Source organism: Sphingobium sp. WR1, assembly GCF_059693745.1.
Genome location: NZ_JCATID010000012.1, coordinates 1 through 55979, shown reverse-complemented (window position 1 = coordinate 55979; position 55979 = coordinate 1). Strand labels below are relative to the sequence as shown.

Sequence of the window (55979 nt, the reverse complement as noted above, 5' to 3'; positions counted from 1 at the left end):
CGCCATCCGATCCGCAGGCGTTTTTCGTCTATGTCATCTCCGATCTCGATGCGCTGTTCGTCCTCGGCAACCCGCCAAACTATAATCCGCATCCGGCCGAAAGCATCGCCGCGCGCGCCAGGGCGATGGACGTCGATCCCAGGGAACTCATCTATGACGCGCTGCTTCAGCGCGAGGGGCATGAAGTGCTCTATCGCCCGCTCGGCAATTCGGAGGGCGAGCGGTTCGAAAGCTCCGGCCGCAATCTGGTGAAAAACGATCACACTTTCCCCGCGCTGGGCGATGGCGGGGCGCATTACAGCATGATCTGCGACGCCGCCTATACCACCTATTTCCTGACCTATTGGGTCCGCGACGCGAAAGGCGACCGCAAGATCGACCTGCCCTACGCCATCCGCAAGCTGACACTGGAACCGGCCGCCGCGATCGGGCTCAACGATCGCGGCCTGATCAGGCCGGGTTACAAGGCGGACCTCAACGTCATCGACATGGAAAGGCTGCATCTGTACGCCCCCCATGTGAGCTACGACCTGCCCGCCGGCGGCCGTCGCCTGTCGCAGCGTGCGGACGGTTATGAGGCGACGATCGTCAGCGGCACCGTCACCTATCGCAATGGCCGCCCGACCGGCGCCTTGCCGGGCCGGCTGGTGCGCGGGGGGCGCCAGGCTCCGCTCGCGCAATCCGAGAAAAGCCCTGAGCTGGCCTGATATCATGACGTTAGGACAGACCATGACCGTCACCAACCAAATGACTGCCGAGCTTGTCGCCTTTGTGAAGGAACAGAAGGACCGCGCCAACATTCACGCCTGCCTGCTGCGCTATACGCGGGGCGTCGACCGACATGACCGGGAACTGATGCTGTCCGCCTATTGGCCCGATGCGTTCGACGAACATGGCGTGGCCGAAGGCTTTGCCGCCGATTTCGTCGACTGGGCGATCGGCTGGCATGGCGAATATCAGACCAAGCATCATCATGCGATCACCAACCACTCGGTCGAGTTGGACGGCGATACGGCGCATGGGGAAACTTACTACATCTTCTGGGGCGAGAATAAGGAGGGGCCGCCACAGTTGAGCTTCGGCCGCTATGTCGACCGCTTCGAAAGGCGGAACGGGGAATGGCGCATCGCGCATCGGGTATGCGTGAATGAGTTGACCGCGACCCTGACAGCCGCCGATATCCCCGATCAATGGAAGGAACTGATGTTCAAGACGGGGCCAAATCGTCGGGATGAGGGCGATATTTCCTATGTCCGACCTTTGGTGCGCAGTGGAAGCCCGGCTTGATAGCGAGAAGAAACTGAAAGGGAAAATTGCATGACATCTCGGATCGTCGTCGTCACGGGTGGGTTCGGCATATTGGGCCGCGCCGTCGCCGAAGCCTTCGCCGCCACAGGCGACAAGGTCGTGCGCGTCGATTATGCGCCCGCTCCGGACAGCGCCCTGCCCAACGGCACGGATATTGGCGGAGTTGACCTCACCGATTTCGCCACCGCGCAAAAGACGGTGGCCGACATCGTCGCGGCCCAAGGCTCGATCAACGTGCTCGTCAATGTGGCGGGCGGCTTCACCTGGGAAACGCTGGCGGACGGCGGCAGCGCGACCTGGCAGCGCATGTTCGCGATAAACGCCGTGACCTGCGTAAACATGACCAAGGCGGCGCTCCCGGCGCTGGAGAAGGCGGCTGGCGCGCGGATCGTCAATATCGGCGCGGGCGGCGCCGTTATCGCGGCGGCAGGCATGGGCGGCTATGCCGCATCAAAAAGCGCGGTCCACAAGTTGACCGAGAGCCTCGCCGCCGAACTGTCGGGCAAGGACATCACCGTCAACGCCATCCTGCCCAGCATCATCGACACACCCACCAACCGCGCGGACATGCCCGGCGCGGATTTCAGCCAATGGGTGCAGCCCGCGGCAATCGCCGACGTGATCCTGTTCCTGTCCTCCCCGGCTGCGCGCGCCATCACAGGCGCCCTCATTCCCGTAACGAAGGGCGGCTGAAACACGGCGTTCAACTAATATCCGATAATCAGACTGGAGAGGCGCAGATGACCTATAGGGTTGAGGAATTGCAGGAAGGCCTGGGGTTCGGCAGGCAGGTCATCGGGCTTACTCCCACCGACATTGCAAGGGGGGAGGTCCGGGACGAACTGCGCGATTATTGGTTGCGGGACGGGCTGATCGTCTTTCGCGGGAGCGAGGTAACGCCTCGATTCCAAATCGACCTCAGCCGGATTTTCGGGGCGCTGGAAGTTCATCCGATCCCCGAACTCGTGACGGCGGGAACGCCCGAACTGATCACGTTGACGTCAGACCAGAACAGGGAAGGGCTGTTCGAAGTCGATGGGCAGCAGTCCATCGCCTTCCTGCCCTGGCATTCGGACCTGATCTTCACCGATCATATCAATCACGGCGGCATACTCACGGCCAGGCAGATATCGAGCTGGGGCGGGCAAACCGGCTTCATCGATCAAGTGCAGGCCTATGATTTTCTGCCCGACGATCTGAAGGCGCAGATCGAAGATCTGGAGATCGTCTATCAGCTGACGGTCAACCCCGGCTATTCGCGCTATGGCACCAAGAGTAAAGTCCGCACGATCAAGATGGGCAATTTTGAAAAGATGGTCGCGCCTCGCCTGGAGATGGATTATCCGCCGGTCGTTCATCCCATCGTGTTCACCCAACCCGATACCGGACGAAAGGTACTCAACATCTCGCCTTTCGGCGCGCTCTATATTTTGGGACAGAATGACGAAGTCGGCCATGCATTGCTTCAACGACTGGTCGACCATCTCGTCTCCTGCCCCGGCTACTATCATGGCTGGCAGCCTTCGGAAATGCTGCTGTGGGACAATTGGCGCATGGCCCATTGCGTGACCGGAGCGGCGCCCGATGAAATACGCATCATGCAGCGCACCACAATCATGGGCGATTATGGCCTCGGCCGGAAACTTGCGCGGCAAGCGGCCTGACCGGCTTCGGGCAACGGATCGCTTGTCTCCGCTGGCGTCGGCGGATTATTCTGCGGGTATTTCGAACAGCGCCGCCGCGCCCATGCCGCCGCCGATGCACATGGTGACGACCGCGTTCCTGGCGCCGAGCCGCCGGCCCGCCAGCAGCGCGTGGCCGGTCATGCGCGACCCCGTCATGCCGAAGGGATGGCCCACCGCGATCGCCCCGCCATCGACATTGACCCTGGCCGGATCGATGCCCAGCCGGTCCCGGCAGTAAAGCGCCTGGCTGGCATAGGCCTCGTTCAGTTCCCACAGGTCGATGTCCGCCACCGACATGCCCAGCCGATCAAGCAGCCGGGGCACCGCAAAGACGGGACCGATGCCCATTTCGTCGGGCTCGCACCCCGCGACCTGCATGCCCCTGTAAAGACCTAGGATCGGGATGCCGCGCCGGGCAGCCTCATCGGCGTCCATGATGACGCAGACGCTCGACCCGTCCGACAACTGGCTGCAATTGCCGGCCGTCACCGACCCGCCCTCAAACAGCGGCTTCAGCTTCGCCAGTGCTTCGAGGTCGGTGCCCGGCCGGTTGCACTCGTCCTTGGCGAGCGTCACCGCCTGCTGCTCCAGAACGGCCAGCGACTTGTCCACGACATTCCTGATCGCCGTGATCGGCACGATCTCTCCATCGAACCAGCCATTTTCCTGCGCGGTCGCCGTGCGGGCCTGGCTGATCGCCGAAAATTCGTCCTGCGCCTCGCGGCTGATGCCATAGCGGCGGGCGACGATATCCCCGGTCAGGTTCATCGCCATATAGAGTTCCGGCTTATGCTCCAGCAGCCATTCATCCTTGTTGCGGAATATGTTGCGGTGCGGATCGACCAGCGACACCGTTTCCACGCCGCCCGCGACATAGATGCCGCCCTCGCCCGCGCGGATGCGCTGCGCGGCAAAGGCGATGGTCTGGAGGCCCGAGGAGCATTTGCGATCCAGCGTCACGCCGCACACACCGACCGGTAGCCCAGCGCGCAGCGCCGCCTGACGCGCGATGTTGGAGCCGACCGCACCTTCGCAGCGCGCCGACCCCAGCAGGACATCCTCGATCTCGCGGGGGTCGATGCGGGCGCGCTCCACCGCCGCCGCGATCGAATGGGCCGCGAGGGTCGCGCCGTGGATATTGTTGAGCGCCCCCCGATGCGCCTTGCCGATTGGCGTGCGCGCCGTCGCGACGATGGCTGCTTCCTTCATGGCCGCAAAGTCTCCCATGTTCAGTGGAGCAGCAAATAGACAGTGCCCGCCCCGCTTGCCACGAGATGGCGCGCTCATCACGTCTTTGATGCTTTGCCCCTCCGCTTGACCATGCGGCCGACGCCCAACAAAGCATGGGGAAATCCGCCCAGGGAGCGCAACATGACCATCACCGTCGACAGGCAAGGCCCAGTCGCCATCGTGACCCTCGATCGCCCGGAGACGAAGAATGCGATCACGCAGGAGATGCGCGGGCAACTCTATGGCGCGTTCGAGGAGATCGCGCTCGATCATGACATCCGCTCGGTCATCCTGACGGGCGCAGGCGGCGATTTCTGTTCGGGCATGGACGTGACTGGCATGGGCCGTGGCGGCGTCACCGGATCGATGGACCGGATGCACACGCTCAATCGCATCGCCCGCGCCATTCATTCGCTCAAAAAGCCGGCCATCGCCGCCGTTCCCGGCATCTGCGTGGGCGTCGGCTTTTCCTATGCGCTCGCCTGCGACATTGTGCTGGCGGCGGAAAAAGCGAAATTCGCGGCGATCTTCCGTAATATCGCGCTGGCGCCAGATGGCGGGCTGGTCTGGCATCTGCGCCAGCTTCTGGGCGTGCAGAAGGCCAAGGAACTTGTCTATTCCGGCCGCATCGTCCGCGCCGACGAAGCTGTCGCCATGGGCCTGGCCTATGAAAAGGTCGCGGACGAGGCGCTGATGGAGCGCGCCATGGATCTGGCGGCCAGCTTCGCCGCCGGGCCGACTATCGCCATGGGCCTGGCCAAGCGCCAGTTCGATCTCGCCTGGAACAACAGCTTCGACCAATATCTCGACATGGAGGCGACGATGCAGCCCATCGCCAGCCGCACCGAGGATCATGAGGAGGGCCTCGCGGCCTTTCGCGAGAAGCGCAAGCCGCTGTTCCGGGGGGAATGATCGCCATGCTTCAGCCGGAAGCCGAATGGCGCGCCCATCTTGCCGACGGGCGCTTCATGATCCAGCGTAGCCGGTCGACCGGCGGCCATGTCTTCTATCCGCGCGTGGCGGAACCGGGCACGGGCGGGGAGGATCTGGAATGGGTCGAGGCATCCGGCAAGGGCATGGTCCACGCCGTCACCATCGTCCGCAAGAAAGACCCCGCCGACAGCTATAATGTGGTGCTGGTCGACCTAGCCGAAGGACCGCGCCTGATGAGCCGTGTGGACGGGATGCCGGTCGAGCAGGTGAAGATCGGCATGGTCGTCCGCGCCAGCATCGTCAAAGAGGGGGATCAGCCTTTGCTCGTCTTTGTGCCCGCATGAGCATGATCGGCGGTTTTCCGCGCGGCCGGACCGCAATCGTCGGCGCGGCGACCTTCGGCATCGGCAAATGCCCCGGCGTTTCCGCGGTGGACATGGCGGCGAAGGCGGCGCTGCTGGCGCTGGCGGACGCGGGCATCGCTCTGTCCGAAGTCGACGCACTCTATACTTCAGCTCCTTATGAGGCGCTGGGCGGCATGGAACTGGCCGAATATCTGGGCATCACGCCCAGGGTCACGGATTGCAACCGCACCGGCGGATCGGCTTTCGAGGTCTATGTGCAGCAGGCGGCCCTCGCGCTGGACGCGGGGCTGATCGACTGCGCGCTCATCGCCTATGGCTCCAACCCGGCGAGCAATCCGCCGCCGGGGGTGGGCATGACCCGGCAGAGCCCGTGGGAAGCGCCCTACAGGCCGCTCGCGCCCATTTCCTCCTACGCGCTAGCGGCGAGCCGGCACATGCATCTCTACGGCACCACTCGCGAGCAACTGGCGCAAGTGGCGGTCGCCGCGCGCCAATGGGCGCAACTCAATCCGGAGGCGGCGGTCCGCGATCCACTGACCGTCGACGATGTGCTGAAGGCGCGCATGGTGTCCGATCCGTTGACGGTGCGCGATTGCTGCTTGTTCAACGACGGAGCGGCCGCCATCGTCATGGTCCGCGCGGATCGGGCGAAAAACTGCGCAAAAACGCCGGTGCCGGTGCTGGGCGCTGCCCACGCCGTCACCCATCGCGAAATCAGTTCGATGCCCGACCTTACCGTCACCGGCGCGGCGATTTCAGGCGCACAGGCGTTCGCACAGGCCGGCGTCGGCCCGGCGGACATCGATGTCGTCATGCTCTATGACGCCTTCACCGTCACGCCGCTCCTGTTTCTGGAGGATCTGGGTTTCTGCCCCAAGGGCGAGGGCGGCCGCTTCATATCGGGCGGGCACATTGCGCCGGGCGGCGGGCTGGCGCTCAACACCAATGGCGGCGGCCTGTCATGCGTGCATCCGGGCATGTACGGCCTGTTCCTGCTGGTGGAAGCCACCCGCCAGTTGCGCGGCGAAGCAGGCGACCGGCAGGTGAAGGACGCCAAGGTTGCAATCGCCCATGGCAATGGCGGTGTGCTGTCCAGCGAGGCGACCGTCGTGCTGGGAACCGCTGACACATTATAATCTGATGAGGGACGCCCATGTTGATCAAGCCAATGCCCGGCCCTTTCGGCGCCATTGTCGAAGGCGTCGATCTCGCCACGGACCAGAACGAGGGAATGCTGCGTGCGTTGATCGCCGCCTTGCATGAGCATCAGATTCTGGCGATCCGGGGTCAGCATCTGACCGAAGCTCAATATGCCGCCTTCGGCCATCATTGGGGCAAGCCCCTCCTCTTCCACATCGAGGATCACCGGAATGATGCGCATCCCGAACTGATCCGCATCACCAATCACGCAGCGACGCCGGATCGCTATCGGGATGGCGCGATGCACTGGCATTCGGACAGCAGCTATGAGGATGTGCCGGCCAGCGTCACCATGCTCTATGGCGTCGAAACGCCGGCAAGCGGCGGAGAAACGCTGATCGCCAGCAGCGTCCTTGCCTATGATGCGCTGGATGCCGCGACCAGGGAACGGATCGATCCTCTGACCGGCCTGCATTGCCTGGGCGGATCGCCGGCCCTGCCAGGCGAGAAAATACCTTTCGTGCCTGAAAATACCGCGCTCCACGGCATCAAGAAGCACCCGCTGGTCATGCACCATCCCGTCACCGGCCGAAAGGCGCTGTTCACATCGGGCACGGCCTTTGGCGCCGAGGGGCTGGCGAGGGATGAAGGGCGCGCCCTGATCCACCGCCTGCGCACCCATGTCATCCAGCCGCGGTTCGTGACCCGATACAAGGTGGAGGTAGGCGATATCTTCCTGTGGGACAATTTCCAGGTGCTCCACAGCGCGACGCCGATCGAATATTCGGACGATCCGGGCAAGCGCCGCCTGCTCTACCGCATCAGCACCACGGGCGTGCCGAATCTCTGCGCCCCGGCCTGATCAGGGCGGATCAAGGCTCCAGACCACATGGTCGGTAAGGAAGCCGAGCGCGGCCTTGACATGCGGCAGGGCGATGCGATCGGGCGCACCCATCAGCACGATGGACAGCCTGGTCTGCGTCGTGTCCGGAAGGATTTGCACCAGTCGACCCGATTGGATATCCTCGCGGGCAAGCATTTCCAGCGTTTGCGCAATGCCAAGGCCCGCGCGCGCCGCCGCCAACATGGCCGCGCCGTCGTTGAAGGTGAAGGCCGGCGGGGGACGGACACGCACCTTCCGCCCCTGCGTCGTCATGGTCCATGGATTGCCGCCTGGCTCCTCCACGCTGGCGTAGAGGATGCAGCGATGCCTTTCCAGATCGTCGGGTTGGGCGGGCACGCCATGGCTCTCCACATAAGTGGGCGAGGCCACGCAGATCAGTCGCGTGCTGCCCAGCGAATGGGCGTGCCAGCCGGTGAGCGGCGCATCGCCCGCGCGCAGCACCAGGTCGAAACCATCGACGCGAAAGAAGGTCCCGCGATCCCCCAGGCTGAGGTCGAGCGTGATGTTCGGATGGGTGCGATGGAAATCCGACAGCACGGGCATGATGAAGGCGTGCCCCATGGATGCCGGCGCATCCAGCCGCACCCGGCCGGCGATGCCGGCGCCGGGCGTCAATGCCCGTTGGGCCGCTTCATAGGCATCCAGCGTAGCGCGGGCATAGGAAAGAAATTGCCGCCCCTCCTCCGTCAGGTCCACGCGACGGGTCGACCGGTTGAACAGCCGCACGGCCAGATGGTCCTCCAACCGCTGGACATGCAGCGTCACCATTGGCGTGGACAGTCGCATCTTCAGGCCTGCGCGTGTAAAGGAACCAGCCTCGGCCACCGCGACAAAGGCCTCCATCGCCGTCAGTCGATCCATGATCGCCCTCCCCTCCGACCGACTTTCCTATCATAGCCGAGGCGGCAGTGATCGCCGCACCCGTCCAGTCATCAAGAATGCGATGGATCGCCGCACATTCCCATGCCCCCCTATTCAGGCCGGATGAGGCTTTCCACTATGCGCCCGGAACAGGAGGCGAGGGATGAAGGATTGGCCCGACTATGTCGATCTGCTCAAGGGCGCGGAGCGACTTCTCGACCGCACCGCTTTTCCAGGCGACGAAAATCTGAAGGCGCAGCTCTGGAAGCAGTTCGCGATGAACCTGTCGCAGGGCTATTTCCTGCTGTTCCAGTCGACGCCCGATCATCCTGAATTCGCGCCTTTTGAAAATTCCGTCTTCCTGACGCAACCCAATCCAGACGCCGTCTATTATTATGCGCCCGTCGACGGCACGGGCATCTATCGGGTGACGGGGGAACGCGGCAACGCGCCGGTGGCCGGCTTCGCACTGGGCAACCGTATGATCGGCATGGACCCGACGCCCGGTAAGGGCCTTGGCAATTATGATTTCGATTCGCTGGAGATAGATGCTGAAGGCCGGTTCGAAGTGCTGTTCAGCACGCAGCAGCCCGCTGGCTATCAAGGCAATTGGCTGCCCATGCCGGCGGAAACCGACTTCATCATGGTTCGTCAATTTTCCTATGACTGGGGCAATGAACGTGACGTGAGGCTGGCCATCGAGCGGGTCGATGCGCCATCGCCAATCCGCCCGCCGGCTACCGCCGCGGAAATCGACACGAAGCTCAGCCATTTGTTCGCGGGCTATGCGCGCAATCTATCCGGCATTGCGATCGGCGCGGTGCAACGCTGCGCCGGGCGTGGCTTCATCAACCGTTTCAACCTCAACAGTTTCCAGGAGCTGGGTAACGGCGAGGATTGGCCGCAGGCCTATTTTGAAACGGTTTTCGACATCGCCGAGGATGAAGCGCTGATCGTCGAAACCGAGCTTCCGGAAACACGCCCCTATTGGAACATCCAGGTGATCAACGCGCTCTGGAGCCAAGTCGAATATGTCTATCGCCAGTCGAGTCTGAACGGGTTGCAGGCGGCCATTGACGGCGACGGCAAGTTTCGCGCGGTCCTTGCCCATCGCGATCCGGGCATCGCCAACTGGCTTGATACCGGCGGCAATCTTTATGGCATGATGATCGGGCGCTGGTATCGCTGCTCCGGGCATCCCACGCCCATCCTGACCAAGGTCAAATTCGCCGATCTCGACCGCCATCTGCCCGATCATGTCGTGCGGATCAGCATGGAAGACCGTGCTGAGGCGCTGCGTAAACGCCGGATCGGATCGCAGCTACGGCGCAAATGGTAGGAAAGCCCGTCAAGAGAAGAGAGGCGATCGCATGAGCGGTTTTTGGGAATGCCGGGCCAATCTGGCGGGCAAGGCGGCTGCGGTCATTGGCGGCGGCGGCGGGATCGGCGCGGGCGTGTCGCTGGCATTGGCGCAGGCCGGAGTCGATCTCGCGCTCTGCGACATCGATGCTGCTGCGCTGGACGCCACGGCAAATAGGATCAGCGCAATAGGACGAAATGTCACGGCCGCTACGCTCGACGCGACCGATGAAGCAGCGCTCGACGGCTTTTACGATGCGCTGGGGAGGAATTTCCCGCAGCTCGACATTGTCGTGAACGTCGCAGGCGGCACCAAACGCCAGTTGCTGGCCGATGCGAGCCGCATCGACATCGCGCGCGATATCCATCGCAACTATGGCTATGTCGTCCAGTCTGTCCAACGCGCCCTGCCTCTCATCAGGCGATCCGGCCTAGGCGGCAGCATCATCAACTTCACCACGATCGAGGCGCATCGGGGCGCTGCCAGCTTCTCCGTCTATGCCGGGGCCAAAGCGGCGACCACCAATTTCAGCCGGTCGATGGCGGTGGAACTGGGCAAGGAGAGGATTCGCGTCAACTGCATCGCGCCCGACACGACTCCCAGCCACGGCAATGCGACCGCAATGCCACCCGAATTTGCCGAGGGGTTCGCCAGGCTGCCGCCGGAAGTTCGTCCCAAGGGCATACAGATGTACATTCCGCGCGGCGAACAGCCGCCGGTCGAGGCGCTGGCCGACGCCGTGCTGTTTCTGGGCTCCGACCTGTCGACCTTCGTGTCGGGCACAACCCTGCATGTCGATGGCGGCACCATGGCCGCTGCAGGCTTTCTCGACTGGCCCTTCGGCGACGGTTTCGTCCCGACACCGCTCGCTGGAACCTTATCGCGCCTGTATCGGGAAGGAGGCGAGGCGTGAAACTCGGACTGGACGATCCGCTCGCGGCGTTTTCGGCGCTGCCGGGCCACCTTGCGAAGACCCTGCAGCATCCCGACATGGATGCGGGCGCGATCTGGAGCCGTGATGAGAGCGAACGGATAAGCCATGCCATCGGAACGGCATAGCGCTGTTCTTCGCGCTCAGTCGAAGAGGTCTGGCGCCGCCAGCCGGTCGGCCAGGAAACGGCAGAAGCGTGCAGCCTCCGCCCCGTTGATAACCCGATGGTCATAGCTTAGCGACAACGGCAGCATCTGCCGCCAGTCGATCCCGCCATCCGCACCCGGCATCGGCACCGGCCGCGCGCGGGTAACGCCCAATATGGCGACCTCCGGCGCGTTCACGATCGGGGTGAAGCCGGTGCCGCCGATATGACCGAGCGAGGTCAGCGTGATGCAGCCGCCCGACATCTCGGCCAGCGACAGGCCCTTAGTCCGCGCCTTTTCCGAAATGGCGGCGATCTCGCTGGCAATCTCGGCCGCCGACTTGCGATCACAGTCGCGGATGACCGGAACCAGCAGCCCGCCGGGCGTGTCGACCGCGACACCGATATGCACATATTTCTTCTGGACAAGTTCCCCGCCCGCCGGATCGAGCGACGCATTGAACTGCGGAAAGGCGGCCAATGCGTCGGCCAGCGCCCTCACCAGCAGGGGCACCGGGGTCAGCTTCGGCCCGCCCTGTGCCGCCAGCGCCTTGCGCCGCACCTCCAGTTCGGTGATGTCGGCATCGTCATTATGCGTGACATGCGGGATGGCCACCCAGTTGCGCCCCAGAAAGGATGCAACGAACTTCTGGATGCGGCTGACCGGCTTGCGCTCAACCTCCCCGAACTCGGCAAAGTCGACTTGCGGCCAGGGCGCGAGATTCCGCAACAATTCGGTCACGGCAAATTTTCCTGTCCCGCCAGCGGCGCCAGAAACGCAAAGCGCGGGCTGGCGGAGTCAAGGGCATCGGTCAATTGCATCGTCGCCGACGCCGCGAACAGCGATTGCAGCAGTGCCGCGGGATCGCCCGTCTCCACCGTATAGAGCGCGACGAATTCGCCCGTCTCCTGCCCGTCACTTGCCAGCCGGCGAAAACGCTGCGCACTCTCGAAGCCGGGAAGGGCAAGCACGTCCTTCACATGCACGTCGCCATACCAGCGATCATAATCCGCCTCACGGCCCGGCAAGGCGCGCGACGACACTTCGAGCAGGTAGCGCATGGATTATTCGATCCTCGCGAGCAGGGCACCGACTTCGTAGGTTTCCCCGGTCTGCGCCACAATCTTCAGCGTGCCGCTGGCGGGGCTTTCCACTTCCTGCGTCGACTTGTCGGATTCCAGCGCATAGAGTGGCTGCCCCTCGACAGCCTGGCCGCCATCCTCGACCAGCCATTCGGCCAGCACGCCCTCGGTCATCGAAAAGCCGATCTTGGGCAGCAACACTTCAAAAGCCATGAAATAACTCCCTGAAAATTATTGACCGACAACAGCTGTGGCGGCCGCTACGATGTCTGCCGCGCGCGGGGCGAAGGCCTCCTCCAGCGGCTTGGAGAAGGGCACGGGGCAGAAGGCGCCGCCCAGCCGCTTCACCGGCGCCTTGAGCTTGCCGAACAGGTCCTCGTTGATGACCGAGGCGATTTCCGCGCCGGGGCCGAAGGGCGTGACCGCTTCATGCACGATGACGGCGCGGCCGGTCTTGGCGACCGAACCCACCACCGTCTCGCGGTCCCAGGGCGCGATCGTGCGCAGGTCGATCATCTCGGCGGAAATGCCCGCTTCGGCCAGTTGCACTACCGCTGCGGTCGCCTCATGCACCATGCGCGAATAGGCGATGATGGTGACATCGCTTCCTTCCCGCAAAATCTCTGCCTTGCCGATCGGCACGCGATAGCCCTTTTCCGGTCCCTCGCCCGGATTCCAGTAGGTCGGGCCGTTTTCGATGAACAGCACCGGATCGGGATCATCGATGGCGCTGCGCATCAGGCCATAGGCATCCTTGGGGTTGGACGGCGCCACTACTTTGATGCCGGCGGTGTGGGCGAACCACGCCTCAAGATAGTCGCTATGCTGACCGCCGGAGGAAAAGCCGGTGCCCGTCATCGTCCGAATGACGATGGGCACATGGGTCTGGCCACCCGACATGAAACGCAGCTTCGCCGCATGATTGACGATCATATCCATCGCGACCGTCGTGAAGTTCATCAGCATGATCTCGGCGATCGGCTTGTAGCCAACGAGGCTCGCGCCGATGGCCGCGCCGATGATCGCCTGTTCCGAAATCGGGGTCGAGCGCACCCTATGCTCGCCAAAGCGGGACGACAGCCCCTTGGTGACGCCGCATACGCCGCCTTCCTCGGGATCGGCCAAGTCTTCGCCCAGCGCGATGACCTTCTCATCTTCCTCCATCGCGTCGGCGATGGCGGCGTTGATACCCTGAAGATTGTTCATCTTCTTCGGCTTCACGGCAACATCGGTGCTCATCAGACCAGCTCCTCCGCGAAGACATCGCGCTTCAATTCGTCAGCGCCCGGGAACGGGCTTTCGAGGGCGAATGCCACCGCCGCATCGATATCGGCCTCGATCGCCGCCTCCATGGCGGTCAACTGGTCCTCGGTGGCGACGCCGTCCGCGATCAGCCGGGCGCGGAAGCGCGGCACCGGATCGTTGGCCATCGCCTCCTCCTTGCGCGCCTTGTCCATATAGCCGTCCTGATCGCCAAAGACGTGCCCGTGGAAGCGATAGGTCATCGCCTCGATCAGGGTAGGCCCTTCCCCTGCGCGGGCGCGCTGCACCGCTTCATGCGCGGCGGCATACATGGCGAAGGGATCGTTGCCGTCGACCCGCTCGCCCGCCATACCATAGGCGGCGGCGCGGTCCGCGACGCGAACATTGCTGGTCTTCTCATAGGCGGTATGCTCGCCCCATTCATTATTCTGGCACAGGAAGATGACCGGCAGCTTCCAGACGGCGGCGAGGTTCAGCGCCTCATGGAAAGCACCGATATTGGCCGCGCCATCGCCGAAGGTCGCCACTGTGACGCGCCCGTCGCCGCTCAGTTGCGATGCCCAGCCAAGGCCATTGGCGATCGGCATGGACGATCCGACGATGCCGGTCGTCACCATCACGCCCTTTTCAGGATAGGTGAGGTGCATCGGGCCGCCCTTGCCCTTGCAGGTGCCGGTGGTGCGGCCGGCGATTTCCGCCCAAAGATCCTTCAGGGGAAAGCCCTTCGCCAGCATGTCGTGCGTGCCGCGATAGATGGTGCAGAGATAATCGTCGTCCCGCAGGTTCACCGACATGGCGCTGGGGATGACTTCCTGCCCGCGCGGGCTGTAATAGGGCATGACCAGACGGCCGGTCATGATGACCTTGCGCGATCGTTCGTCATTCGCCTTGATCAGCGCCATCCGGCGATAGATTTCCACCTGCGTCGCCGCATCGGGTGTCGCCCTGTTGCTCATGTCTTAAGACGTCCTTTCCGGTATGTCCCGCGATCATCTGCCATGTTTTGGCGGACGCGAAAGCCCCCTATCCGAAATCGGCAAACCATATCGCGGTTGTGAACGGTTGGCCGACCGCGATGGGCGCGGCGCGGTCACTCGATAGGACCGCGCCGCGCCCGCAACTCCACGCGCCCCTTGCCGAACGGCGCATCGCGATTGGCGAGCGCTTCCTTCAAACCCTTTTCGGCCATGTCCTTCCTGAACCGGGCGCGGCGCGGTCCCTGGCTCAGATGCGCGCGGGCGTCCATCTCGGCGGCGAAGCGCAGCGACTGGCGGGCGCCGGCCAGGTCCATCTGGATATTGACCACCCGCTTGTGCGCGGACAGGATTTCCGCGTCGACGCTGCCGATCCGCCGGGCCATCTCGTCCGCCTCCCCGTCGATCTCGTCGGCGGGATAAGATTCCAGCACCAGCCCGATCTTTGCCGCGTCGATGCCGCTGATCGTGTCGCCAGTGAACAGCATCCGTTTCGCCCATTGTGGCCCGCAATGATAGAACCACAGGTTGGTGGGCGGCGTGCCATTGGCGCGGGCGGCGGGAAAACCGATCTTCGCATCGTCCGCGGCCAGCACGATATCGCAGGAAAAGGCAAGGTCCGTGCCCCCCGCCAGGCAATTGCCCTGGACCTTCGCCACGATCGGCTTGTGCAGGTCGAGCATGATCGCCGTAAGATCCTGCTGCCGCTCCAGATTCCAGATATCGTCGTCGATCGTCCCGGCCCGGGTGCGATAGGCGGCCGGATCATAGTCGGTCGAACTGTCCCCCTTGCCCCCGTAACTGTCGGTCAGATCGTAGCCGGCGCAAAAATCCTTGCCCGCGCCGGACAGCAGGATGACATTCACATCCTGCCGGTCGTCCGCCTCCAGCAGCGCCTGATTGAGTTCCTGAAGCGTGAGCGCTGACAGCGCGTTTCGTTTGTCGGGACGATTGAGCGTGATGCGCGCAACATGGTCATGCACCTCGAAACTGATGCATTCCGTCGATTTCAGCCATTTCATGCCCATGGCGCGCTTCCCCTGATGCCGGACCGATCGCCCCCTGGCATAGCGTTAATGGGATCGGGCTGGCGAGCCGTCAGCCGCCTGTATCAGCCATGTGATCCCTGCACCGCCGCCATATTGCGGGGGCAGGTCGAAACGCGCAGTCAGACCGCTCAAGCGGCAGACAGGATTGAGGCGCCATGATCAACACCCCGCCCGGCTTCCGGCCGATCGGCGATATGGATGAGGTCATGCGTGCCTTTGCACCGGTCTATCTGCGCGCCGAAGCATCCGGCTGCGTGACGCTCGGCTTCCATGTCGGGCCGCAGCATTGCAATCCCGGCGGCAATTGCCATGGCGGCGCCTGGGCCACCATGGCCGATGTGGTGATGGGCCTCAATGTTGGGCTGGCGACGGGTTTTGGCGGCCCCACCGTCTCCATGAGTCTCGACTTCCTTGGCGCAGCCCACACCGGCCAGTGGGTGGAGGGCAACGCACGGCTGCTGCGATCGACGCCCAGGCTGGGCTTTGCCGAATGCTTCTTCACGGCCGATGGCGATCCTGCGCTGCGGGCCAATGCCATTTTCCGGCGAAGATTTCCCAGTCGGCAAATCGAGGAATATTTAGCGCCGGGCTGAACCGCCCGGCCGCAAGACAAGCAGGAGAAGAGGATGGCACGGCTTGCGGGCAAGGTCGCGGTGATCATGGGCGCGACGCGCGCTGGCAATATGGGCCAGGCGATCGCCCGCCGATTCATGGACGAAGGCGCCACGGTGGTCGTGTCGGGGCGCGGACGGGAGGGGCTGGACGACTTCGCCGCCGAAACCGGCGCGACCGCGATCGCGTGCGACATCAGCAGCCGCGAGCAGATCCAGGCGTTGGCCGACAGCGTGTTCACCGATCATGGCGCCATCGACATCGCCGTCAATGCCGCCGCCATCGGCTTCCTAGCGCCGTTCGAGGAGGAGACGGAAGAGCAGATGGATGCCATGCTCTCGATCATCTTCAAGGGCGGCCTGTTCTTCATGCAGGTGATGGTCGGCGCCATGAAACGGGGTCGTGGCGGCGCGATCATCAATATTTCCTCCGCCGTGGCCGACATCATGTCCGACGATCATTGCAGCTATATGGGGGCCAAGGCTGCGCTCAATCATATGACGCGCTTCGTCGCCTATGAATATGGCAAGCATGGCATTCGCGCCAACATTCTGGCGCCGGGTCTGACCATGACACCGATGCTGGGCGACTATGCGGTTCCGGGCATGGTGGAAGCCTATGCCAGGGAATATCCGCTGGGCCGCATCACCACGGTCGAAGATATCGCCAATGCCGCGCTGTTCATGGCGAGCGAGGAATGTTTCATGACCGGCCAAACCTTCCACGTCACCGGCGGCCTGACGCTGCGACGCAATCCGACGACGGAAGAGATCATGGCCTCCATCGCTGCGCATGGCGGCAAGGGATCAGACTGATGATGACCCACGGCCGATCGGATCGCGCGCATTGACTTGCCCGGTGGCCGGAACATGATCGGACGGAAATGCAGACGGGAGTGGATATGGCAGGCAGATTGACCGGCAAGGTGGCCGTCATCACCGGGGGCGGTCAGGGCGTCGGGCTTGGCATCGCACAGGTGTTCGCCCGCGAAGGAGCAAGCGTGCTGATCACCGGCCGCACCGCAAACAAGCTGGAGGTGGCCGTCCAGCAGATTCGGGAAGGTGGCGGCGAGGCGGACTGGATCACCGGCACGGCGGGCGTCCGCGCCGATGCGCAGGCCGTCGCCGCCAGGGCTGTCGAGCGGTTCGGCGGCATCGATATCCTGGTCAACAATGCCCAGACCTCCCGTCCCGGCACGCTGTTCGAGGACACCGACGACGCATTGTTCGCGATGACCATCGAGTCCGGCCTCTACGGCACCTTCCAACAGATGCAGGCGGTGCTGCCCCATATGCGGACGAAGGGCGGTTCGATAATCAATTTCGGTTCCTATGAAGGCATTCATGGGGGAGAGGGCTTCGCCGCCTATGCCGCCACCAAGGAAGCCATTCGTGGCCTGTCTCGCACGGCGGCGCGGGAACTCGGTAAATACAAGATTCGCGTTAACGTGATTTGTCCGGCCGCGCTCAGCCCGATCGCTCAGCAGTGGGTCAAGGACTTTCCCGAAGAAGCGGAAAAGGTGATGAAGCTGGTCGCGCTCGGCTATCTCGGCGACTGCGAGGGCGATATCGGCCCGGCCGCTCTGTTCCTCGCCAGCGACGATAGCCATTATGTGACCGGCCAGACCATCAATGTCGATGGCGGTCAGATGATGCTTTAAGACCGGAGCCTTTCTTTAATCCTCCGCGCCGTCATCCTCGTCCGGATGGACATTTTCCAGCGGGCGGATGTCGGTCGCCAACGCCATGATCCGCGCGCTTTCGTCCTTGGTGACAGGCCGCCCTTTGGGCATCGCGACTGCGGATAATGCGGGATCATTGTGGACATTCTCGTTCGGCCGCATATCCGTCGCCACGGACATGATGATGCGGCTTTCGTTTAAGCTGACTTCGTCGCTCATCACTGGCATCCTCGATCGCTTCGGGCGGCGATGATAATGGCAAGATCGCCCTCTGTCATCCCGCCCCAGCGACAGCGCTGGCCCGGCGGCGGCTGTGCAGGATGACATAAAGCGCCAAGGATATGTTCCGCGCCGATCCAGCTCTTGTCGATAGTCGCGGGGAATTCAGGGTTGGGAAACAAAGGCGTGACCGACGAGCGGGCCGATTCCCTCCACCCCGCCATCGACGGCTAGTTCCACGCCATTGACGAAGCGGGCTTCATCGCTGGCCAGAAACAGGACGGCCTGTGCCACGTCCCAGGCGTCGCCCTCTATGCCAAGCGGCCCGACCTTGCGCCGCGCCTCGCGCATATCGGCCGGAATCTTGCTCATCGCATGGGGCGTCATCACATGGCCGGGCGCGACGGTGTTGACGCGGATGCCCTGACGGCCGTGCAGCACGCCGATCTCCCGCGACAATTGCGCCATGGCTGCCTTCGAAGGACCATAGGCGATCGCGCCCATCGCCCGAATGCCCGCCAACGACGAGATGTTGACGATGACGCCCCCGCCCAGTTTCGCCATTTCCGGCACGGCCGCCTTGCTCATCAGCATCGCGCTGGTGAGGTTGGTGGCCAGCGTGCGATTCCACAGGTCCAGCGTCACCGTCTCCAGCGTCGCCGGAACCGAAATGCCGACATTGTTGACCAGAATGTCCAGCCTTCCGAAATGATCGACCGCAGCGGCCACCAGCCAGGCACAAACCTCTCCGTCGCTGACATCGCCCGCCAAAGCGATGGCTTCTCCACCCTCCGCGACGATGGCATTGGCAGTCGCCGTCGCCCGGTCATCGAACAGGTCGGCACAGATAAGCTTCGCGCCCTCTCGCGCCATGATATAGGCGATGGCGCGACCGATGCCGATATCATCGCCCTCGGCGCCAGCGCCCGTGACGATGGCCACCTTGCCGGCAAGGCGTCCCAGATAGCGCACGGGTTCAGGCATTTGCTCTCTCCAATTCTGGCCGATGGCGACGGACTTGGTGACGAACCGTTTCATCGCATACGGTTATCCCTTATCGATCGCCGACGTTGACAGGTTGATTTTATGCAGATAGCGGCTCTTTTCGATCGGATGTCATGGCTGCAGATTTTGCCCTCATCGCGCTTCCGGGCGCCTATCATAGCAGCGTCGGCGCGCTGACCGACAGTTTCATGCTGGCACGCGATCGTGTCGAGCAACTGTTCGCCGAGCCCGACCATATCCGCATGGAAACAAGACTGCGAATATTGTCGGGCGACGGCGCTCCCGTCCCGCTGAGCGACGGAACGCTCCTGCCCGCCCATGAGACATTCGATGCCGAAGGCCCGTTCGCCTTCATCTGGCTTCCCGCTTTCCAGGCGAACGGGCAGGAGGCTCTGGCGGAGCGCATTGCCGGCGCGCGGCCACTGCTGGAATGGCTTCGCCATCAGGCGGCACGGGGCGCGATATTGGGCGCGAGCGGTGCGGCGTCGACGCTGTTAATGGCGGCAGGCTTCACCACGGGCATATCGGTTCCAGCCGCTCGCGCGCTTCGCCCACTGATCCGCACCATGTTCCCCCGCCAGCCGCTGGAGGAACGGTTCGGCCTCGTCGATCATGGCGATCTGCTGATCGCCAACGGGTTCGCCAACGACCTCAGCCTGATCCTGCGGGTGATGGAGCGTACCTTATCTCCCGACATCGCCCGTTGGCTGACTTCGATCATGGGCCTCGACAATGACGAGGAGAGCCTGCTCGCGCCCGACGCCTTGGTCGCACGGGCGCAGCTCTGGATCGAGCAGCGTTTTACCGCGCCGATCAACATCGCCGAACTGGCGGATCATCTGTCCACCAGTTCCGCCACGCTCAACCGACGGTTCCACAAGACGTTGCGCATGTCGCCCAAGGCCTATGTCAACCAACTGCGCTTTCGCGCCGCCGTGCGGATGCTCGAAAAATCGGCCCGGTCGATCGAGATGATCGCTCAACTGGTCGGCTATTCCGACAGTCGGCTGTTTCGCGCCATGTTCCGCAAGCAGGCCGGGATGACAGCGTCGCAATGGCGCGAAGCCTATCAAGCGGCCAGGGCGAAACCACCGCGCTGAGGAAAGCGGCCGGTCAATGCCTCTCCTCCCGCCTTCAGTGATTGGCACCCACCGCATGGTGCGCCGCAATCCAGGCAAAGATGTAGGACGCGCCGATGCTCGCCCCGGCCGCCGGATAGCAGCGCCCCATGACCGAAGCGGTCGAGTTGCCTGTGGCGTAGAGGCCGGGCAGCACCGATCCATCCTCCTTCAGCACGCGCGCATGTTCATCGGTGACGATGCCGCCCGACGTGCCCACGTCGCCTGGCACCATTTCCATGACATAGAAGGGCGGCTTGTCGATCTTCCCCAGATTGGGATTGGGCTTGACCGTCGGGTCGCCGAACCAATTATCATAGCCGCGCCCACCGCGGTTGAAGTCCAGATCCTTGCCGGTTTCGCAATAGCCGTTGAACTTCTCGACCTCGGCTCTGAGGCCCGCCGGGTCGATACCGGCCTTCGCGGCCAGTTCCTCGATCGTGTCGGCGGTTTTCATCATGCCGCTGTCCAGCCATGACTGCGGCGTCTTGCCCGGCGGATAATAGCCCCAAGCGTAGCGTTTGCGATGGCGGCTGTCGAGGATGACATAGGCGGGCACGTCATTCTGATAGAGCCGCTGCCCATTCTCCATATAGGAGCCGCTCTCATTGAGGATGCGTTTGCCGTGGCGATTGACGATGATGCAGTGCGGCTTGGAAATGTCCGTATTGTGCATGTTCGCCGGGCCGCCTTCGGGCACCATCGTTCCGGGCACCCACCAGGCCTGATCCATCAGGTCGAGCGCGGCGCCATGCCGCTCAGCAATCTGGATCATCTCGCCGGTGTCGCCGGGATTGGCGTTGGTCCATTCAGTCGAGCTGGGCTGCGGGCCATATTGCTTGCGCATCTCTGCATTGTGCGAAAAACCGCCCGCATTGATCAGCACGCCGTCGCGCGCGCCGATGCGCAAGGTCTTGCCCTTGTGATCCGCCATCACGCCGGTGATCCGGCCATTCTCCTCGATCAGTTCGACGATCGCATGTTCGCTGCGCATGTCGATGCCGGCCTTGTCCGCCAGCATGAGCATTCGGCCCTGCAATGCGCCGCCGAAGCTCAGTATCGGCTTGCCCCGTCTCTTGACCAACCACATACGCAGCAGCAACTTCATGCCTTCCCACACGCCCCTGGGCGTGCGGGTGGCGAGGCCGATAATGCCCGCCTTGTCTGTCGGCAGGGGCATCACCATCGGACCCAACCGCAGCTTGTCGAACAGCGGTCCCATCTTGCGCGCGTCCAGCATCGGCGCGCCGATCGACCGACTGCGCGTCACGCCGCCCGGCCGGTCGTCATAATAGTCCGCCCAGCCGTCGGTATGAAGCCATTCCATGCCCTGTTCTTCCAGCCATTTCAGCATCGGCGGGCCGTTGCGCAGATAGGCTTCCTTCCGTTCCGGCGTCGCGCCGGGGCCGGCGTCTTTGCCGATCGTCGCATCCATATAGGTGCGCCCCGCCTCATGGCTGTCCTTGATGCCCTTGCGCGCCAACAGGTGATTGTTGGGCACCCACAGGACCCCGCCGGACATGGCGGTCGACCCGCCGAACTTGTCCGTCTTTTCAAGGATCAGCGGCCTTTTGCCGAGGGAATGGAGATAAAGGGCGGCGGCCATGGACCCGCCACCGGACCCGACGATGACGAAATCGGCGACTTCATCGAACCTACTTTCGTCCATTCAGTCCGCCCCCTCCAAATATTCATGATAGACGCGGTGGAAATTGCTCACTTCCACTTCCTGCACCGGATTGGGACGAACGACGCGGAGGGCCTGGGACTTCATCCCCTTCTGCACCTCCTCCATATTCTGGAAGTCCTGCGCGAGGATCAGGCCCCAGTCGACCAAGCGCCAGTCGTCGCCGCCATCCTCGACCTCCACCTTCGGCTCCTGGCCCGGCGCGAAGCGTTCGAGCACATAGATTTCGAACAGGCATTTGTCGGGATCGTCGCCAAAGGGTCGCGAACGATAGGCGAGCAGGTTGGTCGGCTGTTCGAGGAAGACCATGTTGGGGAAGATATTCCAGTCCGTCCCCGCCGCCATCAACTGTTCCCCGCTGATGTCGGGGAAAGGACGGCCGTTCTTCGCCGCTTCCTCGCGATGGAATTGGGCAAAGGCGCCATAGACCTCGAACGGTGTCGCGCTTTCGGGCAGCTCCATCAGGCGTCGCCCGGCGGCCAGCATCTCCTCGGTGGTCGTCGCCTTCAGCGTGTCCCAGATTTCCTTGTTGAACTCGTAAAGCCCTTTTCGGATGTCGCCGCTCTGATCACTGATCCGCGGGCTGGGCAGGCCGAACAATGCGGTCGGCGCATAGCCGAACATCGCATGGTTCCCGACCGCCTTGCTGTAGGTATAATCATCCTGATAGGCGAGCAACTGGCGGTGCGTCGTCTGCACATGATAGCCTTCCATGAAGGCTTCCTGCGCGGTCTTCCAGTTGCAGGGCATGACGATCTGCTTGCGCCAGGCGTAGCGCATCCTGTCGATCTCGAACGGATCGAGCAGAGTCTTGGCTTCGCCCAGAAACGCCTCCAGGCTTTCGCTGTCAGGGTCCATGTTGATGAAGACCCAGCCGCCCCACAGACCGACCTTCACCGGATGGAGCGTCACGTCCTCATCCTGAAGCAAGTCGCCCCAGTCGTGCCGGTCCACCACATCGGTCGGAGTGCCGTCGAGATTCCATTGCCAGCCATGATATTTACAGTGGAACTTGCCCATGCGGCCGCATCCCGCCGTCAGACGGCGGCCGCGATGGGGGCAGACGTTGAAATAGGCGGCGACCGATCCGTCCTGCTTGCGGACGACCGAGATGGATTCATCGGCGATGTCGTATGTATAGAAATCGCCGGGCTGCGGGATCTCTTCCTCCCGGCAGGCCATCTGCCACACGCGCGGCCACAGATGCTCCTTCTCCAGTCGGACGTAGTCCGGGGAGACATAGGCATCAACCGGCACACGATCCGGCGTCACCACGCCCTTCTCCCGTGCAACCTTGCTCATCTCGTTCATCGTCCTTCCTCTCCTGCGTGGGGGGACTTCAGCTCCTGGCCGGTCCTTGCGGGAAACGCATGTCGAATACCCCTTCGGCGATCCTGTTCAACAGAACTTCGATAGCGCCGCCGGCGATCATCCAGCCGCGCGTGCGCCGCAAACAATATTCGACCAGGCTGTCCTGGCTATAGCCCGCGCCGCCCATGATCTGCATCGCTTCATTGGCGCAGTCGAAACCGGCGCGGTTGCAGGCGACCTTGGCGATCGCGGTTTCCTCCGGCGAGGGCAGGCCGGCATCGGCATTGGCCGCCGCGCGATAGAGCAGCAACTGCGCGGCATCCAGCTTCAGCTTCATTTCCGCGAACTTCCACTGAAGCCCCTGGAACTCGCACAATGCCCTGCCGAACTGCCTGCGCGTCCTGGCATGTTCGACCGCGGCGTTGAAGGCGTAACGGCCCAGCGCCAGACTGCGCGCGGTATTGCCGATCCGTTCGACATTGAAGCCCGACATCTGCTGCTTGAAGCCGCCGGGGCCGAGCAGCACCTTGTCCCTGGGCACATAGACGTTGTCGAAGAATAGCGGATTCCATTCCTCCCCTGACAGGAAGCGGATGGGCTTGCCGAAGGAAAAGCCCTCCTGCCCGCGCTCGATCAGCACCGATCCGATATTGCCGGTGCCGGGGCCAAAGCGCACATAGACCAGAAAGACGGTGGCATGAGTGCCGTGGGTGGTGAAGATCTTCTGCCCGGTGATGCGATAGCCCTCGCCATCGGGCACGGCAGTCGTCGTCAGTTCCGTCACCGCCGATCCGGCATTGGGCTCGGTCATGGCGACCGAAATCAACCCTTCGCCGCGTAGCAAGGGCGCAAGATATTGTTCCTTCTGCCCGTCGCTGGCGAACTGCGCGAAAGTGCGGATGGCGCCAAAATTGCCAGCCTGCACCACGTCGGCCGAGCGAGGGCAGATCGATGCGACCGTCTCGATCGCAATGACCGCGTCCATCAGCGAACCGCCCAGGCCGCCCTTCTCTTCTGGTACGGTGATGCCGATCAGGCCCTGATCGGCCATCATCTTCGCGATTTCCCAGGGATAGTCATCGCTGTGCGCGCGCTCCAACGCACCAGCGGCCAGATACCGCTGGGCGAACGACGCCACGGCATCGCGGAACATGGCCTGTTCTTCCTTCAAATCGAACTGCATCTGCTCACTTTCCCTCATACGGCACAGGCCGCGCATGATTTCCGGCCTTCGGCCTAATCCGCGAGGAGAGCGATGCGAAGATTTGCGCCACATCCTTCACATTCTCGATACCTCTGGCGCCACACCGGCGCTCTCCTTGACAGCCGACGCCCCCCGGTAGCTTGTGAGACGCAATTCCAACCATCACCGCATATTCGCAAAACGGGGTTCGATCATCCTGCCATGACCCAGATAAACGAGAAGATTTCCACGCGCATCGAAGGCGACATCGGGCACATCATCAGCAATAATCCGCCCGTCAACGCTCTGGGTATCGCCGTGCGGCAGGGCCTGATCGAGGCGCTCAGACAACTCAACGAAGCGCCAGCCGTCAAGGCGATCGTGCTGCGCTGCGAGGGCCGCACATTCTTCGCCGGCGCCGACATCACCGAATTCGGCAAGCCGCGCCTTTCCCCGACGCTTCAGAATGTGATCGCCGCGCTGGAAAGCTCACCCAAGCCAGTCGTCGCCGCAATCCACGGCACGGCGCTGGGCGGCGGGCTCGAAACGGCGCTGGCCTGTCACTTCCGCGTGGCGGTGCCATCGGCGAAGGTCGGCCTGCCCGAAATCAATCTCGGCCTGTTTGCAGGCGGCGGCGGCACGCAGCGCCTGCCGCGCCTGATCGGACCGGAAAGAGCGCTGGAATTCGTCCTGTCGGGCAAGCCGGTCAGCGCGGGCCAGGCGCTGGATCTGGGCATTGTCGATGCGGTCGAGGATGGCGAAACCGCCACCGTCGGCACTGCCTTCGCCCGCCGCGTCATCGATGAGAAACTCCCTGCCGTCCCGGTCCGCGACCGTGACGAAAAGCTGGCCGCCACGCGCGCCGACCCGTCCGCCTTCGACGCGCTGGCAAAAAAGCTGACCGCGCGCAGTAAGGGCCAGATCGCGCCACAGGCCAATATCGATTCCGTCCGCCGCTCCTTCACCATGGGGATCGACGAGGCCATGGCCATCGACACGGTCGCCAATCGCGAACTGATGGCAGGCAGCCAGTCCCGCGCCCTGCGCCACCTTTTCTTCGCGGAGCGGGAGGCGGCCCGGATCCCCGGCCTGCCCGAAATCGCCAGGGCGCGCGACGTCAAGAAGGCCGCGATCATCGGCGCGGGCACCATGGGCGGAGGCATCGCCATGTGCTTCGCCGGCGCGGGCATTCCGGTCACGATCATCGACACCACGCAGGAAGCGCTCGATCGCGGCATCGACCGGGTGAAGGCGAACTACGCGACCTCGGTCAAGCGCGGATCGATCACGCAGGAGCAGATGGACCAGCGCCTCGGCCTCATCACTCCGGCTGTCGACCGCGCCGCTGCCGCGGGCGCCGATATCGTGATCGAAGCGGTGTTCGAGGATATGGACGTCAAGAAGGAAATCTTTGCCGATCTCGAAAAGCGAGTGAAGCCGGGCACGGTGCTGGCATCCAACACCTCCGCGCTCGACGTGGATGAGATCGCCTCCGTCCTGGAACGGCCGGAAGATTTCGTCGGTATGCACTTCTTCTCGCCGGCCAATGTCATGAAGCTGCTGGAAGTCGTGGTCGCCGGGAAGACCGGCGCGGACGCCATTCTGACGGCGATGGCCGTGGGCAAGGCGATTGGCAAGATGCCCGTCTATTCGGGCAATTGCGACGGCTTCATCGGCAACCGCATGGTCGCCAAGCGATCGGCGCAGGCCGAACGGCTGCTCCAGCAGGGCGCCCTGCCGCAACAGGTCGACGCCGCGCTCACCAATCTCGGCTTCCCGATGGGGCCGCTCACCACCAACGACATGTCGGGTCTAGACATCGGTTATTCGATCCGCAAGCGGCGCGGCACGCCCTTCCCGATCGCCGACGCCATTGTCGAGAGCGGCCGCCTGGGGCAGAAGACCGGCGCCGGCTATTATCGCTATGAGCCGGGCGACCGCACACCCTATCCGAACCCGGGAACCGAGGCGTTGATCCTCGCTACATCGGAAAGGCTGGGCATCGCACGCCGCGAGATCGCGGAACCGGAGATGGTGGAACGCTTGCTCTTCCCCCTGATCAACGAAGGCGCACGCATATTGGAAGAAGGCATCGCGCTGCGCGCCTCCGACGTCGATCTGGTCTGGATCAACGGCTATGGCTGGCCGCGCCATCTGGGCGGGCCGATGTTCCATGCCGATGAAGCGGGCCTTGCCAACATCGTCGCGCGCCTGCGCGAAATGGCGGCGGAAACCCCTGGCGATCCCTCGCTGCAACCCGCCGGCCTGCTGGTGGAACTAGCGCAAAAGGGGCAAAGCTTTTCCGAATGGCAGAAAAGCAAAACCACGACATAATCCTCAACGATTTTTTGAATGACAGGTTCAGGTTCGGAGACATTCATGAGCACCAACGAAAACGAGTTTCAGCGCGAGATCGACTATAGCGAGTTCGATTTCTTCAGGGTCGAGATTGGCGAGGACGGCGTTGGCGTCGTGACGATGAACGATCCCGAAAAGCTCAATGCCGTCGGTCCCCACAATCATTGGCAGCTGGAGGACATATGGTTGAAGCTGGCGCGCGATGAGCGGATCAAGGTCATCGTGCTGACGGGCGCTGGCCGTGCCTTCTGCGCGGGTGGCGACATCAAGTTGATGGCGAACCGGGCGCAGACCGAATATGGCCTCAAATATGCGCTGCGCGTGCCGATCAATACGCTGCGCATCTGGGACCAGATCCTGATGACCCCGCAGCCGATCATCGCAGCGGTCAATGGCGACGCGATCGGCCTGGGCACCTCGCTCTTCGCCTTCTGCGACATGAGCATCGTGGCCGAGGACGCGAAGCTGGGCGATACCCATGTCCGTGTCGGCCTCGTCACCGGCGACGGCGGCTCGGTGATGTGGCCGCTGCTCGTCGGTCCGCAAAAGGCCAAGGAATATCTGATGCGCGGCAAGCTGCTGGACGGCAAGAAGGCCGAGGAGATCGGCCTGGTCAACCATGCCTTCCCCAAGGAAACGGTGCTGGACGAAGCGCTCCAGATCGCCCGCGAGATCGCGGCCCAGCCCATGTGGGCGGTGCGCTGGTCGAAGGCGGCCGTCAACAAGTGCATCCGCGATCAGGTCAACCTGACCGGCGAACTGTCGATCGCCTATGAAGCGATGACCATGATGACCGCCGACTACAAGGCCGCGACCACGGCCTTCGCCAACAAGGAAAAGCCCGTCTTCAAGGGCTATTGACGCACATGGCGGCCTATCGGAATCATCGGGAGATCCGCACGGTCGCCGCCATCGGCGCCGGGGTCATCGGCGCCGGATGGGTCGCCGCCTTTCTGGGCAGCGGCCGGTCGGTGCGGCTCTTTGATCCCGCCGAGGGCGCCAGCGAGCGCGCCCGCGCGCATGTCGCGGGCGCGTGGGTGCAGTTGGCCGAACTGGACCTCGCCCGTGCCGACGACAACTGGACGAGCCGCCTGACTGTGCATGGCGTGCTGGCGGAAGCCGTGGACGGGGCAGACTTCGTCCAGGAAAGCACGCCCGAACGATCCGAACTCAAGCGGGCGCTCTGCGCGGACCTCGACCGACTGGCGCCGCCCGACATATTGGTCGCCAGCAGCTCATCCAGCCTGCCGATCACCGAATTGCAGGCGGGCCTCGCCAGCGCGTCGCGCTTCGTGCTGGGGCATCCATTCAATCCAGTCCATCTCATTCCACTGGTGGAGGTAGGCGGCGGCGATGCTACCGCGCCCGAAGCGGTGGACACCGCCCTTGCTTTCTACGCATCCATGGGCAAGCGGCCCATCCGCCTCCGCCGCGAGATTTTCGGCCATATCGGCAATCGCCTGACGAGCGCCATGTTCCGCGAGGCCGTACGCCTGGTCGCGGAAGGTTATGCCAGCGTCGAGGATGTCGACAGGGCGATCCGTTTCGGCCCTGCGCTCAAATGGGCGATCCAGGGACAGTTCACCACTTTTCACACCTCTGGCGGCGCGGGTGGCCTGGCAGAATTCCTGCCCAAGTTCGCGCCCGGCATCATCCAGCGCTGGTCGACAATGACCGATCCCCCGCTGGCCGACGAGGCGTTGCAGGCCCTGCTTGTCCGGCAGATGGCAGAGGCGGCGCATGGGCGCAGCGTGGGTGAAATAGCGGCCCATCAGGACGACAGGCTGATGGCCATGCTCAAATTGCTGAGCAACCGGAGGGATGAAGAATAACATCCGATAGTCGGTGAAAAACATCCCTCTAAGCCAACCCCTGCTGGGGCATTATATCGGCGTTCCGGTATAGCTCCAAGATGCCGGTCAGAGGAGAGGATTATGTCCGTGGAAGTGATCAACCGGCCCGATGCCGTGGATCTGAGCGTTGCCGACGTGCATCCGGCCCGCGAACTGGAAAGCTGCAATCATCTGCTGGACAATCATGCAGCGCTGGAAAAATTCTATGACGAGAATGGCTATATCCTGCTGCGCAACGTCTTCGATCAGGAGTCCGTGGCGCTGGCGCGGGGGGAAATGCTCGCCGTAGCCGTCAAGCTTGGCCTGATCGAGCCGGGTGATGAAACCGCGCGGTGGACGGGCAAGCCCCTTCCAGGCAATATGGAAGAAAGCGACATCTATCACGGCATCGCGAAGCGGCTGATCGAACATCCGATCAATCTTGAAGTGATGGAAAAAGTGCTGGGCGAGCCGGCCTGTGCCGTGCCGATCGTGCAATATCGCACCTATCCCCCTAACGGTCCCGTTACGGTGGTGCATCAGGATGGGTTCTACAGTCCCGGCATTCAGGATTACAAACCGGTCTGGATCGTGTTGACCCCCTGCACCCGTGACATGGGCGGCCTTGCCCTCGCCGTCGGGCAGAACAAGCGCGGCTATTTCCACAACGTCGGTAAGCCCTCGCCCTATCCCTTCCCGCGCGACGCGGTGCCGGACGACGCCTGGGCGACCACCGACTATATGCCGGGCGACGTGCTGATCGTGCACCCCTGCACTCCGCATTGCGGTATGCCGAACCGATCGGACCGTCTGCGCATATCCTTTGACTCGCGCGTGCAGTCCGCCGCCAATCCCAGCGCGGTCGCGGCCACGGTGAAAGCGGTGACACCGAATTCGATCACCGTCGATGCCGAAGGGCTGGGCAAACGCACCTTCAGCGTCGATGAAAACAGCTTCATCCGCGTCCTCCACCCCGGCGTGCGGGAGAAGTTCGAGGGTTTCGCCGATTACACCAAGCCAGGGATGCGCCTCGTCGTCGTGCGTGACGGCGACCGTGCAGTCATGCTGCGCAAGGCCGCCGAAGGCTGACGTAAAAAGAAAGGAGGCGGGCCGCAGGGGCTCCGCCTCCTTTTTCGTCTGCCCAACACGGCTGACGAAAATCCGTTTGTCAGGCAGTGGCGGGGTAAACGCCGCGCATCTCGACCAGCCGGGCGAGATGATGGTCGCGATCGCCCAGCAGCGCGTCGATCGCGGTCAGCCGTTTGAAGGCGTGGCCGACCTTATATTCCGCCGTGATGCCGATCGCGCCGTGCATCTGCACCGCTTCCTGACCGATGATCCGCCCCGACTTGCCGATCTGCGCCTTGGCGGCGGATATGTTGCGAGCGCGCTGCTGTGGTTCGATATCGGTCGAAAGCGCCGCGAGGATCGCCATGCTGCGCGACAATTCCAGCTGCATCAGCATTTCGACCGCGCGATGCTGCAACGCCTGGAAACTGCCGATGGCGACGCCGAACTGCCGGCGTGTCTTGAGATAGTCGACCGTCAGGTCGAAGATTTCCGACATCGCGCCCACCGCCTCGGCGATCAGCGCGGCATTCGCGTCCTCGAAAACGCGCGCCAATATCGCCGCGCCCCCGCCCGGCGCGCCGATCAGCGCATCGGCCGGGATCGTCACGCCGGACAGCGCCACCGCCGATACGGGAACCCCGTCATAGCCACGCGCGGCCTCTATCGTCACGCCAAGGGCCTTGGCATCGAGGAGAAAGAGCGAAACCCCCTCCTCCGTCCGCGCACTAACGACCAGCGTGTCGGCACTCTGCCCATGGATGACCGCGATCTTGCGCCCGTCCAGCGTCCAGCCCTCACCCGACCGCGCGGCCCGCAGGCACGCATCCAGCGTATGGCGCGGCAGTCCCTTTTCGTTATGAGCCAGCGCCAGGATACGCTCGCCCGCGACCAGGCCGGGCACGACTCCGGCCCGCTGCTCTGCCGAAGCGCCATGGCGCAGCACGCCGCCCGCCAGCACGACGGTCGCGAAATAAGGTTCGACCATCAGGCCGCGCCCCAGCGCCTCCATGACGATCATCATCTCCACGCCGCCGCCGCCGAAACCGCCATCCTCCTCGGCGAAGGGCAACGCCAGCAGGCCCATCTCCGCCAGACCGGCATAGGCTTCCCGGCTCCAACCCTCGACCGTCCTGAGCGCATGTTCGCGCTGCTGGAAATCATAGGTGTCCGACACGAAGCGCGTGACGGTTTCGCTCATCATTTTCTGTTCGTCAGTCAGTTCGAAGTCCATGGCGCTTCAAAGTCCCAGCATGGTCTTGGCGATGATATTCTTCTGGACCTCATTGGACCCGCCGAAGATCGACACCTTGCGCATCGTGAAATAGAAAGGCGCGGCCGCATTGATCCAGCCGCCCTCGGAATCGTTCGCGCCATGGCCGTGCGCGGGCATGGCCAGCCCCCCTGGCCCGGCCAGTTCCGTGACCAGTTCGGTCATGCGCTGCTGCATCTCGGTGCCCTTGACCTTCAGGATCGACGCCGCCGCATTGGCTCCGCCGCCATGCGCATCCGCCGCGACGACGCGCAACTGCGTCAGTTCAAGCGCGCGCAGTTCGACCTCCACCTCGGCAAGTTTATGGGCAAGGCGCTGCTGCTCCTCCTGCGTCAGCGTGCCGTCCTCCGCCAGCCGCCGTTCCAGCGAGCGAAGCTGCGACAGGCGTTCCTTGGAAAGCCCGATGCGGGCAATACCGCTGCGTTCGCTGCCTAGCAGATGCTTGGCGACGTCCCAGCCCTTGCCTTCTTCTCCGACGATATTTTCCTCCGGCACGCGCACATCGTCGAAAAAGACTTCGTTCGCGTCATGCTCGCCGTCGATCGTCTCGATAGGACGGACGGTAATGCCCGGCGTCTGCATGTCGAGCAGCAGGAAGGTGATGCCCTGCTGCTTCTTGCCGCTGCTGTCGGTGCGGAACAGGCCGAACATCCAGTCGGCATGTTGCGCCTGGGTGGTCCAAATCTTCTGCCCGTTCAGCACATAATGGTCGCCGTCCCGGACCGCCATGGTCTTGAGACTGGCAAGGTCCGACCCCGCGCCCGGCTCCGAAAAGCCCTGGCACCACCAGATGTCGATATTGGCCGTGGCGGCGAGGAATTTTTCCTTCTGCGCATCGGTCCCGAACTTGCAGAGCACCGGCCCGATCATATTGACGTTGAAGGGCGATCCTTCGGGCGCATGGGCCAGCGCCATTTCCTCCTGGAAGATATAGCGCTGCGCCGGCGTCCATGCCCGCCCGCCATATTGCACCGGCCAGTGCGTGACCGCCCAGCCGCGCGCGTTCAGGATGCGCTGCCACCGCACCGTGTCATCCTTGCCCAGATGGTCGCGATTGATCATCTTCTGCCGCAAGTCGTCGGGCAGAGCGTCCTTCAGGAACGCGCGGACTTCATCGCGAAAGGCCAGTTCCTCAGGCGTAAAGTCGAGTTTCATCGCTCATTCCCTCGTCGCAATCGCCTGTTCCACCAGCAGCGATCGGCCCTTCCAGTCAACGCCGCGGCGCCACCCTTCACATGGCCGATATCATGCCGTAAGGTCGAGCATGACCCGGCGCACGGTCCCGCACACCGGCAAGTGGACGCATGATTTCGCGAAGATGATCAGCAGATCGGCCGGATTGATCGGCGCATCATGCGCACCAGCACATAAGGACGAGACGGCGCGACGCCCGCCGCACCTGCCGAGCGACTTGGCGGCTCTACCCGGGACCGCCGGGCAGGAGCACCAAGACGTCATAAGGCACAAGCCCCTCCGTCAGCCTGTTCAGGCGAAATAGCGTCGATAGCTGGTAATCTTGACCGGCTGAGGCAGCGGCACGACTTCGGCCGAATTGCCCCTGGACTCATTTTCGCTGTCATAAAGTTCCGCGATGGCGTTCTTTCGGCTGGTCAGCAGATCCAATATTTCCTGCCCGCGTTTCTCGATTATGCCGGGCTTGGCGAGAACGCTGATCGAGAGCCGATCCATATGACGGCCCAACGGCAACAAAATGGCGACGCAGCCAACGCCATTGCGATCCTGCTCGATAATCCATTCCCGATCCCGCAATATCGAAAATTCGGAGAGGACTTCGGCGACCCGCACTTGAAGATCGGTATTGGCCTCTTCAGCATTCAGCCGGTGAACCGCAGACCTCACATGCTCATTCCGGTAGCTGGAGAGCAGCAACCGGCCCTGCGCGCTATGGAGGAGCGGAAGTTCGTCGCCCCCATGCGCGTCGATCGCGCCTTCGTTTCGGCCATGAATCACATGAAGATGTTGGAGAACATAATTGGAGCTGGTCGAAAGCGCCACGGTTTCGCCCGTAATCTTCGCCACCTCATCGATCGCGGACAATAGCGGCCCACCCCTGAAGAGAGAGGGTTTGACCCAGGCGCCAAGCAAGGCGACCCGCGTGGTCGGGCTGTAAGTGCGGCGAACGCGGTTATAGTGGAGATAGCCGAGCCGCGTCAGGCATCGCAGCAATTCCGACGTGCTCGATTGCGGGTAATTGAGCGTCCGCGACATATCCATGACGGTCGCATGGCGGCGATCCTGATCGAAATATTCCAGAATTTCCAGCACGCGGTGCGCGGACTTGATGGTTCGGGAAGCACTGGCGGCCATGGCGATTCCTCTTCCTCGGTCAATTTTATGGAGTCGTATCCGTTGCATGGTGATTAGCCCATCACGCATATGTTGTCCAACGGTTTTTCGAATTGCATTCGAATTTTCGAACGATTATGAAATGCGAACAATATTGCGGGGCGAATATGACGAGCGGCAAATCAGTGAAGTTGCAGACCAAGGGGCCAAAGGCGATCACGCGCGTGCTCGATCTTCTGAAGCTGCTTGCGGGCAAACAGGATGGGATGAGTCTGGCCGAGATAAGCCCCGCCATGTCCGTGCCCAAAAGCACCCTGATCGACACGTTGCACGGCCTGTGTGACCTTCAGTACCTCGTCCAGCGGGAGGGGCGCTATCGGCTGGGCCCGATGGCTTATCATTTCGCGAGCAAGATCATCGCCACCTGGTCCGCCCCGGACATGATCCGCGTGCAGGTCAGGAAACTGGCCGATGAAACCGCCGAATCAGTCGGTTTTGCCATTGCCGACTGGGAAATCGGGCAGGCCTTCTACACAGAGGCGGTCAACAGCACACAGCCCGTGCGCTATGCCATGCAGGCCGGGCTACGCGCGCCCCTTTACGCCAGCGCGGCCGGGCGCGTCCTGCTCGCCCATGCCGATCCGGAGAGGGTCGACCATTATCTGGCCCATGCCAAGCTGAAGGCCCTGACCAGCGGGACGCGAACCAGCGTCAGCGCTATTCGCGACCATCTGGAACTGATCAGACAACAGGGCTATTGCGCGAGCTTCGGGGAAATGCTGAGCGACACGGCCGCGCTTTCGGTCCCGATCTGGGGACTGAAGGGCGAGAATATCGGGGCGCTGATGCTCGCCGCGCCGCTGGATCGGATGAAGGTCCATTTCGACCGATTTCTCGATCTGATCGTGAAGGCAGGCCGGGAGGCATCGGCCGATTCCATCTGAACGCGAAAGAGCGCCGACCGATCATTCCAGCCGGCGCCCTCCTTGGGCGCCATGGCGTGCTCAATAGGAAAGGCCCATGAACCGCATACCATTTTCATACATGACCTTGCGGGTATCCGCCTCCGAAAGTCCGCGACAAGCTTCGTCCGCGAAGATGCGCGGCTCCTCAACGCCCTCGGCATGGGGATAGTCTGACCCCATCATGACCCAGTCGGCATTGCCGACCTGATCGACAATGGATTTCAGATCGTCCTCGGGATAGGCGACGACCCCGACATTCTGGGCGAAGATGCGGCTCGGCCGATCCTTGAGTTGGCCGGCGGGCCAATAACCATTCTTGGCGATGCCCCGGCACTTGTCCATCTTCGTCAACATGGACGGCACCCATTCGGCGCCATTTTCGGCCGACAGCAGCTTCACATTGGGGAAACGTTCGAAGAAATTCCAGAAGATGAAGCTGGAGATCGTCTCGATCACCGGCCGCTCGGAATAGCCGTGCATCCAGACGAAGGCGGACTGGCGGATGCGGGACTGCTGCATCCCCTCCCCCCACAGCGCCATATGATCCTTCATGTAGATCGCTTCGGACACATGGAAGACAACGCGAATGCCGGCCTCATTTGCGATCGCCCAGAAAGAATCATGGTCGGGATGCGCGGGCGCCCTGTTGTTATAAGGACCCATCGGCATCAGGATCAGTTTCGCGCCCCTAGCGATCACGTCTTTCAGGGCCTTGCAGGCCTCCTCGACATTGTCGAGCGTCATGATCGGGCAGGAATAGATGCGGTCGTCATAATTATACTTCCACTGATCGTACATCCACCTATTATACGCATTGAGCACTGGATAGGCGTAGCGCGGATCATCTAGAAAACTGATCGCGGTGATCATATTGCCGATGAACAGGATGGAGGAACGCACGTCCCAGGCGTCCAGCTTCTTCACCCGCGCTTCGGGCTCCATCATGTCGGGCGACTTGGGCACATGCAGGTCGATCTCGGCCTTGCCCTCCTTCATTGCGCGCAGCCATTCGTGCAGTTTTCCGGGCGCGGGGACACGGCCGTCCTCGAACAGATGGTCGGCGCTGATCTCGACCTTGCGTGGTCCCACATACATGGCGAAGTCGCCATCGACACCGGTCTTGAAGCTGATCCCGTATTTATCCGCCGCATCTCTGGGAAGATATTTCGTCCAGGCGTCGTCGGTTTCCCAGAAATGCGTATCCGCATCGAAAATGGGGCCAGAGTAAAGTGGTTTATCCCCCGCGATATTCTGTTGCGTCGACATTAAGACTTCCTTCCGTCCAGATGTTTATTTGTCGCAACGGAAGCATGGGAGTAGCGACATCCTCAACCTCGCCCCGCTTGACCTAGATATAATCAGGAAACGGGAGGGCTTGCACCGTCCCCAAGGGCCCCATCGCTTATGTGATGGGCCGGGCCGCGCGCCATCAGATGACCGATGAATCCGGCTGGCGCGACCAGGACGCCGATCCCCGATTGACGCCGCCACGCCTGACCCCATAGGCCGGGTCGGGAACAGGAGATAGCGAACATGGCCAAGCTGGACGAAAAGCAGGAATCGGGTGTGGCGTTCATCACCAGCGTAATGGGCGAAAAGTTCGGCGAAGCCTTTCGCGACGCGGCTGCCGCCGACCGTTTCGGATCGGACATCACCCGCATGGCGGCCAGCTGGGCCTTCCATGACGCCTGGCGGCATCAGGGCATCGAACGCAAGGAAAAGAGCATCGCGATCATTTCCGCGCTCATCGCCATGCGCCAGTCGCTCGAACTCAAGAACCACGTCAAGATCGGCATTGCCAACGGCCTGACCGCATCCGAACTGGAGGGCCTGCTGATCCAGCTCACCCCCTATGTCGGTTTCCCCTGCATCGCATCGGCAACAACGGCCGTCATTGAAGCCATGCGCGAAGCGGGCATTTCCCCCGACGGCATACAGACCTCCGAAGAGCGAGGCTTGCTCTGACAGGCGGATGCCCATGACCGATCGTCCTGCCAATCCCCATTTTTCCGATCTGGAAAAGGCCTCGGTCCATACTTTGCCGGGGGTGATCGCTCATGTCGCGGCGCGCTATGGCGAAACGCCCTTCATTATCGGTGAGGACGGGACGGTCATCGGCTTTGCCGCGTTCGAGGACCGTGTCGGCGCGCTGGCCCGCGCCCTGATCGCGCAGGACGTCGGGCATGGCGACCGGGTCGCGATCTGGGCGCCCAACAGCCCTGAATGGATCATCGCCGCCTCCGCCATCGAGACGATCGGCGCGATCATGGTGCCCGTCAACACCCGTTTCAAGGGCGGCGAGGCGGCCTATGTGCTGGGCAAAACCCGCGCGCGCATCCTGTTCACCGTCGGCCGGTTCCTGGGCAACGACTATGCCGCGATGCTCCGCGATGCCGCTGGCGGGGCCGGCAACGGCACGCCCGTTCGCGACCTGCCAGACCTCAAGGCCATCGTCCGCCTCGACCAAACCGATCTGGCCGCCTTCCATCAAAATCAGGCGGATGCGAACACGCTGGCCGCCCGCATCGCTGCCGTCACGCCCGACTGCATCGCCGACATCCTCTTCACGAGCGGCACCACCGGCCAGCCCAAGGGAGCGATGCACAGTCATGGCCAGGCGCTGTGGATGCCCGCGATCTGGAACGAGGCGAACGACCTGCGCGCCGGCGACCGCATGGCGATCGTCAATCCCTTCTTCCACAGCTTCGGCTATCGTTCAGGCTGGGTATCAGCGCTGGTCGCGGGCATCACCGCCTATCCGCTGGCGAGTTTCGATGCGCAGGCTCTGCTTTCGCTCATAGAAAGTGAGAAGATCACGGTTCTCATGGGGCCGCCGACCATCTTCTTCTCGCTGATGGAGCATCCGCGCTTCGCCGAATTCGACCTGTCCTCGCTCCGCGTCGGCCATACCGGCGCATCCAACGTGCCGGTCGATCTGATCCGCGCGGGCCGCGAGATTTTCGGCTTCGACCTGTTCCTCACCAGTTTTGGCCAGACCGAATGCACGGCGCTGGCGACGGTCAACTATTCCGACGCCGATTTCGAGACCATCGCCCGAACGGTGGGCAGGCCGCTGCCCGGCGTCGAACTCAGGATCGTCGACGCGGACGGCCGGGACATGCCGCAGGGCGAGAGCGGCGAGCTGCTGATCCGCGGTCCCAACGTCATGCAGGGCTATTTCGAGGAACCGGAACAGACCGCCGCGACCATCGACGCCGATGGCTGGCTGCACAGCGGCGATGTCGGCTGCATTGGAGATGACGGCAATCTGCGCATCCTGGACCGGCTGAAGGACGTGGTCATCGTCGGCGGCTTCAACGCCTATCCGGCCGAGATCGAAAATATCCTGCGCCGACATCCCGCCATTGCCGATGTGTGCGTCATCGCCTGGCCGGACGAGCGCATGGGGGAGGTTTGCGCGGCCTGCGTCATCGCCAGGTCCGGCGAAACGCTGACGCTGCCCGCGCTCACCGCCTGGAGCCGCGAGCGGATGGCCAATTACAAGGTGCCGCGCCACCTCTTCCTGGTCGAGGATTTCCCGCGAACGCCGCTGGGCAAGATCCAGAAATTCCTGCTGCGCGACCAGGTGAAGACCATGACGAAAGGCTAACGAGAAACGCGCATGGACGAGGATGAGATATGGAACTGAAAGGCGATTTCTACCAGATCGGCATCGTTGTCCGCGACATTGAGGAAGGTATGGCGCGCTATCGCCAGCTTCTGGGGTTGGGGCCGTTTTGGCGGCTCGATACCGATTATGAGGGCCGCTATCGCGACTGGCGCGGCCGCTTCGCCAATCGCAACGCTTTCACCAGATGGGGCGACGTCTATCTGGAGATGATCCAGCCGGTGGTCGGCGAAGGCAATGCCAAGGAATGGCTGGAAACGCGCGGCGAGGGCATTTTCCACATGGGCTACGCCGTCGACGATATGAGCCAGCGCCCAGGCGGCGTCGACTGCGTATTCGAAAGCTGGGGCGCGACCCTGTCCAATGGCGATGCGGCGGTCATTCACCTCGATACCGTGCCGCAGCTGGGTTATTTTGTCGAATTATCCGACCGCAGTCTCGTCAACAAGCTGAACGCCGGCATCGACAAATTTATGAAGGATGCCGCGGCATGAGCGCACGTTTCATCGGCAAGGTCGCCATCGTCACTGGCGCCGCCGCCGGGATCGGCAAGGCCTGCATGTATCGTCTGGCGAGCGAGGGCGCAACGGTGGTCGGCGTCGATCACGACGAGGCCAAGCTTACCAGCGCCATCGCAGCGGGTTCGGGCGAAATGGCGCCGATGACCTGCGATGTGGCGGACGCCGCCGCCATCGAACGGATGGTCGCCGAGGTGATCACCCGTTACGGTGCGATCCATGTGCTGGTCAACAATGCCGGCATCGGTAATCCCAGCCGGTTGAAGCTGCACGAGCAGCCCGTCGAGGACTGGGACAGGGTGATGGCGGTAAATGTGCGCGGCATGTTCCTGATGCAGCGCGCCATCATTCCCCATATGCTGCGAGAGGGCGGCGGTTCCATCGTCAACATGGCGTCGATCGGCAGCTATCGCGCGACGGCGCTTTCCAGCCCCTATATCACATCCAAGGGCGCGGCGCTGATGATGACCCGCGCGGCCGCCGTCGATTATGCGACCGACAATATTCGGGTGAACGCCGTCTGCCCCGGCACCACCAACACGGACATTCTGACGGGCAGTTCGCAGGAGGTGATCGACATGCTGGTGGCCCGCTCCCCCCAGCGCGCGCTGGTCGAGCCGGAGGAAGTCGCCGCGCTCGTCGCCTTCCTCGCCTCGGACGAGGCGCCGCACATCACCGGCGGCAGCTATCTGATCGACGCGGGCCGCTCGGCATCCTGACGCTCAGGGCAGCAAGCCGCGTAGATCATGGTCCAGCGCCGCCTGAGAGAAGCGGGCGGCATAGGCCGTATTGACCGATTCCGTCTGGAACCGCACCTCATTGGTGAGGAAGATGAACAACCCCCAGGCGATGGAACGGCGATAGTCGAGCCAGGCGCCCTCGAAGTCGATCGAGGGTCCGCCTTGCCGCGCCAGAGCATCGAGATAGACACGCAGTAAATCCTTCTCCCACGCGGCGCGATCCGCCAGATCGGCGGCGCAGGCGATATGATAGGACACTTCATGGTGCCAGGCGGTGCGCGCCACCTGCGCATCGAAATAGCCGGGCGTGCCGTCCTCCATTATATAGAGATTGCCTAGATGCGTATCGCCATGAACCAGACATCGCGGCTGGCGGTGCTGGATCTCGCCAATCGTCACCAGCGCCCGTTCCATCCATGCGCCATCGTGGAAGCGCACCGAGACAGCCGCACCGCGCGGCGATGCCATATAATGGTCCCAGACTTCCGGCACCAGATAACGGCGCATATAGTCCAGGCCCCAGCCGTCGAACCGGCTCCCTATATCGGCCCAGCGCCCGCCCGCCTCGAAATGTGGAGATTGCCAGGTGGCGACATGATAGGCCGCCATGGTTTCCATCCGCCGGGCGATCTGGTCGAAGCGCTGCGGCCGCAGCGCGTCGCAAAATTCGACGCCGGGCCTGCGCAGATCCTCCATGATCACGATGGACTGGTGCGAAGCCGGATCCGACCCGGCAAAATGGCAGAGCGGCGAGGGCATCGGAATCAGCGGCTGGATGTCCGCATAGAAGCGCGCCTCATTGGCATACATGGCCGTCATTTTCGGACTATGCTCCTCAAAGCCGCCCTTGACGATGAAAGTCTCGCCCAGACGGTTCGCTCCCTCTCCTGTCGCGCTGACGCGCATCCGGATCTTGGTCGACGTGCCGGGCATGATGTCGACGATCTGTGCGTCGGTAATGGTAACCAGAGGCAGGGTCTGGTGGATCGCCCGCGTCAACCAATCAGCGTCGACCGCCCGCGGCGTCAAGGGCAGAGGTAAGGCGTCGGCAAACACCATATCGATCATGAGGATCCTCTCCGCCTTCTCCGTCAGCCGTCAAAGGATGGATGGCGCGGGAAGATATTTTCCGCATCTGACAACGAAATAGGGGGGACGCAAGATCTACGCCCTCCCCCCTGTTCTTGATTATGATGGATCAAAACTTGTAGGACAGTTCCACGCCATAGGTGCGCGGTTCGCCATAGACGCTGTTCTGGAAACCCAGACCTTCGGCGATCAGGCCAAGAACGCCGATGCGGTAGGTTTCGTTGAGCGCATTGTTGACGAAGGCCGCAACCGACGCCCCTGATCCGCCGACATTGTTCAGTTCGGCCCGCAAATTGACCAGAGAATAGGCTGGTTGCAGTCCCTCCAGCTCGAAGTCGTCGAGATAGATTTTGCTGCGCCAGGTGTAGTTCAGCACGAAGTTGAGTTCGCCTACCTGCTCGCTGATCGGTGGCGAAATGGTCGCCGTCGCGCCCAATTGATGCTTGGGAACGCCGCGCTGTTCGATTTCCGGCAATCCGATGGTCGACGTCGCCGCGCCTTCCAGTATCTTGACCTTGGTATAGGAATAGAAGCCGGTCAGCGAGAAATGATCGGTATTGAAGGTCGCCTCGAACTCGCCGCCGGTGTTGCGCTGCTTTGCCGTATTGTCGACGATGGTGAAGACATTGCCGCCGATGAAGGTCGCACGCTGCTTCTGCACGTCGCTACCGTCCTGGCGGAACAGCGCGGTGCTGGTGGTCAGACGGCCCGCCCCGATTCGGTGATTGGTCTTGAGGCCGATTTCATATTCGTCCACGAACTCAGGAGCGAACGGCGCCAGCGTGACATAGCTGGTTGCGCGAGTGGAGAAGCCGCCAGCCCGAAACCCATGGCGATAGGACGCATAGGTCGTCACTTCCGGCGAAGGCTCATACTGGATCGTGGCGTCGTAGGTCCACTCCTTGAAAGTCGCGCTGTTGGTGAATGCGCACGGACCCGTCTGCCTTCCGTCGGTTTCGAAGCCGTCCGGCAGGGTCGTATCGAATGAGCAGCTTCCGAATGTTCCGTCCGCATTGGGATAGTTGGGCTGCGCCGGCGAAACAGTGATCTTGCGCTTGTCATAATTGTAGCGCAGGCCGCCCGACAGGCTCAACTGGTCAGTGACCTTGAAGGTTCCGGCCAGGAACGCAGCCGCCGTCCGCGAATAGCCTTCTCCTGGGTTAGTCGTCACGAAGAGCGACGCATTGGTTGTGCGGGGATTGAGGCCGGCACCCACGATGTTCAGTTCAGGCAGCGTGTTCGCGGTCGAACCATCCAGACCCTTTTCCTCGAAATAATAACCGCCGACGATCAGGTCCAGACGATTGTCGAAGGCCTTGGCCTGTAATTGCAATTCTTCGCTGATGTTGCGCGAGTTTGAGAACTGGTAAGGCGTGATCAGGAATGCCGGGATGCCGTCATAGTCTTGCACCATGTCGCGGCGCTGCTTGCGATAGCCGAAGATGTTCTTCAACGTCAGCTCATCGCTCAGTTCCCAGGTGGTCTTGTTGGTAATACCCCAGTTCTTGATATTCTCGAACGGGCCGCCAAAAGCATCCAGATTGCCCCCCTCGCCCGCGCCAGTGTCGAGCGTGAAGCGGCGCGAGCGGAAAAGACGCTGCGCCTCGGCGAACTGGGCCGGGATATTGGTGTCGATCAGCCCTGCAGCGCGCAGAGTTTCATAATTGGACAGCGCCGAAGGGTAATGGACGGCAGTCAGGAAAGACGCGGTGCCATGCTCCTTGGAACGATACCAGTCATAGATGGTCAGCGACTCAAGGCCGTCAATCGGCTCCACCAGCAGGGAAATGCGGAAAGCGTCATAATTCTGATTGTCATAGTCCAGTCCCGACGTCACTTCATGCGCCCAGCCATCGCGTTCCCGCGTCTTGCCCGACAGGCGCAGCGCAACCCGATCACCGATGGGAATATTCACCATGCCATAGAGGTCGTGCATGTCGTAATTGCCATATTGGCCGCGCACTTCGCCGGCGAACTCTCCCAGCTTGGGGTGGGCCGGCTCGACCAGCACGGCACCGCCGGTCATGTTGCGGCCGAACAGCGTGCCCTGGACGCCCTTGAGAACCTGAACAGACTGGAGGTCGAACAGGCTGTTGCCGAAACCATAGGGACGGGGCTGAACGACTTCGGCAAAATAGGTGCCGACCGGCGGATCGGTGAAAAGCTGGGTTTCCTGCGTCCGCTGGCCGCGCAGCGAGAAGGCAACGGTGTTGCGCTGGCTCTGCGCGCTGGTGATCGACAGCGACGGCGTGCGATATTGCAGGCCCTGGACGTCCGTCACGCCCGACTTGGCAAGCTGGTCGCCGGAGATGGCGGAAACGGAGATCGGCACGTCCTGAAGCGCTTCGTCGCGACGACGGGCGGTGACGACAATGTCGCCGCTCGAAACACTGTCACCCTGCGGCTGCGCATCGGTCTGCGCAAGGGCCGGAGCGGACAGGAAAGCGGCAGCACATGTCGTGCAAAGAAATTGGCGATAGGTCATACATCCCCTCTAGGACTGAGAGATGCCGGCCGTTTTAGGTTCTGTTCGCGTGGCCAGCGGGTGATTGCTCAGCTAGCGTTATTTCCTGTCATTCCAAGACGTAACCAGTGGACCTCCCATTTCATCAGATAGGCGATCTTACCCAAAGGTAATGCAGAGCATCACGATCTTCGATCGACAATGGAGTTTGCGCAATGCGCCGACCGCAGGCATCCTCTGCCTTCGGATAATCGGCCGCCGGTCTGCACCCAATTTGCGATGCTCGAATCTTGGCAGAGATCACAGCCATGAAAAGCCCATCCGGTTCAATCGCCATCAATGTCGCGTTGAGGCCGGTTTGTAACAGATGGGCGCCGATCGATCGGTACTTCCACCTCGACGGCGAACTAGTCGGCATTGGCGATCGGTTGCGCGTCGGTCCTGCTCCTATGATCAGGCGAACCGGCCCAGCCTGAACCGGCGCGAATAGCCTTCGAACGCTGCCTCGATCATCTCGCGCGACAGGCCGAACGGCTCCATCGCATAGTCGTAGCGGCCATAGCGGTTGGAGGCATTGGCCGGATCGGTCAGCCAGGCCTGCATCCGCCCTTCGAACGCCGCCGTATAACTGAGATCCCAATGGCCATAGGCGCGGCGAACCACATCGATGGGATCGTGCGTCAGGTCATGGAAATCGACATGGAAGATGCGCGGGTCGTCCACCAACGGATTGGCCATCGCCTCCTCCACCGACGCGGCGATGCTCTGCATGAAGACAGGGCCGAGCGCCTCGAAATCCATCTGAAAATTGGTGATCCCGCCATAGAGGACGGCGGTGATCGCCAGCGTCGAAGGATGAACCTGCACCGGATCGCGATGGGGCCAGATGCACAGCGCGTCGGGATAGGCTTCGAACAAAGCGTCCAGCGCGAACTGGTGATAAATGCCCTTCACCACCCAATGATCCACCGGCTGGTTCCATTGCAGATGTTGCAGGAATTCGCGGTGGAACCGATAGGCGTCAGCCATATTGTTGGCGTCCAGCAACATGGCCAGCGCGGGTATTTTATGGAGCAGCGTCGGATAGGCATTGTGGAAATCGAGCGTGAAGATTTCCTCGCACTCGATCGGACAATGGCCGCGCTTGTCCCAATAGGGATGCAGGGTGAGCAGGCCAGGCGCCAGCGCAAGCATCTCATCCAATCCCCGTGCCGCCATCTCGATACGCTGGGCGGTCACGGGCACCTCGCCCGGCGGGGGACTGGGTTCATGCGTATGCCACCAGAGCGGCGCGCGAGCGCCAGCATCCTCGGCCAGCAGCGAATGGATGAGCGTGGTGCCGGTGCGCGCGAAACCGATGACAAAGATCGGCCGATCGATTCGTTCCTGCGCGATCGCCGGGATGCGCTGGCGATCTGCGCTCAGGCGAAGGCGCGATGCCAGCAGCTTGCGCAATTGCCGCTCGACATCGGCCTTCTGGTCGGGACGGAGCGGCGGCTGGCTGTTCAGCCAGCCGACGAAGCGTTCGACCCGTCGCAAGAGGCCCGGGTCGACGGGCGCGAAATTGCCGGAGACGATCCGCGCCGACCGCACCAGCGCAGTCGCGTCGATCGCGTCCGACATGTCCCATCCGGCCGCGACCGGACCCGATCTGCTGCGCATCGCCTTTCTCCCGAATCTACAATATTTTTATAATCTTAGTTTTGTTTATTACAGACGAGAAGTCAACGTTAAGCCCTATTTTTGCCGATATCTGTGCGAAAATGGACAGGAAAATTAAGAACGATCGTTCTCTTTCATTTATTGTCGGCGATCATTGTCTCCGCGATGCTCAACGCATCGAGCATGACGCGATATTGCGCATCGGAAAGCTGCATCGGCCAGACGATGTGCGGCGCCCCGCGGTCCGCTTCCACCAGGCGGGCGAGCACGGCATGGCCGGCGTCGGTCATCTGGATGAACAGGCCCCGCTTGTCGTCGGGATTGGGCACGCGGCTGATGAAGCCCAGCTTTTCCAGCCGGTCCACCCGCTTGCCAATCCCCGCCAGCGACATCAGGAAATAATGTTTGAGCGCGGTCGGCGCGATGCGATGCGGCGGACCCACGCGATACAGCGCGTCGAGCAGCAGCACATCGCCCGAAGTGAGCCCCTCCCTCGCCGCGGAAAGCGCAATCTGCCTTTCCATGCTGCGCGCAAGCCGCAACAGCCGGGTGGTCACCGAATAGGACCGCACCAGCACCGGGTCATAGGCGCTCGCCCATGCGGCCAGCGCGGCGTGCAGCGGATCGGCGCCATCGGCATGGACGACGCTATGCTCGCCACCCTCGGCCGCACTGTCGATGCGAAAGCCTGTCCCGGGTGCCAGCCTACGGTCCGCCGACCAGCGCAGCACATCCGCCTCGATCAGCTGATCGACCCGGCGCGATGCGGAAGATTTGCTGGCATAGCCCCAAAGCCGCGCCAGTCCCGCCATGGAGGGGATCGTCCCATGCGCGGCATAGTGCGCTTCCAGCACCGCGCGGCTTTCATCCAGCCCTTGCGGTCCCGCGCTGCTCCCCTGTTTCGCCATTGCGTCACAAAGGCACAGGTGGAAAAGGACTGCAAGCCCTGCCTTGCCCCGTCGCCCGCGCGATCAGGCGAAAATGGCGTCTCCGAACCGCGCGCCGTGCAGCGTCAGATCGCCGAACAGCTTTTCCAGGCACATCAGGCGGCGGAAATAATGGCCGATCGCATATTCGTCTGTCAGCCCATAGCCACCATGCACCTGAATGCCGTTGCGCGAGACGATCTGCCCTGCCTCGCCGATGACGATGCGCGCGGCCGACAGCGCGGCCGATCGTTCCGCCTCGTCGCGATCGGCGTTGGCGAGCGCGTGATAGAGCATCGACCGGGCCTGATGCGCGGCCACGAACATGTCGGCCAGGATATGCTGGATGGCCTGGAATGATCCGATGGCGCTTCCGAATTGCTTGCGCTCCTGCACATAGGTGCCGCAAACCTTGTTCGCCGCCTCCATAGCGCCGACAGCCTGGGCCATCTGGGCGATAGAGGCGCGGTCGATCGCTTCGCGCAGTGCCGTCGCGCCGCGGTTGCCGCCGACCAGCAGAGCGTCCGACGGCAGGGCGACGTCGATGAAGCTGATGTCGGCTGCGCGGCTGCCGTCGATCAGCGCATAGGATTCGCTTGTCATGCCCTGCTGATCCGCGTCCACCAGGAACAGGCCGACGCCTTCCTCGCCCTCGATCCGGGCCGACACGATCAGCTTGCCCGCGCTCGGCGCGTCGAGCGCCATGATCTTCGCGCCGTTCAGCACATGGCCGTTACCTGACGGGCGCGCCACCGTGTCAGACACGTCCACCGCCAGCGGATGCGCGCCATTTTCCTGATGCGCCAGCGCCACGCGCAGTGTCCCGCCGGCGATCTCACGCAGCAGCTCAGCCCGGCCGGCCTGCTTGAACAGATGATCGGCCAGCACCACCGTGCTGACATAGGGTTCGGTCGCCAGCGCCTTGCCCAGCGCCACGTTCAGCAGCGCCACATCCTCGATCGTGCCGTCAAGGCCACCCGCTTCCTCCGGCACCGGCAGCGCCAGCCAGCCCAGTTCGGCAAATTGTGTCCAGCGCGCTTCATCGAACCCCAGCGGGCTTTCCCGCTGCTCCCGCCAATATTCGACGCCCGAAGTTTCCGACAGCAACCGTTCGGCACTGTCCAGCAGCATGGTCTGAGTGTCGGATTTCGCGAAATCCATTGGTCGTCCGTCCCCTCAAAGCCCGAAGGCGAGCCTGGCAACTATGTTCTTCTGAATCTGCTTGGTGCCGCCATAGATGGTCGCGGCGCGGCTGATCAGCGCAACCGTGGTGCGGCCGGGCGCATAATCGCCCCACACCTCGGTCGGCGCGGGCGGCGGTGCCGGCGCCACATCGAAATATCGCAGCGCCTTGGCGCCCAACAGGTCGCACTGGAGCATCGTCACGTCCTGCTGCAATTCCGAACCCCGGATCTTCAGCACCGATGCGGCGGCCGCTTCGGGCGCATCGAATTCCTCATGCGCCAGCACCCGAAGCACCGACCATTCCAGCGCCAGAAGATCCGCCTCGATCCGGGCAAAGCGCGCCCGGACAGCTGGATCTTCGGCCAATGGGCGGCCATCGCGTCGCTCGCTCCGCGCAATGTCCTTGGCCCGCGCCAGTTCCCGCTTGCTCCAATAGATGAAGCTCGACGTCGTGCGCTCATGCTCCAACAGGAACTTGGCATAGGTCCAGCCCATGCCCGGCTCGCCGACCAGCTGGTCGGTGGGCACCTCGACATTGTCCAGGAACACTTCGCACAGATGCGCCTCGCCATTGATCTGCGGGATCTGGCGCACGGTGATGCCCGGCGTGTCCATCCTGATGATCAGGAAGGAAATGCCGCGCTGGGGCTTTACCGTCTTGTCGGTGCGGACCAGGAAAAAGCCCCAGTCGGCATGGGCGGCGCCGCTGGTCCATATCTTCTGGCCGTTGACGATATATTTGTCGCCGGCCAGTTCCGCCGAGGTGCGCAGCGAGGCGAGGTCCGAGCCCGAGCCCGGCTCCGAAAATCCCTGCGCCCAGTAAGTGACGCCTTCGCGGATCATCGGCAGGAAGCGATCCTTCAGATAGTCCGAACCATAGGTATAGATGACCGGCCCCAGCATATGCGTGCCGCCCCAGTCGAATTCCGGGGCGTCGGCGGCATAGAGTTCCTCATTGAAGATGAAGAGTTGCATCGGCGACCAGCCGCAACCGCCGAACTCGACCGGCCAGTGCGGGACCGACCGGCCATGCCCGTTCAGGATGCGCATCCATTCCTGCTGGTCGGGCACCGCCGCGTTGTTGGCGACCTTGCGGCGCTGACGCTCTTTCATCTCCGGCGGCAAAACGCGCTGGATGAAGGCGCGGACTTCCTGACGGAAAGTCTCCAGTTCGGGATCGAGACGCAATTCCATCGGATCGGCTCCGGCTCATTCTTCGGACAATTGACTGAACTACGCAGATGACGCGCACCGGGCAGCGGCGCAAGCATCGTCGCGGCGCCATCATCAATGCGATGGGATGGCGGGACGCTTTGACAATGCCGTCGGTCCGCCTAGCCCTGTCGCCATGCCATATGCAGCAGCACAAGCCTCCAGCCTCGTCTGGATCTCCGGCGCGACCGAGGGTCTCGGCCTTGGCCTTGCGCGCAATGTGCCCTATTTCGACGCGCGAATCATAAACCTGTCCCGCCGCCTGCATCCCGACCATGAGAGCCGCTATCTCGACCTCGCCAGCGAACCGAGCTGGGAAGAGGTGGGCGCCCATTTCGCCGGAACCCTGCGCGATTTCCGAGGCGAACGGGCGATCTTCATCCAGAACGCGCATCTGAAGGGCATGACCGGCTTCGCCGGCGAGGTGGCGGTGGCGGATTATGCCCGCGACATCACCGCCAATGTCGCCGCGCCGCTGCGGCTGGGCGACCTGTTCCTGCGCGCGGTCCGGGACAGCGGCTTTGCCGGTGAAGTCGGTCTTGTCATGCTGTCATCGGCCGCCGCCCGCTCGCCCTATGAGGGGCAGTCGGTCTATTGCGCGGGCAAGGCGGCGCTGGAAATGTGGGTCCGGGTCGTGCGCCGCGAAATCGCCCGGCGGCAGCGGCCGAACTTGTGGGTGACGGCAGTGCGTCCGGGCTTCGTCGACACCGGGCTGACGCGCCACATGGCGGCCATGCCCGACGCAGACTATCCCGTCGCATCCCTGCTGCGCGACCAGATGGAAGCGCGCCAGGGGGTCATGGACATCGACACCGCCGCCCGGCAGATCTGGGCGGCGCTGCCGACGGACCAGTCGCTGCTGTTGTTCGGCGAGCAGGTGCAGGTCGACCGCGCCTGACCTCAATAGGCATCGGCCTTGACAAGGTCCGCGCCCTTTTCCGCGATCATGACCGTGGCCGCATTGGTATTGCCCGACACCACATTGGGCATGACTGATGCGTCGATGACGCGCAGCCCCTCCACGCCATTGACCTTGAGCGCGCCCGACACGACCGCATCGGGGCCCGCCCCCATGGCGCAGGTCGCCGCCTGGTGATAGCCGGTCGATCCGCTCGCCCGGGCGAAGGACAATAGCTGCTCGTCGCTCGCGCAGTCCGCGCCCGGTGTCAGCTCATGGTCGAAATAGGGCGACAGGGCGGCGCTGCGCATCACCCGGCGCGCCCATTTCAGCGCGCCCACCTGCGCCCGCTGGTCGGCCTCGTCGGATAGGAAATTGGGCTTGATCGAGGGCGCGGCGCGGAAATCGGCGGAATGGATATGCACCGACCCTCTGGAACGCGGCCGCATCACATAGCCACCAACCGTCATGCCCGGCGCCTTTTCCATCGACATGAGGCCGTTTTTCGCCAGCGCATCGAAGTCCACCGTGGCGGGACTGGCGAAAAATTGCAGGTCCGGCAGGTCCAGCGCGGGATCGGATTTCAGGAAGGCGGTGAGGTTCGATCCGCCCGTCGCCAGCAATCCGTTGCGGCGGAAGGCGAAGCGCACCATCTGCCCGACCAGCCGCACCCCACGTGACAGTTCGTTGAAGCCCGGAGTCCCCGGCTTCATCCGCGCGCGCACCATGGAGGCATAATGGTCCTGGAGATTCTCCCCGACGCGCGGGCTGTCGGCGATGACCTCCAGCCCCAGCGCCCGAAGCCGCTGCGCATCGCCGATGCCCGAAAGCTCCAGCAGTTGCGGCGAATTGATCGCGCCACCCGACAGGATCACCTCCCGCCGCGCCCGAACGGCGAAACGCTGATTACCGCGATAATATTCGACGCCAACGGCCTTCCTGTCCTCGAACAGGATGCGCGCCGCATGGGCGCTGGTGACGACCTGCAAATTGGGACGATTCATCGCCGGATGCAGATAGGCCACGGCCGAGGAGACGCGCAGGCCCTTGAGGCTGTTCATGCGCAACCGCGCCACACCCTCGCGCGTGGTGCCGTTGACGTCCGCGCTCACCGGCGCGCCCGCTTCCTCAAAGCCCTCGATCATTCGGTCGAGCATGGGATGGCGCACGGGCACCTCGCTGACCGCCAGCGGCCCCGCCTCACCTTTTTCGCCGACACGCCCCTGCTGGTTCTCGATCCGTCGGAAATAGCGTTCCGCATCGCTCCAGCCCCAGCCTTCGAGGCCCAGTTGCCGCCAGCCGTCATAATCCTCCGGCAGCCCACGCACCCACAACATGCCGTTGATCGAGGAGGAGCCGCCCAGCACCTTGCCGCGCGGAAAGAAATGCTGCCGCCCCTCCGTCCCCGGATCAGGATCGGTCATATAGTTCCAGTTGACGCGCGCGTCCTTCAACATCTTGGTGAAGCCGGCGGGGACATAGATGTTGAAGTTGCTGAACATCTGCCCGGGGTTGAGCAGATGGCGGCTGGGCCGGTCGTCGACGCCCGCTTCCAACAATATGATCTTGTGCCGCCCGTCCGTGCTCAGCCGATTGGCGAGGACGCAACCGGCGGAGCCTGCACCGACGATGACATAGTCGGCTTCCGTGTCAAACGCATTCCCCGCCGTCCTGACCATGATTATCCTCTTCGACCTTCTGGCGCAGCATTGATGCCTTTAGGCCACGGATCACAATGACTTTGCTGCCGGAAGCCCATCTCATCACCCTTATGATGGCTTCCTCCCACCCCCATCGAAATCCGCCCCTGGCGCGCTATGTCGTCGGCACGCCAATCTTGCGCAGGGGTAGAGGATGGGATCGACGGCGCTTTTCTCGCTGGATGGCCGGATGGCCATGGTGACGGGGGCCTCGCGCGGCCTTGGCCGGGCCATCGCGCTGGGCTTGGCGGAAGCGGGCGCGGACCTGATCGTCGCCGCCCGCGACGCCGCCAGGCTGGAGGAAACCGCGGAGGAAATCCGCGCGCTGGGCCGCAAGGCGCGGGCCATCGCCTTCGACCTTGCCGACCTTAACGCCGTTCAGGCCGCGACCGACCAGCTTTCCGGCGAAGGCATCCCGATCGATATTTTGGTGAACAATGGCGCGATCGGCGGCTGGGGTCCGCTGCATGAATCGACACTTTCCCACTGGCAGAACATGTTCGATGTCAATGTGTCGTCCATGTACCTGCTGTGCCGCGACCTGTCCAAGGGCATGGCGGAGCGGAAATGGGGCCGGATCATCAATTTCGCCTCCTATGTCGCCGATACGGGCCGTCCGAACCTTTCCGCCTATACCGCGAGCAAACATGCGGTGCTGGGCCTCACCCGCTCCATCGCCGCCGACCTCGCCCCCCATGGCGTGACCTGCAACGCCATCGCGCCCGGCTTCTTCGACACCGACATGGCCGCGCCCACCGTCGGCCATCCGCAGCGCGCCAGGATTTTCCGCGACGCGATCGCGCTCAGCCGCTTTGGCGACCCCCGCGAGATGGTGGGGCCGGTGCAGTTCCTTGCGTCGGAAGCCTCCGCCTATATCACCGGCCATATGTTGCCGGTCGACGGCGGCGTCGCCAATATCCTTTCCCTGCCCGTCGTGGTGGAAACCTGAACGCCCAGCCCCTTTTCCCGCCTTTTCGAAGGATAGATCATGACCGACACCCTTCTCAACCTCGCCAATCCCGAAAAGCTGTTCATCGGCGGCGACTGGACCCACTCTTCCGGCTCCGATGGCATAGAGATCATCTCCCCCTCGACCGAGGAGACAGTAGGACGGGTCGCCAGGGCGACGACCGCGGACATGGACCGGGCCGTCGCCGCCGCGCGCCATGCCTTCGACCATGGCCCTTGGCCGCGCATGTCCGGGCCGGAGCGCGCCGTCTATCTGCGCCGCATCGCCGAGGAAATGGTCAAGCGCGCCGACGACTTCGCCCGCGCCTGGTCGCTCCAGGTCGGTATACCCTATAGCCAGTCGTCGCAGACGGCGCCGTATATGGGCGGCTATTACAGTTATTTCGCCGACCTTGCCGACCAGGGTTTCGAGGACGTGCGCCAGCCCATGCTGGGCGGCCACGCCATCGTCATGCGTGAGCCGGTGGGCGTGGTCGCCGCCATCGTGCCGTGGAACGCACCGCTCGCCACCCTGTCGCTGAAGGTCGCCGCGGCGCTCGCCGCAGGCTGCACCATCATCGCCAAACCCTCGCCCGAAACGCCGTTGGAGGCGCTGATCCTGGCCGAATGCATCGCGGCGGCGGGCGTGCCGGAGGGGGTCTTTTCCGTCCTCACCGCCGATCGCGACGTATCCGACTATCTGATCCGCAAGCCGGAAGTCGACAAGGTGAGTTTCACCGGCTCGACCGCAGCGGGCCTCCACATCGCGTCGGTCGTCAGCGGACGCAGCGGACGCATCACCACGGAACTGGGCGGCAAGTCCGCCGCGATCATCCTCGACGACGCCGACGTGAACAAGGTCGTCGCCGGCATCATGCCCAACCTTATCGGCCTGTGCGGTCAGCAATGCGCCGCCTTCAGCCGCATCCTCGTGCCGCAGTCGCTCAAGGGCGCCGTCACCGACGCGCTCGCCGCCGCGATGCAATATGTGGCGGTCGGCGATCCGTTCGCCGAAGCCACGCAAATGGGTCCGCTCGTCACCCGCAACCAGCATGGCCGCGTGTTCGACTATATCGCCAAGGGCACGGCCGAAGGCGCGAAGATCGTCACCGGGGGCAACCGCCCCGCCCATCTCGACAAGGGCTGGTTCGTCGAACCTACCCTGTTCACCGATGCCGACAACAAAATGACCATCGCCCGCGAGGAGATATTCGGCCCCGTCGGCACCATCATCACCTACCAGGACGAGGAAGACGCCATCGCCATCGCCAATGACAGCGACTATGGGCTGTCCGGCGGTGTTTTCACGGAAAGCCCGGACCGCGCCTATGCCATCGGACGCCGCATCCGCACCGGCAATTTTGGTCATAATGGCCGAGTGATCGACTATAGCATCCCCTATGGCGGCTTCAAGAAATCGGGCGTCGGCCGCGAGGGTGGGATCGAGGGGCTGCACGGCTTCACGGAGGTCAAGGCGATCTTCATGGAAGAACTGCCCTCGCACCTCCAAGCCTGAACCGGCCTTGCCCCGCGCCAAGCGGAGCCAACGGAAAAGAAGATGATCATGACCACGACCATCCCGGCCCTGATGCGCGACGCAGCTGCACGCTATCGCGATCACCCGGCGCTCATGTCGCAGCATGACGGCGCCACCAGCTTTCGAGAGCTGGACCGCCAGGCCGATCTGGTCGCGAAGGCGCTGCTCGCCGATGGTGCGCAGCCGGGGGATCGCGCCGCCATCTGGGCGCCAAATATGTGGGAATGGGTCGCCGTCGCCATCGGCATCCAGCGCGCCGCCGGCGTGATGGTCCCGCTCAACACCCGACTCAAGGGCGGCGAGGTGGCCGACATAGTCCGGCGCGGCAGCATCAAGCGACTGTTCACCATCGGCGATTTTCTCGGCCGCTATTATCCGCAGATGTTGCGCGAGGAGAATATGCCCAGCCTGCGCCGCCGTATCGTCCTGCGCGCCACGCCCGATCAGCGGGGACCGGACGAAACGCTCTGGGACGATTTCATCGCGCTGGCGAAGGGCACGAGCGACGCGGCGCTCGCCGCGCGTGAGGCCATGGTCAAGCCCGACACGCTGGCCGACATCATGTTCACCTCCGGCACCACCGGCGCGCCCAAGGGCGCCCTGTTCGACCATCGCCGTTCGCTGGGCGGCGGGCGCGCCTGGGTCAATATCGCCCGCCAGACCGCCAACGATCGCTACTGCGTCTTCGGCCCCTTCTCGCACAATGCCTCCTACAAGGCGGGGTGGGTCGCCGGGCTGATGAGCGGCAGCACGGTCTATTGGCCCGAAGCCTATGACGCCGTGTCGATTCTGGACCTTATCGCCGACAACCGCATCACCGTGATGCCCGCGCCGCCTACGGTGTTCCAGGAAATGCTGGCCCATCCCAACTGGCGCGACTGGGATCTGTCCAGCTATCGCTTCCTCTCGACCGGCGCGACCGTCGTTCCGATCGAACTGATGAAGCGCCTTCAGGCCGAAACCAGCATTGCCGAAATCTCGACCGGCTATGGCATGACCGAATGCTGCGGTTCCGCCACCCACACGCGGCCGGGCGACCCCATGGAACGGATAGCCTATACTGTCGGCACCGCTCTGCCCGGCATCGAGCTGCGCATTGCTGGGCCGGACGGCGCAACGATGCCCGTGGGCGAGCCGGGCGAAGTGCTGATCCGCGACGACAAGCTACTGATCGAATATCTCGACAATCCCGAAGCCACGCGCGCCACGCTCGACGCGGAGGGCTGGCTCCATTCGGGCGATGTCGGCTATCTCGACGCGGACGGCTATCTGAAACTCACCGACCGGCTCAAGGACATGTATATCGTCGGCGGCTTCAACGTTTATCCGGCCGAAATCGAAAAGCAGATGACGGGCCTTCCCGGCATCCACCAGTCTGCCATCGTCGGCATTCCCGACCAGCGACTGGGCGAGGTCGGCCATGCCTTCATCGTGCGGTCGGCCGGATCGACCATCACCGCCGAAGAAGTGATCGCCTGGAGCAAGGCCAACCTAGCCAATTACAAGGCACCGCGCGGCGTCACCTTCCTTGACCAGTTGCCGATGAACTCCACCGGCAAGGTCATCAAATATGCGCTGAAGGATTTGCTGAAGCAGGGCTGACCACCGCGCCGTCCGATCATCACACGGAGATCGGATCGGCCCCGAGACGCTCATGCCGCCTTGGATTCCGGCTTCTCATATCGGCGCAGATAGTCGAACAGCCCGTCGGGCGTCGGCTTGCGGCCCGGATTATACCAGGGCAGGAAATTCTTCAGAAGCTGAGGGAAGAACATCCGCTTCTGGAACTGGCGTAGCGCCTTGATGTCCTCGTCCAGCTTGACCCGTTCCGCCTCGTCCATGACTTCCCGATCTTGCGCGATCATATAGTCGAACATCTTCTCCATATAAGCGTTCAGATGCCGCATCGCGTAAACGCAGCCGTAGATGCGGTAGAAATAGCCGTTCCAGATCTTGCCCCACAGCCCCCGGCTGTAAATGGCGTGGTAGATCTGGAAACAGACCTCGCGATGCTCGAACTCCTCGGCCATGTGCCATTTCCACAGCGCCACCGCATTTTCGTCCGCGCCCTCAATCAGAGCATCCATCTTGCCGAACCAGATGCCCCCCTGCACCGCGCCCAGCGATTCAAAGCCATCGGCATAGGCCAGCATGAATTTCAATGAGCTGTTCTTCAGAAACCCATCGAGATCAGCCGTCAACTGCTGCTCAAACTCCGCGAGGCGCGGATAGCCTTGCGCCGCGATCACCTTGTTGAACATGCGGTGCTGGCGGAAATGCTGGGACTCCTGCCCGATGAAGGCCGCCATGTCCGCCTCTAGTTGCGGCTTGTTCCTGGGCAGCTTGTCCTTGGCGATCTGCAAAACCTTGATCAACCACGGCTCGACCGGGGCGGGGATGATCGACGTCGCATTCTGATATTGGGCAAAGGCGATGTTGGGCGCCCAGTGCGCGCGGATTTTCGTGAAATCGATCCGCGGATAACGCACGACCATCGGCATGATTTATGAGCCTCCATCCCAAGATACGATGTCGTACCATATGGAACCAAGCTTGTCCCACGCACCGCTGTTGCCATCACAACCCTGATGCCTTTCTACCCGGTTTCGCGCGAACAAGCACTCTCGATACCATAGGGGGCACGACCCAAGGAGAGGCCATGACACCCGAACCCTTTCGCATCGATGTTCCCCAGCCCGTGCTGGATCGCATCCAGTCGCGGCTCGCCGACACCCGCATCGGCTATATGCCGGAGGATGACGATCAATGGCGCTACGGCATGGACGCCCGCTATCTGGCCGAGCTGGTCGACCATTGGCGCGTCCGCTACGACTGGCGCGCCGAAGAGGAAAAGCTCAATCGTTGGCCGCAATATCGGGCGGAAATCGACGGCATCCCGATCCATTTCTACCATGTGAAGGGCGATACCGAGCGCCGCCCCATCCCGATCCTCCTCACCCATGGCTGGCCCGGTTCGGTCGTCGAGTTTCAGGAAGTCATGCCGCTTCTGACCGAGGCGGGCTTCTCCTTCGTCATCCCCTCGCTGCCCGGCTATGGCTGGTCCGGTCGCCCCGCCCGTCCGATCGGCCCCGCCCGCGTCGCGGCGCTTTGGCGCAAGCTGATGACTGAGGCGCTCGGCTATCCGCGCTTCTTCGCGCAGGGCGGCGACTGGGGTTCCGCCGTCACCACGCAACTTGGCATCAGCCATGCCGATGTCGTCGCGGCCATCCACCTCAATTTCTTCATGCCGCCGCCCCCCAGCCCCGATGCCGATGCGGAACTGCTCGCCTATTGGAGTGCTGTAGGCAAGCTGATGGAGGCGGAAAGCGGCTATCAGCACCAACAGGCCACCAAGCCCCAGACCATCGGCCTGGCGCTGCACGACAATCCGGTCGGCTGGGCCGCCTGGGTGGTGGAGAAATTCCAGCGCTGGGGCGACACGAAAGGCGACATTGAGAGCCGCTTCACCAAGGATCATCTGATCACCAACCTGATGAGCTATCTCGTCACCGACTCGGTCATCTCCTCCATCTGGATGTATCATGGCCTAGAGGCTGTTATGGACTTGTGAGTCCGAATGGATTCAAAGGCCTGGATGGCACTTCATCGCAAGTCTTATCCG

The 55979-nt window shown here is 63.0% G+C and carries 54 protein-coding genes (1 of these 54 running past the window's edge); 29 read left to right on the top strand and 25 right to left on the bottom strand.

All coding sequences use genetic code 11. The features are described 5' to 3' along the window. The 4 genes in view from AC58EF_RS15010 to AC58EF_RS14995 are tightly spaced (at most 47 nt apart) and all read left to right on the top strand, a layout consistent with a single transcriptional unit that may run on beyond the window. Nucleotides 1-707: the final stretch of an N-acyl-D-amino-acid deacylase family protein gene (locus AC58EF_RS15010; protein ID WP_497277170.1), read on the top strand. The gene continues 1051 nt to the left of window position 1, outside the view; only the last 707 of its 1758 coding nucleotides appear in the window; its start codon lies off the left edge, out of view; the stop codon is at nt 705-707. Nucleotides 708-729: 22 nt separating this feature from the next. Then, entirely contained in the window at nt 730-1287 is a 558-nt protein-coding gene (locus AC58EF_RS15005) for a nuclear transport factor 2 family protein (protein ID WP_497277169.1), read from the top strand. Between the two features lie 30 nt (nt 1288-1317). Beyond that, on the top strand, nt 1318-2001 hold the full coding sequence (locus AC58EF_RS15000) for an SDR family NAD(P)-dependent oxidoreductase (RefSeq protein ID WP_497277168.1): 684 nt from the start codon (nt 1318-1320) through the stop codon (nt 1999-2001). 47 nt (nt 2002-2048) lie between these two features. Continuing rightward, the gene (locus AC58EF_RS14995) at nt 2049-2972 is read left to right on the top strand and encodes a TauD/TfdA dioxygenase family protein (protein ID WP_497277167.1); all 924 of its coding nucleotides are present in this window, start codon (nt 2049-2051) and stop codon (nt 2970-2972) included. Between the two features lie 45 nt (nt 2973-3017). On the opposite strand, the gene AC58EF_RS14990 is transcribed toward AC58EF_RS14995, so the two are convergent. Next, entirely contained in the window at nt 3018-4202 is a 1185-nt protein-coding gene (locus AC58EF_RS14990; RefSeq protein ID WP_497277166.1) for an acetyl-CoA C-acyltransferase, read from the bottom strand. A gap of 162 nt (nt 4203-4364) precedes the next feature. Here AC58EF_RS14990 and AC58EF_RS14985 point away from each other — a divergent pair, with 162 nt between their 5' ends. The 4 genes from AC58EF_RS14985 to AC58EF_RS14970 are packed head-to-tail and all read left to right on the top strand — an operon-like array spanning nt 4365 to nt 7523. Continuing rightward, on the top strand, nt 4365-5135 hold the full coding sequence (locus tag AC58EF_RS14985) for an enoyl-CoA hydratase/isomerase family protein (protein ID WP_497277165.1): 771 nt from the start codon (nt 4365-4367) through the stop codon (nt 5133-5135). Next, complete coding sequence (locus AC58EF_RS14980; protein WP_497277164.1) at nt 5132-5500, top strand: Zn-ribbon domain-containing OB-fold protein; 369 nt, start codon at nt 5132-5134, stop codon at nt 5498-5500. Before AC58EF_RS14985 ends, AC58EF_RS14980 begins: the two co-directional genes overlap by 4 nt. Next, entirely contained in the window at nt 5497-6657 is a 1161-nt protein-coding gene (locus tag AC58EF_RS14975) for a thiolase family protein (RefSeq protein WP_497277163.1), read from the top strand. Before AC58EF_RS14980 ends, AC58EF_RS14975 begins: the two co-directional genes overlap by 4 nt. Before the next feature lie 17 nt (nt 6658-6674). Next, nucleotides 6675-7523: a TauD/TfdA dioxygenase family protein gene (locus AC58EF_RS14970; RefSeq protein WP_497277162.1), complete on the top strand. Its 849-nt coding sequence runs from the start codon at nt 6675-6677 to the stop codon at nt 7521-7523. Here AC58EF_RS14970 and AC58EF_RS14965 read toward each other — a convergent pair whose 3' ends face one another. Then, complete coding sequence (locus AC58EF_RS14965) at nt 7524-8426, bottom strand: LysR family transcriptional regulator (protein WP_497277161.1); 903 nt, start codon at nt 8424-8426, stop codon at nt 7524-7526. A gap of 163 nt (nt 8427-8589) precedes the next feature. On the opposite strand from AC58EF_RS14965, the gene AC58EF_RS14960 reads away from it, so the two are divergent. Genes AC58EF_RS14960 through AC58EF_RS14950 form a run of 3 tightly spaced genes read left to right on the top strand, consistent with a single transcriptional unit; the run spans nt 8590 to nt 10845 of the window. Then, nucleotides 8590-9765 (top strand): DUF1214 domain-containing protein, encoded by a 1176-nt coding sequence (locus AC58EF_RS14960; protein ID WP_497277160.1) that lies wholly within the window; start codon nt 8590-8592, stop codon nt 9763-9765. Nucleotides 9766-9796: 31 nt separating this feature from the next. Next, complete coding sequence (locus AC58EF_RS14955) at nt 9797-10699, top strand: SDR family NAD(P)-dependent oxidoreductase (protein WP_497277159.1); 903 nt, start codon at nt 9797-9799, stop codon at nt 10697-10699. Beyond that, nucleotides 10696-10845 (top strand): hypothetical protein, encoded by a 150-nt coding sequence (locus AC58EF_RS14950; RefSeq protein WP_497277158.1) that lies wholly within the window; start codon nt 10696-10698, stop codon nt 10843-10845. Before AC58EF_RS14955 ends, AC58EF_RS14950 begins: the two co-directional genes overlap by 4 nt. A gap of 15 nt (nt 10846-10860) precedes the next feature. Here AC58EF_RS14950 and AC58EF_RS14945 read toward each other — a convergent pair whose 3' ends face one another. The 6 genes from AC58EF_RS14945 to AC58EF_RS14920 all read right to left on the bottom strand — a co-directional run bounded on the left by AC58EF_RS14945 (nt 10861) and on the right by AC58EF_RS14920 (nt 15210). Continuing rightward, complete coding sequence (locus AC58EF_RS14945) at nt 10861-11604, bottom strand: 2-oxo acid dehydrogenase subunit E2 (RefSeq protein WP_497277157.1); 744 nt, start codon at nt 11602-11604, stop codon at nt 10861-10863. Continuing rightward, nucleotides 11601-11924: a DUF4286 family protein gene (locus AC58EF_RS14940; RefSeq protein ID WP_497277156.1), complete on the bottom strand. Its 324-nt coding sequence runs from the start codon at nt 11922-11924 to the stop codon at nt 11601-11603. Before AC58EF_RS14940 ends, AC58EF_RS14945 begins: the two co-directional genes overlap by 4 nt. A 3-nt stretch (nt 11925-11927) precedes the next feature. Continuing rightward, nucleotides 11928-12158: a biotin/lipoyl-containing protein gene (locus tag AC58EF_RS14935; RefSeq protein WP_497277155.1), complete on the bottom strand. Its 231-nt coding sequence runs from the start codon at nt 12156-12158 to the stop codon at nt 11928-11930. A gap of 18 nt (nt 12159-12176) precedes the next feature. Then, nucleotides 12177-13184, bottom strand: coding sequence for an alpha-ketoacid dehydrogenase subunit beta (locus tag AC58EF_RS14930; RefSeq protein ID WP_497277154.1), 1008 nt, complete (start codon nt 13182-13184; stop codon nt 12177-12179). Beyond that, nucleotides 13184-14164 (bottom strand): thiamine pyrophosphate-dependent dehydrogenase E1 component subunit alpha, encoded by a 981-nt coding sequence (locus tag AC58EF_RS14925; RefSeq protein ID WP_497277153.1) that lies wholly within the window; start codon nt 14162-14164, stop codon nt 13184-13186. Before AC58EF_RS14925 ends, AC58EF_RS14930 begins: the two co-directional genes overlap by 1 nt. Before the next feature lie 134 nt (nt 14165-14298). Beyond that, the gene (locus tag AC58EF_RS14920) at nt 14299-15210 is read right to left on the bottom strand and encodes a crotonase/enoyl-CoA hydratase family protein (protein ID WP_497277152.1); all 912 of its coding nucleotides are present in this window, start codon (nt 15208-15210) and stop codon (nt 14299-14301) included. A 176-nt stretch (nt 15211-15386) separates the two neighbouring features. On the opposite strand from AC58EF_RS14920, the gene AC58EF_RS14915 reads away from it, so the two are divergent. From AC58EF_RS14915 to AC58EF_RS14905, 3 genes are all read left to right on the top strand, one after another. Beyond that, the gene (locus tag AC58EF_RS14915) at nt 15387-15824 is read left to right on the top strand and encodes a PaaI family thioesterase (RefSeq protein ID WP_497277151.1); all 438 of its coding nucleotides are present in this window, start codon (nt 15387-15389) and stop codon (nt 15822-15824) included. Nucleotides 15825-15857: 33 nt separating this feature from the next. Continuing rightward, on the top strand, nt 15858-16658 hold the full coding sequence (locus AC58EF_RS14910) for an SDR family NAD(P)-dependent oxidoreductase (protein ID WP_497277150.1): 801 nt from the start codon (nt 15858-15860) through the stop codon (nt 16656-16658). A gap of 86 nt (nt 16659-16744) precedes the next feature. Further along, nucleotides 16745-17503 carry an SDR family NAD(P)-dependent oxidoreductase gene (locus AC58EF_RS14905; RefSeq protein ID WP_497277149.1) on the top strand — a complete coding sequence of 253 codons (759 nt, stop codon included), beginning with the start codon at nt 16745-16747 and terminating at the stop codon, nt 17501-17503. A 15-nt stretch (nt 17504-17518) separates the two neighbouring features. Here AC58EF_RS14905 and AC58EF_RS14900 read toward each other — a convergent pair whose 3' ends face one another. Both AC58EF_RS14900 and AC58EF_RS14895 read right to left on the bottom strand, forming a co-directional pair. Continuing rightward, nucleotides 17519-17743, bottom strand: coding sequence for a hypothetical protein (locus AC58EF_RS14900; protein ID WP_497277148.1), 225 nt, complete (start codon nt 17741-17743; stop codon nt 17519-17521). A gap of 165 nt (nt 17744-17908) precedes the next feature. Next, complete coding sequence (locus AC58EF_RS14895) at nt 17909-18727, bottom strand: SDR family NAD(P)-dependent oxidoreductase (RefSeq protein WP_497277147.1); 819 nt, start codon at nt 18725-18727, stop codon at nt 17909-17911. A 134-nt stretch (nt 18728-18861) separates the two neighbouring features. On the opposite strand from AC58EF_RS14895, the gene AC58EF_RS14890 reads away from it, so the two are divergent. Next, nucleotides 18862-19848, top strand: a complete 987-nt coding sequence (locus tag AC58EF_RS14890; protein ID WP_497277146.1) for a GlxA family transcriptional regulator — start codon at nt 18862-18864, stop codon at nt 19846-19848. 34 nt (nt 19849-19882) lie between these two features. Here the strand turns inward: AC58EF_RS14890 and AC58EF_RS14885 are convergent, their stop codons facing one another. From AC58EF_RS14885 to AC58EF_RS14875, 3 genes are read right to left on the bottom strand one after another with little or no spacing between them, the layout of a single operon-like run. Further along, the gene (locus tag AC58EF_RS14885; RefSeq protein WP_497277145.1) at nt 19883-21535 is read right to left on the bottom strand and encodes an FAD-binding protein; all 1653 of its coding nucleotides are present in this window, start codon (nt 21533-21535) and stop codon (nt 19883-19885) included. Continuing rightward, complete coding sequence (locus AC58EF_RS14880; protein ID WP_497277144.1) at nt 21536-22864, bottom strand: aromatic ring-hydroxylating oxygenase subunit alpha; 1329 nt, start codon at nt 22862-22864, stop codon at nt 21536-21538. Between the two features lie 28 nt (nt 22865-22892). Beyond that, nucleotides 22893-24047 carry an acyl-CoA dehydrogenase family protein gene (locus AC58EF_RS14875; protein ID WP_497277143.1) on the bottom strand — a complete coding sequence of 385 codons (1155 nt, stop codon included), beginning with the start codon at nt 24045-24047 and terminating at the stop codon, nt 22893-22895. Between the two features lie 222 nt (nt 24048-24269). Between AC58EF_RS14875 and AC58EF_RS14870 the strand changes: the two genes are divergently transcribed. The 4 genes from AC58EF_RS14870 (at nt 24270) to AC58EF_RS14855 (ending at nt 29326) form a co-directional block, all read left to right on the top strand. Beyond that, a complete protein-coding gene (locus tag AC58EF_RS14870) occupies nt 24270-26381 on the top strand; it encodes a 3-hydroxyacyl-CoA dehydrogenase NAD-binding domain-containing protein (protein ID WP_497277142.1) in 2112 nt (703 codons plus the stop codon). A gap of 45 nt (nt 26382-26426) precedes the next feature. Further along, a complete protein-coding gene (locus AC58EF_RS14865) occupies nt 26427-27266 on the top strand; it encodes an enoyl-CoA hydratase/isomerase family protein (protein WP_497277141.1) in 840 nt (279 codons plus the stop codon). A 5-nt stretch (nt 27267-27271) separates the two neighbouring features. Next, the gene (locus AC58EF_RS14860; protein WP_497277140.1) at nt 27272-28237 is read left to right on the top strand and encodes a 3-hydroxyacyl-CoA dehydrogenase NAD-binding domain-containing protein; all 966 of its coding nucleotides are present in this window, start codon (nt 27272-27274) and stop codon (nt 28235-28237) included. Between the two features lie 102 nt (nt 28238-28339). Continuing rightward, nucleotides 28340-29326 carry a phytanoyl-CoA dioxygenase family protein gene (locus tag AC58EF_RS14855; protein WP_497277138.1) on the top strand — a complete coding sequence of 329 codons (987 nt, stop codon included), beginning with the start codon at nt 28340-28342 and terminating at the stop codon, nt 29324-29326. 79 nt (nt 29327-29405) lie between these two features. Here the strand turns inward: AC58EF_RS14855 and AC58EF_RS14850 are convergent, their stop codons facing one another. From AC58EF_RS14850 to AC58EF_RS14840, 3 genes are all read right to left on the bottom strand, one after another. Continuing rightward, entirely contained in the window at nt 29406-30539 is a 1134-nt protein-coding gene (locus tag AC58EF_RS14850; RefSeq protein ID WP_497277137.1) for an acyl-CoA dehydrogenase family protein, read from the bottom strand. Between the two features lie 6 nt (nt 30540-30545). Beyond that, nucleotides 30546-31733 carry an acyl-CoA dehydrogenase family protein gene (locus AC58EF_RS14845; RefSeq protein WP_497277136.1) on the bottom strand — a complete coding sequence of 396 codons (1188 nt, stop codon included), beginning with the start codon at nt 31731-31733 and terminating at the stop codon, nt 30546-30548. A gap of 330 nt (nt 31734-32063) precedes the next feature. After that, nucleotides 32064-32906, bottom strand: coding sequence for a helix-turn-helix domain-containing protein (locus tag AC58EF_RS14840; RefSeq protein ID WP_497277134.1), 843 nt, complete (start codon nt 32904-32906; stop codon nt 32064-32066). 164 nt (nt 32907-33070) lie between these two features. Between AC58EF_RS14840 and AC58EF_RS14835 the strand changes: the two genes are divergently transcribed. Next, complete coding sequence (locus AC58EF_RS14835) at nt 33071-33829, top strand: IclR family transcriptional regulator (protein WP_497277133.1); 759 nt, start codon at nt 33071-33073, stop codon at nt 33827-33829. 60 nt (nt 33830-33889) lie between these two features. Here AC58EF_RS14835 and AC58EF_RS14830 read toward each other — a convergent pair whose 3' ends face one another. Beyond that, nucleotides 33890-35116: an amidohydrolase family protein gene (locus AC58EF_RS14830; RefSeq protein ID WP_497277132.1), complete on the bottom strand. Its 1227-nt coding sequence runs from the start codon at nt 35114-35116 to the stop codon at nt 33890-33892. Nucleotides 35117-35383: 267 nt separating this feature from the next. Here AC58EF_RS14830 and AC58EF_RS14825 point away from each other — a divergent pair, with 267 nt between their 5' ends. From AC58EF_RS14825 to AC58EF_RS14810, 4 genes are read left to right on the top strand one after another with little or no spacing between them, the layout of a single operon-like run. Continuing rightward, a complete protein-coding gene (locus AC58EF_RS14825) occupies nt 35384-35815 on the top strand; it encodes a carboxymuconolactone decarboxylase family protein (RefSeq protein WP_497277131.1) in 432 nt (143 codons plus the stop codon). Between the two features lie 13 nt (nt 35816-35828). Then, nucleotides 35829-37460, top strand: coding sequence for an AMP-binding protein (locus AC58EF_RS14820; protein WP_497277130.1), 1632 nt, complete (start codon nt 35829-35831; stop codon nt 37458-37460). A gap of 29 nt (nt 37461-37489) precedes the next feature. Continuing rightward, nucleotides 37490-37972 carry a VOC family protein gene (locus AC58EF_RS14815; protein ID WP_497277129.1) on the top strand — a complete coding sequence of 161 codons (483 nt, stop codon included), beginning with the start codon at nt 37490-37492 and terminating at the stop codon, nt 37970-37972. Beyond that, entirely contained in the window at nt 37969-38715 is a 747-nt protein-coding gene (locus AC58EF_RS14810; RefSeq protein ID WP_497277128.1) for an SDR family NAD(P)-dependent oxidoreductase, read from the top strand. The genes AC58EF_RS14815 and AC58EF_RS14810 overlap by 4 nt, the downstream gene beginning before the upstream one ends. A 3-nt stretch (nt 38716-38718) precedes the next feature. Here AC58EF_RS14810 and AC58EF_RS14805 read toward each other — a convergent pair whose 3' ends face one another. From AC58EF_RS14805 to AC58EF_RS14780, 6 genes are all read right to left on the bottom strand, one after another. Further along, the gene (locus tag AC58EF_RS14805) at nt 38719-39804 is read right to left on the bottom strand and encodes a phosphotransferase family protein (RefSeq protein WP_497277127.1); all 1086 of its coding nucleotides are present in this window, start codon (nt 39802-39804) and stop codon (nt 38719-38721) included. A 130-nt stretch (nt 39805-39934) separates the two neighbouring features. Next, nucleotides 39935-42310 (bottom strand): TonB-dependent receptor, encoded by a 2376-nt coding sequence (locus tag AC58EF_RS14800; protein ID WP_497277126.1) that lies wholly within the window; start codon nt 42308-42310, stop codon nt 39935-39937. A 432-nt stretch (nt 42311-42742) separates the two neighbouring features. Continuing rightward, nucleotides 42743-43951, bottom strand: coding sequence for a sulfotransferase (locus tag AC58EF_RS14795; protein ID WP_497277125.1), 1209 nt, complete (start codon nt 43949-43951; stop codon nt 42743-42745). A gap of 134 nt (nt 43952-44085) precedes the next feature. After that, a complete protein-coding gene (locus tag AC58EF_RS14790) occupies nt 44086-44859 on the bottom strand; it encodes a MarR family winged helix-turn-helix transcriptional regulator (protein ID WP_497277124.1) in 774 nt (257 codons plus the stop codon). 63 nt (nt 44860-44922) lie between these two features. Beyond that, nucleotides 44923-46038, bottom strand: a complete 1116-nt coding sequence (locus AC58EF_RS14785) for an acyl-CoA dehydrogenase family protein (protein ID WP_497277122.1) — start codon at nt 46036-46038, stop codon at nt 44923-44925. Between the two features lie 15 nt (nt 46039-46053). Beyond that, nucleotides 46054-47256: an acyl-CoA dehydrogenase family protein gene (locus tag AC58EF_RS14780; protein WP_497277121.1), complete on the bottom strand. Its 1203-nt coding sequence runs from the start codon at nt 47254-47256 to the stop codon at nt 46054-46056. A 154-nt stretch (nt 47257-47410) separates the two neighbouring features. On the opposite strand from AC58EF_RS14780, the gene AC58EF_RS14775 reads away from it, so the two are divergent. Continuing rightward, nucleotides 47411-48172, top strand: a complete 762-nt coding sequence (locus AC58EF_RS14775) for an SDR family NAD(P)-dependent oxidoreductase (protein ID WP_497277120.1) — start codon at nt 47411-47413, stop codon at nt 48170-48172. Between the two features lie 2 nt (nt 48173-48174). Here the strand turns inward: AC58EF_RS14775 and AC58EF_RS14770 are convergent, their stop codons facing one another. After that, nucleotides 48175-49851, bottom strand: coding sequence for a GMC family oxidoreductase (locus AC58EF_RS14770; RefSeq protein ID WP_497277119.1), 1677 nt, complete (start codon nt 49849-49851; stop codon nt 48175-48177). Nucleotides 49852-50026: 175 nt separating this feature from the next. Between AC58EF_RS14770 and AC58EF_RS14765 the strand changes: the two genes are divergently transcribed. Genes AC58EF_RS14765 through AC58EF_RS14755 form a run of 3 tightly spaced genes read left to right on the top strand, consistent with a single transcriptional unit; the run spans nt 50027 to nt 53959 of the window. After that, on the top strand, nt 50027-50821 hold the full coding sequence (locus tag AC58EF_RS14765) for an SDR family NAD(P)-dependent oxidoreductase (protein ID WP_497277118.1): 795 nt from the start codon (nt 50027-50029) through the stop codon (nt 50819-50821). A gap of 39 nt (nt 50822-50860) precedes the next feature. Then, the gene (locus tag AC58EF_RS14760) at nt 50861-52336 is read left to right on the top strand and encodes an aldehyde dehydrogenase (protein ID WP_497277117.1); all 1476 of its coding nucleotides are present in this window, start codon (nt 50861-50863) and stop codon (nt 52334-52336) included. Between the two features lie 48 nt (nt 52337-52384). Beyond that, nucleotides 52385-53959: an AMP-binding protein gene (locus tag AC58EF_RS14755; protein WP_497277116.1), complete on the top strand. Its 1575-nt coding sequence runs from the start codon at nt 52385-52387 to the stop codon at nt 53957-53959. 50 nt (nt 53960-54009) lie between these two features. Here AC58EF_RS14755 and AC58EF_RS14750 read toward each other — a convergent pair whose 3' ends face one another. After that, nucleotides 54010-54858 carry a metal-dependent hydrolase gene (locus tag AC58EF_RS14750; protein WP_497277115.1) on the bottom strand — a complete coding sequence of 283 codons (849 nt, stop codon included), beginning with the start codon at nt 54856-54858 and terminating at the stop codon, nt 54010-54012. Nucleotides 54859-55016: 158 nt separating this feature from the next. Here AC58EF_RS14750 and AC58EF_RS14745 point away from each other — a divergent pair, with 158 nt between their 5' ends. Beyond that, entirely contained in the window at nt 55017-55928 is a 912-nt protein-coding gene (locus AC58EF_RS14745) for an epoxide hydrolase family protein (RefSeq protein ID WP_497277114.1), read from the top strand. Nucleotides 55929-55979: the final 51 nt, after the last annotated feature.

What these genes read in the sequence shown, in the direction of transcription:
- AC58EF_RS15005 (WP_497277169.1), top strand. Translation starts at nt 730, where the DNA reads ATGACCGTCACCAACCAAATGACTGCCGAGCTTGTCGCCTTTGTGAAG.
- AC58EF_RS15000 (WP_497277168.1), top strand. Translation starts at nt 1,318, where the DNA reads ATGACATCTCGGATCGTCGTCGTCACGGGTGGGTTCGGCATATTGGGC.
- AC58EF_RS14995 (WP_497277167.1), top strand. Translation starts at nt 2,049, where the DNA reads ATGACCTATAGGGTTGAGGAATTGCAGGAAGGCCTGGGGTTCGGCAGG.
- AC58EF_RS14990 (WP_497277166.1), bottom strand. Translation starts at nt 4,202, where the DNA reads ATGAAGGAAGCAGCCATCGTCGCGACGGCGCGCACGCCAATCGGCAAG.
- AC58EF_RS14985 (WP_497277165.1), top strand. Translation starts at nt 4,365, where the DNA reads ATGACCATCACCGTCGACAGGCAAGGCCCAGTCGCCATCGTGACCCTC.
- AC58EF_RS14980 (WP_497277164.1), top strand. Translation starts at nt 5,132, where the DNA reads ATGATCGCCATGCTTCAGCCGGAAGCCGAATGGCGCGCCCATCTTGCC.
- AC58EF_RS14975 (WP_497277163.1), top strand. Translation starts at nt 5,497, where the DNA reads ATGAGCATGATCGGCGGTTTTCCGCGCGGCCGGACCGCAATCGTCGGC.
- AC58EF_RS14970 (WP_497277162.1), top strand. Translation starts at nt 6,675, where the DNA reads ATGTTGATCAAGCCAATGCCCGGCCCTTTCGGCGCCATTGTCGAAGGC.
- AC58EF_RS14965 (WP_497277161.1), bottom strand. Translation starts at nt 8,426, where the DNA reads ATGGATCGACTGACGGCGATGGAGGCCTTTGTCGCGGTGGCCGAGGCT.
- AC58EF_RS14960 (WP_497277160.1), top strand. Translation starts at nt 8,590, where the DNA reads ATGAAGGATTGGCCCGACTATGTCGATCTGCTCAAGGGCGCGGAGCGA.
- AC58EF_RS14955 (WP_497277159.1), top strand. Translation starts at nt 9,797, where the DNA reads ATGAGCGGTTTTTGGGAATGCCGGGCCAATCTGGCGGGCAAGGCGGCT.
- AC58EF_RS14940 (WP_497277156.1), bottom strand. Translation starts at nt 11,924, where the DNA reads ATGCGCTACCTGCTCGAAGTGTCGTCGCGCGCCTTGCCGGGCCGTGAG.
- AC58EF_RS14935 (WP_497277155.1), bottom strand. Translation starts at nt 12,158, where the DNA reads ATGGCTTTTGAAGTGTTGCTGCCCAAGATCGGCTTTTCGATGACCGAG.
- AC58EF_RS14930 (WP_497277154.1), bottom strand. Translation starts at nt 13,184, where the DNA reads ATGAGCACCGATGTTGCCGTGAAGCCGAAGAAGATGAACAATCTTCAG.
- AC58EF_RS14925 (WP_497277153.1), bottom strand. Translation starts at nt 14,164, where the DNA reads ATGAGCAACAGGGCGACACCCGATGCGGCGACGCAGGTGGAAATCTAT.
- AC58EF_RS14920 (WP_497277152.1), bottom strand. Translation starts at nt 15,210, where the DNA reads ATGGGCATGAAATGGCTGAAATCGACGGAATGCATCAGTTTCGAGGTG.
- AC58EF_RS14915 (WP_497277151.1), top strand. Translation starts at nt 15,387, where the DNA reads ATGATCAACACCCCGCCCGGCTTCCGGCCGATCGGCGATATGGATGAG.
- AC58EF_RS14910 (WP_497277150.1), top strand. Translation starts at nt 15,858, where the DNA reads ATGGCACGGCTTGCGGGCAAGGTCGCGGTGATCATGGGCGCGACGCGC.
- AC58EF_RS14905 (WP_497277149.1), top strand. Translation starts at nt 16,745, where the DNA reads ATGGCAGGCAGATTGACCGGCAAGGTGGCCGTCATCACCGGGGGCGGT.
- AC58EF_RS14900 (WP_497277148.1), bottom strand. Translation starts at nt 17,743, where the DNA reads ATGAGCGACGAAGTCAGCTTAAACGAAAGCCGCATCATCATGTCCGTG.
- AC58EF_RS14895 (WP_497277147.1), bottom strand. Translation starts at nt 18,727, where the DNA reads ATGCCTGAACCCGTGCGCTATCTGGGACGCCTTGCCGGCAAGGTGGCC.
- AC58EF_RS14890 (WP_497277146.1), top strand. Translation starts at nt 18,862, where the DNA reads ATGGCTGCAGATTTTGCCCTCATCGCGCTTCCGGGCGCCTATCATAGC.
- AC58EF_RS14885 (WP_497277145.1), bottom strand. Translation starts at nt 21,535, where the DNA reads ATGGACGAAAGTAGGTTCGATGAAGTCGCCGATTTCGTCATCGTCGGG.
- AC58EF_RS14880 (WP_497277144.1), bottom strand. Translation starts at nt 22,864, where the DNA reads ATGAACGAGATGAGCAAGGTTGCACGGGAGAAGGGCGTGGTGACGCCG.
- AC58EF_RS14875 (WP_497277143.1), bottom strand. Translation starts at nt 24,047, where the DNA reads ATGCAGTTCGATTTGAAGGAAGAACAGGCCATGTTCCGCGATGCCGTG.
- AC58EF_RS14870 (WP_497277142.1), top strand. Translation starts at nt 24,270, where the DNA reads ATGACCCAGATAAACGAGAAGATTTCCACGCGCATCGAAGGCGACATC.
- AC58EF_RS14865 (WP_497277141.1), top strand. Translation starts at nt 26,427, where the DNA reads ATGAGCACCAACGAAAACGAGTTTCAGCGCGAGATCGACTATAGCGAG.
- AC58EF_RS14860 (WP_497277140.1), top strand. Translation starts at nt 27,272, where the DNA reads ATGGCGGCCTATCGGAATCATCGGGAGATCCGCACGGTCGCCGCCATC.
- AC58EF_RS14855 (WP_497277138.1), top strand. Translation starts at nt 28,340, where the DNA reads ATGTCCGTGGAAGTGATCAACCGGCCCGATGCCGTGGATCTGAGCGTT.
- AC58EF_RS14850 (WP_497277137.1), bottom strand. Translation starts at nt 30,539, where the DNA reads ATGGACTTCGAACTGACTGACGAACAGAAAATGATGAGCGAAACCGTC.
- AC58EF_RS14845 (WP_497277136.1), bottom strand. Translation starts at nt 31,733, where the DNA reads ATGAAACTCGACTTTACGCCTGAGGAACTGGCCTTTCGCGATGAAGTC.
- AC58EF_RS14840 (WP_497277134.1), bottom strand. Translation starts at nt 32,906, where the DNA reads ATGGCCGCCAGTGCTTCCCGAACCATCAAGTCCGCGCACCGCGTGCTG.
- AC58EF_RS14830 (WP_497277132.1), bottom strand. Translation starts at nt 35,116, where the DNA reads ATGTCGACGCAACAGAATATCGCGGGGGATAAACCACTTTACTCTGGC.
- AC58EF_RS14825 (WP_497277131.1), top strand. Translation starts at nt 35,384, where the DNA reads ATGGCCAAGCTGGACGAAAAGCAGGAATCGGGTGTGGCGTTCATCACC.
- AC58EF_RS14820 (WP_497277130.1), top strand. Translation starts at nt 35,829, where the DNA reads ATGACCGATCGTCCTGCCAATCCCCATTTTTCCGATCTGGAAAAGGCC.
- AC58EF_RS14815 (WP_497277129.1), top strand. Translation starts at nt 37,490, where the DNA reads ATGGAACTGAAAGGCGATTTCTACCAGATCGGCATCGTTGTCCGCGAC.
- AC58EF_RS14810 (WP_497277128.1), top strand. Translation starts at nt 37,969, where the DNA reads ATGAGCGCACGTTTCATCGGCAAGGTCGCCATCGTCACTGGCGCCGCC.
- AC58EF_RS14805 (WP_497277127.1), bottom strand. Translation starts at nt 39,804, where the DNA reads ATGATCGATATGGTGTTTGCCGACGCCTTACCTCTGCCCTTGACGCCG.
- AC58EF_RS14800 (WP_497277126.1), bottom strand. Translation starts at nt 42,310, where the DNA reads ATGACCTATCGCCAATTTCTTTGCACGACATGTGCTGCCGCTTTCCTG.
- AC58EF_RS14795 (WP_497277125.1), bottom strand. Translation starts at nt 43,951, where the DNA reads ATGCGCAGCAGATCGGGTCCGGTCGCGGCCGGATGGGACATGTCGGAC.
- AC58EF_RS14790 (WP_497277124.1), bottom strand. Translation starts at nt 44,859, where the DNA reads ATGGCGAAACAGGGGAGCAGCGCGGGACCGCAAGGGCTGGATGAAAGC.
- AC58EF_RS14785 (WP_497277122.1), bottom strand. Translation starts at nt 46,038, where the DNA reads ATGGATTTCGCGAAATCCGACACTCAGACCATGCTGCTGGACAGTGCC.
- AC58EF_RS14780 (WP_497277121.1), bottom strand. Translation starts at nt 47,256, where the DNA reads ATGGAATTGCGTCTCGATCCCGAACTGGAGACTTTCCGTCAGGAAGTC.
- AC58EF_RS14775 (WP_497277120.1), top strand. Translation starts at nt 47,411, where the DNA reads ATGCCATATGCAGCAGCACAAGCCTCCAGCCTCGTCTGGATCTCCGGC.
- AC58EF_RS14770 (WP_497277119.1), bottom strand. Translation starts at nt 49,851, where the DNA reads ATGGTCAGGACGGCGGGGAATGCGTTTGACACGGAAGCCGACTATGTC.
- AC58EF_RS14765 (WP_497277118.1), top strand. Translation starts at nt 50,027, where the DNA reads ATGGGATCGACGGCGCTTTTCTCGCTGGATGGCCGGATGGCCATGGTG.
- AC58EF_RS14760 (WP_497277117.1), top strand. Translation starts at nt 50,861, where the DNA reads ATGACCGACACCCTTCTCAACCTCGCCAATCCCGAAAAGCTGTTCATC.
- AC58EF_RS14755 (WP_497277116.1), top strand. Translation starts at nt 52,385, where the DNA reads ATGACCACGACCATCCCGGCCCTGATGCGCGACGCAGCTGCACGCTAT.
- AC58EF_RS14750 (WP_497277115.1), bottom strand. Translation starts at nt 54,858, where the DNA reads ATGCCGATGGTCGTGCGTTATCCGCGGATCGATTTCACGAAAATCCGC.
- AC58EF_RS14745 (WP_497277114.1), top strand. Translation starts at nt 55,017, where the DNA reads ATGACACCCGAACCCTTTCGCATCGATGTTCCCCAGCCCGTGCTGGAT.